This window comes from Bradyrhizobium nitroreducens (assembly GCF_002776695.1).
Lineage (GTDB): Bacteria > Pseudomonadota > Alphaproteobacteria > Rhizobiales > Xanthobacteraceae > Bradyrhizobium > Bradyrhizobium nitroreducens.
This window is the reverse complement of record NZ_LFJC01000003.1, coordinates 789815-845094: the sequence shown is the minus strand read 5'-3', so window position 1 is coordinate 845094 and position 55280 is coordinate 789815. Positions and strand designations below refer to the sequence as shown.

The window sequence follows — 55280 nt, the reverse complement described above, 5'->3', positions numbered from 1 at the left end:
CGTCGCCGCCATCATCTTCACCGACATCGCGCGCGACGGCCTGCTCAAGGGCCTGAACCTGGACGCGACCATCGCGCTGGCCGACGCCATCTCCATTCCCGTGATCGCCTCCGGCGGTCTCGCCTCGATCGACGACGTCAAGGCGATGCTGACGCCGCGCGCATCGAGACTTGCCGGCGCGATCGCCGGCCGCGCGCTCTATGACGGTCGGCTCGATCCCGCCGCCGCCCTCACCCTGATCCGCAACGCGCGCGCCGCCTAGGAGACATCCGATGTTCAAGGTGCGCGTGATCCCCTGCCTCGACGTCAAGGACGGCCGCGTCGTCAAGGGCGTCAACTTCGTCGATCTCCGGGATGCCGGCGACCCCGTCGAAGCCGCGATCGCCTATGACGCCGCCGGCGCCGACGAGCTCACCTTCCTCGACATCACCGCCACCCACGAGAACCGCGGCATCATGCTGGATGTCGTCCGCCGCACCGCGGAGGCCTGTTTCATGCCTGTCACCGTCGGCGGCGGCGTGCGTGAGGTCAACGACATCAAGACGCTGCTGCGCGCCGGCGCCGACAAGGTCTCGATCAACAGCGCGGCCGTGTCGCGGCGCGAGTTCGTCAAGGAAGCGGCCGAGAAATTCGGCGAGCAGTGCGTCGTGGTCGCGATCGACGCCAAGCGGGTCAAGCGCCCCGGCGGCGACCGCTGGGAGATCTTCACCCATGGCGGCCGCAACTCGACCGGCATCGACGCCATCGAATATGCCCAGGAAGTGGTCGCGCTCGGCGCCGGCGAAATCCTGCTCACTTCGATGGATCGCGACGGCACCAGGCAGGGTTTCGACATCCCGCTGACCCGGGCCATTGCCGACAGCGTTCCCGTTCCGGTGATCGCCTCGGGCGGCGTCGGCAATCTCGATCACCTCGTCGACGGCATCCGCGACGGACACGCCACGGCCGTGCTGGCGGCCTCGATCTTCCATTTCGGGGAATTCACCATCCGCGAAGCCAAGGAGCATATGGCCCGGCGTGGACTGGCGATGCGCCTCGATGCCTGACGACTCCCGATCGCAAAAATGCTACATAGGCCGGCGGGGAATGGCCTCCGTGGCCTCAAGTGTGTCCGAGTAAGTCCGATGCCGCGTTTTACCATCCACGATCTGGCCGAGACCATCGACGCCCGCGCCGCCGCCGGCGGCGAGGCCTCCTATACCCGCAAGCTTCTGGACAAGGGTGCCGAGCATTGCGCCAAGAAGTTCGGCGAGGAAGCAGTCGAAACCGTAATCGCAGCAGTCGAAAACGATCGCGCGCATCTGATCGCCGAAAGCGCGGACCTGCTCTATCATTTCCTTGTCCTGCTCAAGGCCCGCGGCGTAAAGCTGGAAGAGGTCGAGGCGACGCTGGACAAGCGGACGAATATGTCAGGGTTGGAAGAGAAAGCGTCTCGCAAGAGCGGCAGCTAGTCGAGCTCTTAACGGAAAGGTCGCGTCATGGATATCCGCGCACCCGAGCAGCAGTATAATCCGTACCGCGTTTACACCCGCGAAGAGTGGGCGCGGCTGCGTGACGATACGCCGATGACGCTGGAGCCGGGCGAGTTCGACCGGTTGCGCTCGCTGCACGACCGCCTCGATCTCAAGGAAGTCGAGGATATTTATCTCCCGTTGTCGCGCCTGCTCTCGATCTATGTCGATGCGATGCAGCGCCTGTATTACGCGGAGCGCCAGTTTCTCAACATCCGCGACCGCAAGGTGCCCTACATCATCGGGGTCGCCGGTTCGGTCGCCGTCGGGAAATCCACCACGGCCCGCGTGCTCCAGGCCTTGCTGGCGCGCTGGTCGCCGCGTCCGAAGGTCGAACTGATCACCACCGACGGGTTTCTTTACCCGAAGGCTCTGCTCGAACAGCAGGGCATCCTGCAGAAGAAGGGCTTTCCGGAGAGTTACGACCTGCCGCTGCTCCTGAGCTTCCTCTCTGATATCAAGTCCGGCCGCCGCCATGTGCGCTCGCCGGTCTATTCGCATCTGACCTACGACATCGTGCCGAACGAATGGGCCGAGATCGACCAGCCCGACATCCTGATCGTCGAGGGCGTCAATGTGCTGCAGACCGGCAAGCTGCCGCGCGACGGCAAGGCGGTGCCCGTGGTCTCCGACTTCTTCGACTTCTCGGTCTATATCGATGCCGACGAGGCGGCGCTGCGGCAATGGTACATCAAGCGCTTCCTGGCGCTCCGAGACACCGCGTTCACCAATCCGAAGTCCTATTTCAACCGCTATGCGCTGCTCTCGGACGAGGAGGCCACCGCCACCGCCACGGCGATCTGGGAGCGCACCAACCTCGCCAATCTCGAGGACAACATCCTGCCGACCCGTCCGCGTGCGACACTGATCCTGAAGAAGGGCGCGGATCACGCGGTGGAGAGCGTCGCGCTCAGACGTCTGTGATCGCGGCGGCCTGGAGCGTTTTCGAGCGAAGTGGACGCCGGTTCGCGTGAAGAAAACGCGTTAAAACAAGAATCTAGAGCTTCGGTTCTGATTCAACCGAAAATGCTCTAGAAGGCGCGGGTCGGTTCGGACAAAGGTGCCTTTTGTTGCAGACCGCCAAAAGGTATTCGGCTATGACCTTCGAAAACGCGGGGGGTCCATGGTTGATCGTCTCAGAAGTGCTGCGGAGCAGCTTGAAGCGCCGACCTGCCCGGACTGCCACATCGAGATGAGGTGGTTTCGCTCGGAGCTGCTCGCAGACGAGCCGGTTCCGATCATCGCGCATCTGTTCGTCTGCCCGCATTGCAAGCGGACCGCGCAGACAGACACCCTCTTCCAGGGAACCCAGCGGTCGCCTGACAAGCTATCCGCGCCGCGCTTCATGGCTTACGCCGCCTGACACGTCACTTGCTAGCCTCCTGACGCTCCTTGGAGCCGACGAAGATCTGCCACGCGGTCAGGAACATTGCGGCGACGAGCGGGCCGATGACGAAGCCGTTCGCTCCGAAGGTCGCAAGGCCACCCAGGGTCGCGAGCAGCACGACATAGCTCGGCATCCGGATCGACTGTCCGACCAGAATTGGGCGCAGAAAATTATCGGCAAGGCCGATCACGAAGGTCCCGAAAGCGAGCAGGATGATTCCCTTCGTGACGGCGCCTGACACGAGCAAATAGAGGCCGGCCGGAACCCAGACCATGGCGGAGCCGACCACCGGCAGAAGCGAAAGCAGCGCCATGACGGCACCGGCCAGCAGCGGCGCAGTCAGGCCGAGCAGCCAGAAGATCAGGCCGCCGAGTGCGCCCTGGATCATGGCAACCAGGATGATCCCCTTGATCGTGCCGCGAACCGCAAGCGTGAACGCATCGAGGATCTTGGCGGTGTGGCTCGCTCGCAGCGGCAGCGCGTCGCGGATACGCAAGTTCAGCTCGTCACCGTCGCGCAGGAAGAAGAACAGCAAGTACAGCATCACAAGCAGGCTCGCGACGAACTCCAGCGTCAGCTGACCGATGTTGATCGCGTGCCCGGCCAGCTGCTGGCCGGCCGGGACGACCAGGCTCGACAAGCGTTCTTTCAGGGCCGTCAGATCGATGCCGGCCAAGCGGTCCGACAAGGACGCGGCCCAGTCCGGCAGTGCCGCCTTCAGTTGCTGCAGGGGATGAGCCAGATTGATCTCGCCAGTCTGAACGCGCTGATAGAGCTCGCCTCCCTGGTCGACGAGCGAAGCAATCACGACCCCGACGGGGATCAGGACCATGACGACCACGACGATCACGGTGGAAAGTGCGGCAGCGTTGCGCCATTCCGGAAACGGTTCCAGGCAGCGTCGATAGAAAGGCGCGAAGATGATCGCCAGCAGGGTGGCCCACAACAGGGCGCCAGAGAACGGCCAAAGCAGCCAGCCGAAGGCGAGGGTAATCACGCCAAGCCAGACGAGAAATGAGCGGTCTTCCGATGTTCTCACGTGCCGCCGGTCCTCCAGTCGCACCTTACGGGACGTTGGTAGCACAGGACCGTGCCGGAGCGGCAAGCCACGCCCTGCCTCCGTCGCGCCAGCGATAAAATCGCATGTGGTCGATCACTTGCCGGTCTTGGCAGTCCAATCGGCGATCTTGATGCGCCCCGCAAAGGTGGCGGGACCGGAACCGCTGGCCTTGTAGACGAAGGCCTCGCCCTCCTGGACGTCGCCGGCATCCTTGCCGAAGGCATCGGCGATGTTCGTCTTGTGGGTGACAAGGAACGTGTTGAAGCCGGCCCTCGGCGGCGCGTCGACGAGCTGACGCACGGCCTGGCCAGCCTTCGCATTGGCGCCGGCCGGGTTTGCCATTCCCGACGCGCTGGCGTTGCTGCTGTCCGTCAAGGCATCGATCGGCTTGACCTCACGGCCGGAGATCAGCTTGCCGGCCTCGATCGCGCGGTTCAGCCGGCTGGTGTAGACATCGCCGATCGGGATCGCGAGCTCCTTGATCGCTGCCCCGATCCGGCGCGCCATGTCCCTGCCCTTCTCGCTGAGCTGGCGCTGGGCGCTCATGTCGTCGAACTTGAAGGGGTAGATGTCCTTTTGGCTGTCGTCGGTCGCGGTGTGCCGAAAGATCAGCACGTAGCCGCCTTTCTTGAGCGAGGCGATCAGCTCCGGTGTATCGGCCGCGGCGGGTCGAGAGAAGCCGACGAGAAGGACAATGAATGCGAGGCGGCACAGCACAGTCATGTGCGAAATCCTCCGGCAAATGCCCCCGGAGGATGGTGACGCGCAACGCGGCCGAATTCAATTGTCGATTGCCGGATGGGATCGCGGTTCCGCGAGACGCCCGATCAGACGGCCAGCCGCCGCGACGCCGCCAGCCCTGCCAGCGCTTCGTCCAGCTTGTCGCGATCGAGCGGCTTGATCAGGAATCCGTTCATGCCCGCTTCGAAGCAGGCATAGCGATCTTCCACCAGCGTATTGGCGGTGAGCGCGAGGATCGGCGTGTGGTGGCCGCCCGTGGCGGCCTCATGCGCGCGGATGCGCTTGGTCGCCTCGATGCCGTCGAGCTGCGGCATCTGGATATCCATCAGCACGAGATCGTAGGGCGTGCCGGCCGATGACGCCGCGAGCCAGGATTCCAGCGCGGCCTCGCCGTGGATGGCGATGACAACGCGATGGCCGAGCTTCGTCAGCAGCGAGCGCATCAGCAGCGCGTTGATCTCGTTGTCCTCGGCGACGAGGATCGACAGGCCCTTTGCGGCTGTCGTGCCGGCAGCTTCAGCGGTCGATTCCGGCGCGAGATCGGGCGAGGCGACCTCTGGCGTCAGCGCGAGGCGGGCGGCAAGGGAGGCCGCTCGCAGCGGCTTCACCAGGAAGCCGGTGAAGGCCGGCGACAGTTTCTCATGCCGCGAGCTCGACGTCAGCAGCACGAGGCGCTGCAGCGCATGTGCGCGGGCCATTTCGCCGAGCTGGTCGGCGATGCCAGGGCCGATCGCACGATCGACCAGCAGCGCGTGCCAGGAGCGTTCCGGCAGCAGCGCTTCGGCGACCGCCGCGTCCGCAACCAGGCAGGTCTGGCCGCCCCAGCGTTCCAGGCGGCGCGCGATCAGCGAGGCCTCGATGCCGTCGGCGACGAGGAGGATCGACTTGCCGGTGAGATCGGGGCTTGGAAAGGCGGTCTGCCCCGCGCTCGCCTGCGACGGCGGAAGCGGCACTGCGATCTCGAAGGTCGAGCCCTTCCCCGGCTCGCTCGCGAGCGTAATCCGGCCGCCCATGCGCTTGACGATGCGCTCGCTGATGGCAAGGCCGAGCCCGGTGCCGCCATAGGTGCGGGCGACGCGCTCGTCGGCCTGCTCGAATTCGCGGAAGATGCGTTGCTGGGCTTCGGCTGCGATGCCGATGCCGGTGTCGCGGACCAGGAAGCTGATCTCGTTCGGCCAGATGCCGGGCTCGACGATCAGCGCCACGCCGCCCTTGCCAGTGAACTTGATGGCGTTGCCGGCGAGATTGAGCAGCACCTGGCGCAGTCGCGCGGAATCGCCGATCACCTCCAGCGGCAGACGCTCGTCGACATAGGCAGCGATCTCGAGCTCCTTCGCCTGCGCGCGGGGCGCGAGCAGCTCGGTGATCTCTTCGACCAGGGTCGCGAGTGCGAAGGGGCGCTGCTCGAGGTCGAGCTTGCCGGCCTCGATCTTGGAATAGTCGAGCAACTCCTCGATCAGCGCCATCAAGGCTTCGCCCGAGGTCTTCACCGCCTTGGCATAGGTCGCCTGCTCCGGCGTCAGATTGGTGTCGAGCAACAGGCCGCCCATGCCGATGATGCCGTTGAGCGGCGTGCGGATCTCGTGCGAGGCCATGGCGAGGAAGCGCGATTTGGCGCGGTTGGCCGCGTCGGCCTGGTCGCGCGCGTCGGACAGAGCGCGCTCGGTCTCGGTGCGGTCGGTGACGTCGCGTCCCACGCTCTGCAATTCGGCGGGTTGCCCGGCATCGAGGCGGACATAGCCCTCGCGCCATGCGATCCAGCGCGCGCCGAGCGGGGTTGCGATCTTCTGGTCGTGGACGCGCGTGCCGTTGCTCTCGCGCGCGCTATCGCCCTGCTCCAGTACGTCGAAGTCGAAGCGCGTGCCGACCAGCGCGTTGCGCGCCTGTCCTGCCAGCGCGCAATAGGCCTCATTGGCGAAGGTGATGCGGCCATCGGTGTCGCGCAGAACGATGAGGTCGCCCTGCTGCTCGAACAGACTGCGGGCGCGTTCTTCGGCTTCCTTCAGCTCCCAATTGCGGTCGATCAGTGCCTCGTTGTGGGCAGCGAGCGTACGCATCCGCTTGTTGACGAAACGCAGACGCATGCTCAGCGTCGCAAGGCCGAGACAGGCGAGCGCAAACAGGAAGCTCGCGCCGATCGCAAAGGCGTGGGGATCGTAGCCGGAGGTCTCGGACCGGCTGCCCGAGACGAAGCCATAGGCGCCACCGAACGTCGCCGAGAAGATCACGAAGGAGCGGATCGCAAAGGCGATGCGGGGGTGCTTTCGCCTGAAACGGCGCATGCGCACCTTGATCCGGAACGTCCGACCCATCGTCACCCCGACTGTTGTCCGAAACCCCACCACTGCCGCGTGCGACGATGGCCCGTCGACCTTGCAAACAGTTTGAGGCTTCGGTGCCGCCTCCTAACAGGGTTGACGAGATATTAACGGCCTACAGCGAGGCGGCCTGGAGATGTCGATGGCCGCCATGGGCGCCGACGATCAGCGCCGCCGCCTCGCGCTGCGAGAACGACTTCGAGCGCACATAGATGCGGTAATCCGCCGGCCCGTCGGTGGAGAGATAGATCACCTGGCCGCCGTCGACGGGCTGAGCGGCGATCGAGACGAGGCGCGTCGAGGGGCTGGCCTGACAGGAGTCCGGCTCGGAACCGAGGCCGTCGTCGACCACGGCGAAGTCCGCAGCGTCCGCATCGTCGGTGATCTGAACCCGCACAGTGGCGCGCGCCGGATCTTCGGTGAAGGCGACATGCACGCCGGCGGCCCAGAACAGCGACGTGAGCTCGACCGAGGTGTCGCCCAGGGCGATGCAGGGATGCGAGACCGATCCGATTTCCGCGCGGGCGAAGACCGCAGCCGCCAACAGGGGAACCACCGAGGCCAGGATCTTGAGACGCAACATGACACTCTACTCGCCAGGCCCCGGGAACTCGCAACTGAGATGAGCGGGCCTTATGGTTTGCAGAGCGTAAAGGAAACTCGTTACCGCCGGGTTGATGCGCTTAAATGATCAAGCCAGCTGCCGCACATCCTCCGCGAGTGCGCGGTAGGACAGCGCTTCAGCAAGATGCAGCCGGCCGATCTTGTCGGCGGAATCGAGGTCGGCCAGCGTGCGCGCCACCCGCAGCACGCGGTGGTAGCCGCGCGCCGACAGCCGCATCGTCTCGGCGGCCTCGCGCAGCAGTTTTTGTCCCTGCGGGTCCGGCTTTGCGATCTCCTCCAGCACGGAAGCGGGCGCCTCGGCATTGGTGCGGACTTTTGGCAGGCCGGCATCGGCGTAACGCGCGAGCTGAATGTCGCGCGCCGCCGCCACGCGCGCGGCAACCTCGGCCGATCCTTCCGTCGGCGGCGGCAGGATCAGATCGGCCGCGGTCACCGCCGGCACCTCGATGCGCAGATCGATGCGGTCCATCAGCGGGCCGGAGATGCGCGCCTGGTAGTCGCCGGTGCAGCGGTCGATGCGGCCGCGCTTGCAGGCATAGCCGGGCTCGAACGCGTTGCCGCAGCGGCACGGATTCATCGCCGCGACCAGCATGAAGCGGGCAGGGTAGGTGACGCGGTGATTGGCGCGCGACACCGCGACCTCGCCGTTCTCCAGCGGCTGCCGCAGTGAATCAAGCACGCGTGGATCGAACTCCGGCAGCTCGTCGAGGAACAGCACGCCCTGATGCGCCAGCGAGATCTCGCCCGGCTTGGCGCGCATGCCGCCTCCGGTGAGCGCGGCCATGCTTGCGGAATGATGCGGCGAGCGGAACGGCCGCCGCGCCGTCAGCGCGCCGCCTTCGATCTCGCCGGCGACGGAGGCGATCATCGAGACCTCGAGCAGCTCGCCCGGCGAGAGCGGCGGCAGGATCGAGGGCAGCCGCGCCGCCAGCATCGACTTGCCGGCGCCGGGCGCGCCGATCATGAGCAGGTGGTGCCCGCCGGCAGCCGCGATCTCCAGTGCCCGCTTGGCGCTTTCCTGGCCCTTGATGTCGCGCAGGTCGAGCGTGGAGCTTGCTGCTTCATGCACCTTCGGCGAAGGACGCGACAGCACCTGCGTGCCCTTGAAATGGTTGGCGATCTGGATCAGCGATTGTGCGGCGATGATCTGGATGTCCGGGCTGGCCCAAGCGGCCTCGGAGCCGCAGGCGGCCGGGCAGATCAGTCCTTCCTCGCGCATATTGGCGCCGATGGCGGCAGGAAGAACGCCGGCCACGGGCGCGATGGATCCGTCGAGGCCGAGCTCGCCGAGAACGGTAAAGCCGGTCAGCGCGTCCGGCGGAATCGCCCCGATCGCCGCCATCAGGCCGAGCGCGATCGGCAGGTCGTAATGGCTGCCCTCCTTGGGCAGGTCGGCCGGCGCCAGGTTGACGATGATCCGGCGCGCCGGCAGCGCCAGCCCCGAGGCGATCAGCGCCGCGCGCACCCGCTCGCGCGCCTCCGACACCGCCTTGTCCGGGAGACCGACGATGGCAAACGCCGGCAGGCCGGGGGCGACCTGCACCTGCACGTCGACCGCGCGGGCCTCGATCCCCTCAAAGGCGACGGTGGAAACCCGCTGAACCATGCTCAAACCAGCCTGCCCCTCTCGCACAATTAGGGGTAGCAGAGCCGGGCGCAGTCCGCAAGAACAATACGGGAACGCTCTGGGAGAAGCTGCAAGTCCTAACCAGTCGTAAACACGGCCGAGACACTACGCCTCGAATGCTGCCCTCCGTCCTCAGCACATCCCAACGAATGTCCGCTACTCCTAGGCCTGCGGGATGGGCCGTGGTCTAACGGGTGAACAGTTCAAATGCTTGCAAATCGCCGGAGAAGCGAACGTCGGGTGTGCAGCCGGCTCGCCAAGATCCATTTTGGCGCGGGCTCGCTGCCGCGGGACTGCACCATCACCGATATCTCGGATGGCGGCGTGAAGGTCGTGGCGGAATTTCTGGAAGTGCCGCCGCAATTCACCATCATCTTCGCGCCGGACTATTCCCGCCAATGCCGCCTGCGCTGGCGCATCGGCTGCGAATTCGGTGCCGAATTCGTCGATTGAGACGCGGGGACTTCCGTCCTTAACGGGACTTTAGCGTTAATCGGCAAGCATCTCTGATCAGTCGCCGAGTGATCAGAGTATGTTCAAGCGTTTGTCCCTCGCCTTTCCGCCGGCGGGATATCTGTGTTCCGCCGTCCTGATCCTTGCCCTTGGCGGCTGCCAGACCACCGGTATCGAGGACGTCACCGGCGCGCTCGGCGGCAAGCAGGAATCCGCCGCCAAGACCAATGACAAGGCCCGCGGCAGGCCGGACATGGACGCCTTGCGCGAGCGTTACCGGGCCAAGCCCAGCGATCCCGCGATTGCCATCGAATACGGCAAGGCGCTGCGCGATGGCGGCCAGCGCGCTCAGGCGGTCGCGGTGCTCGAGCAGGCCGTGCTCGCCCATCCCGGCAACAAGGCGCTGCTCGCCGGCTACGGCCGCGCCCTCGCCGACAACGGCAATTTCCAGCAGGCCTTCGACGTCCTCGGCCGCGCGCATTCGCCTGAGGATCCCGATTGGCGCATCCTGTCGGCGCAGGGCGCCGCGCTCGATCAGCTCGGCCGCAACGAGGAAGCGCAGCAATATTACGCCGCGGCGTTGAAGATCGTGCCGGACGAGCCGACCGTGCTGTCCAATCTCGGCCTGTCCTATATGCTGCAGAACAATCTGCCGAGGGCCGAACAGGTGCTTGGCCGCGCTTATCAGCGCAATCAGAACGATGTGCGGGTCCGCGCCAATCTGGCGCTCGTGCTGGGATTGCAGGGCCGCGAGGCCGAGGCGGAAATCCTCGTGAAGGCAGATTTGCCGCCGGACCAGGCCGCGGCCAAGGTCACGGCGCTGCGGCAGCTGCTGGCAAAGAAGCAGCAGCGGGCGGACAAGTAGTCCGCCGCTTTTGGCGTACGCCTATGACGCCTTGCGATGCGGCGCGGAGCTGCGGCCTGATCTGCCCTTCAGCTTCTTCAAGAGCGGCTCGAGCAGCGAGCGTTTCGGCTTTTTCACCTCGCCGCGGCCGGCGAGGCGGTTCGCCATGTTCTGAAACAGCTCGGTGGTGCGGTGGTTCTTGGAGACCTCGGCGATCATCTGGCCGTTATTGGCCGCGGTCGAGAACAGCTTCGAATCGAACGGGATCACCGCGATCGGCTGGCTCTCCATGGTCTTGGCGAAGGCCTTGACCTCGATCTCGGCGCGCTTGTGCATGCCGACCTGGTTGAGGCAGTACAGCGGCGGCCGGTCGTTCGGCCGCGCCGCCTTCAGCACGCTCAGCATGTTCTTGGTGTTTCGCAGGTTCGCCAGATCCGGCTCGGCGACGATCACGATGTCGTCGGCGTTCACCAGCGCGCGCCGCGTCCAGCCGGACCATTGGTGGGGCACGTCGAGCACGATGCAGGGCGTGGTCATGCGCAGCGTATCGAACACGGCGTCGAAGGCTTCGGCGCCGAAGTCGTAGACGCGGTCGAGCGTGGCAGGCGCCGCGAGCAGGCTGAGGCGCTCGGTGCATTTGGCGAGCAGGCGTTCCATCAGCGCCGTGTCCGGGCGGTCCTGCGACAGCACCGCGTTGGCGATGCCCTGCACCGGGTCCTGGTTGTAGTCGAGGCTCGCGGTGCCGAAGGCGAGGTCGAGATCGATCACGACCGAATCGAGCGAAAGGTCGCGGGCGATGGTCCAGGCCACATTGTGCGCGACCGTGGACGCGCCGACGCCGCCCTTGGCGCCGACCACCGCGATGACGCGGCCGGTGATGATGGCCTCGGAGGCGGAGAACAGGCTGCAGATCGAGCGGACGACGTCGAGCGTTTCGACCGGGCCGACGACGTAGTCGTTGACGCCGCGGCGCACCAGCTCGCGATAGGGCGCGGTGTCGTTGGGATTGCCGATCACGACCACGCGGGTGCCGGGATCGCAGACGCCGGCGAGGTCGTCGAGCCCTTCGAGGATGTCGCGCGTGCCGTCGGATTCGATCACGATCACGTTCGGCGTCGGCATCGATTCATAGACTTCGATCGCCGCGGCGAGGCCGCCGTCCTTGGCGGTGAGGTGCGCCTTGGCAAGCCGGCGGTCCTGCCCCGCCGCGGTCACCGCGGCGAGTGTCTTCTCGGTCTCGCAAAAGGCCTGCACCGAGATGCGAGGGACCGGCGCAATGTGTTCCTCGGGGTGCCGCGGATCGTCCGCGTCGTCTTCGTGAAGCGCTGTCATTTGCCGATATCGCTGAGTTTGGCCTTGTCGGTCTCGGGTGAGGGAGTCGAGATCGCCGTACCCTTGCGGTAACGCTCGAAGGCGATGTCGCGTCGGGCGGTATAGGCGGGCGCCTCGGATCGCGGCTGCTCGAGGTCGGCGGGGTTGTCGATCATCGCCGCGAGATTGCGCTGACTGGCACAGCCCAGATTGAAATAGGGCCGGTTCTCGTTGTAGCCGGGATCGAGGATGTTGGGCCCGATGTCTTCCGGCCAGAGCCCGCAAGGGCCGGCGACCGCGGCGATCCTGGAATAGCTCAAGCGGATGGTGGGCAGCAGTCCGGGATCCTCAGGACGATAGGGATGCTGCACGATGGCGCGGGACGGCACGCCGCCGGATGCGAGCACGGAGCGGATCTCCCGATAGGTCGCGGCCGCCGCGCGCGAATTCGCGATGTCGACGGGGACGTCGACGACGACGGAGCCGGTGCCTTCGCGCACCCAGTCCCGCGCGATCCCCGCGATGTCCGAGTGCTGCGCGGCCGAGAGGCCGCCGCGCGCCTTGCCGACGAAGATGACGATCGACTTCTTGCCTTCCTGCACGGCGATCGGGTGGCGCTGGCGATAGTCGGTCGGCACCGTCTGGGTGACGATCTCGCCGGTGGTGTTGCAGGCGCCCAGCATGACGGAGAGGCCCGTCAGTGCCAGCGCGATTCTCAAGCTGCGACGTCGATCGGCAGATGTTGTCGTCATCGCCTGGTCCCCTCTTGCCCCGTGTCCTGCCCGGTCCCCAAACCGTCCGTCATCAGTCGATGATGAAGCCGAAATCACCCGGCGCTCCGTTGATCGGATCGACGCGGCGCGCGACGCCATAGAGACGGTTCATGCGGCCGAGCAGAGCGGTCTGCGCGTCCGAGGCCGGCGCGAAGCCGTCGTCGGGCCGCGACAATTCCTTCTGGGCGACCGCGCGCACCACATAGGGCGTCACGATCACCATCAACTCGGTCTCGTTGTTGACGAAGTCCTGGCTGCGGAACAGCGCACCGATGATCGGCACCTGGTCGACACCGGGCAGGCCGTTGATCGCCTGCTTGGTCTGCTGCTGGATCAGGCCGGCCATCGCCATCGAGCCGCCCGAGGGAATTTCGAGCGTGGTCTCGGCGCGGCGGGTCTGGATCGAGGGGATGGTGATCGAGCTGGTCTGGCCCGCGGACACCGCCTGCGTCACGGAGATGGCGTTCTGGTTCGACAGCTCCGAGACCTCGGTCATCACGCGCAGGCTGATACGTCCCTCGCTGAGCACGACCGGCGTGAAGTTGAGGGAGATGCCGAACTTCTTGTAGGTGATCTGGGTGGTACAGACGTGGGTGACCGGATCGCAGGAATAGCCCGCGGGGATCGGGAATTCGCCGCCCGCGATGAAAGTCGCGGACTCGCCGGAGATCGCCGTCAGGCTCGGCTCGGCCAGCGTCCGCATCACGCCGGCGCTTTCCATCGCCCGCATCGTGGCGTTGACGGTGGCCACGCCTTTTGCAAGTCCGGTAACACCGAGCCCGTTGCTGCTGACGAGCGGGCCGCCGGAGACCGAGAACGGGTTGGAGTTGTTGAAATTCACCACCGCGGTGCCGGCGTTCAGGCTGGCGCTGAGGTCGACACCGAGCTGCTTGACGATGTCGCGGCGCACTTCGCCGACGACGACCTTGAGCATCACCTGGTCGCGGCCGCGCACGACGATGTTGTTGACGACCTTCTCGGAGCCGCCGACCAGCTTGGCGGCGACGTCGCCGGCCTGCTGGGCCTCCACCGGGCTCGACACCGAGCCGGTCAGCATCACGCTGTCGCCCACGCCTTCGATCTGCACGCCCGGCAGCGATTGGCGCAGGGCCGTACGCATGCCGTTGAGGTCGCGCTTCACCGCGATGTCATAGGCGGCGACCTGCTGGCCGTCGGCGGTGAAGAACACGACGTTGGTCTGGCCGACCTGGCCGCCGATGATATAGGCACGCTGGGCCGAGCGGATCACCGCATTGGCGATCTTGGGATCGGCCACCAGCACGTCCTTGACCTCGCGCGGCAGGTCGATGACGACGGATTTGCCGACGCCGAGCGAAAGAGAACGCGTCCTCGCCGGCGCGATCGTCGCGACCGGCGACACACCGAGATCCGGAGCCTGCATCGGCGCCTGATCTCCGACCGGCGCGTCCGCAGCGCCGACGCAGTTCGGGGCCGCGAGCAGCCCCAGCATCAGCAGCGTCCCCACGAAGAACGAGCCTGCGCGCTTCCCCCGAATGCGCAGCCCCGTCCGATCATCCCCAAAGTTCATGATGTCCCCATCACTTCTGTGACGTTAGTTGCCGCGCCGGTACGCCGAAGCGGATGACGTTGACGCCATCGGTGACCTTGGCCGCCTTGTCCGCGATTGTGCCTTCCACCGCGTTGGCATCGACGATGCTGCGCAGCGCGAGCTGGAGCGTGCCGCCCTGGCGCGCGGCCGACAGCGTCGCGACCTGGTCGGGCTTGAGCTCGAGCGTTACGGTCTTGCCGACGACGGCGGTCTGGCCGTCCTTTTCCTTCGGCGCCTGGTCGATCGCGAGCACGCGGATATTGGTCAGGATCACCTCGGACAGAATGAGGTCGTTGCCGGCCAGCGCGCCATTGGCGTCGGGATTCTTCAGGCGGCGGGTCAGGACGATGTCGACGCGATCGTTCGGCAGGATGAAGCCGCCCGCGCCGGTCTCGGCTGAAATCTCGGTGGAAACGGCGCGCATGCCCGACGGCAGGATCGCAGCCATGAAGCCGGAGCCTTCGGCCCTGACCAGCTTCTGCTCGCGGATCGGCTCGCCCTGCATCAGGGGCACGCGTGCGATCGAGCCGGCGATCTGGGTCTGGGCTTCGGGCCTGCTGTCACGGCGGATGAAGGCGCTGCTCGCGGTTGCCGCAGGCCAGGCCTGCCATTGCAGATCGTCGGGCTTGAGCGCCTGGCCGAGCTGGATGTCGTTCTTGGCGATGAGGACTTCGACCGTCGGCAGCTTCTCGGCGACGGGCGCAGCGGGCGCGGGGGCATTCTGATAGCCGCTCGCCAGATACGCAGCGACGCCGCCGGCGGCCAGCGCGATGACGAGGACGACAATGCGTGCGGTGTTCATACGCTTCTACTCATACGCGGGGCACTCGAACCGCACCTGGCGGGTTCCCCCGTGTCGATGAGTAGGGAGTAAAAGTATAAGGGGTGTTGCGAGGCCGAACGCGATCGTCGGCGGCGCTGATGGTTCTCGGCAGATGGTGAACGCGGCGTTATTAGGTCGGCCAGCGGCCCCGTAGATTCACGTAAGCGCGCTCGTGCGTTTGCACGATGGGCGCGGCGTCATGGTGAACGGGGGGTTAGTGATGCGGACGTTTGCGGTCACGGCACGATCGCAGCGAGCTGCGCCGACACTGGTGATCCGTCATCCTGAGGTGCGAGGCTTGCGATGCATTGCATCGCAAGGTGAGCCTCGAAGGATGCGCGGCCGGGATGCAGCCGGGCCGTCGCCCTTCGAGGGCCGCTGAAGGAGCGGCCACCTCAGGGTGACGGTGATGGAGTCGCGTAGCCCGGATGGAGCGCAGCGCAATCCGGGCTACGTAGCTACTTCGCTCGCTTCTGTTCGATCACGTCCCAGATCTTCGCCGCGACGTCGGGGCCGCCGAGCCGCGCGATGGCGCGGATGCCGGTCGGGGAGGTCACGTTGATCTCGGTGAGATTGCCGTTGATGACGTCGATGCCGACGAACAACAGGCCGCGCTCGCGCAGCGCCGGGCCGACGGTGGCGCAGATCTCGCGCTCGCGCGGGGTGAGCTCGGTCTCCTGCGCCGCGCCGCCACGGACCATGTTGGAGCGGAGATCGTCGGCGGCCGGCACGCGGTTCACCGCGCCGGCGAACTCGCCGTTGACCAGGATGATGCGCTTGTCACCGTGCCTCACCTCGGGGATGAACTGCTGGATCACCCAGGCTTCCTTGAACGTCACCGAGAACATGTCGAACAGCGAGCCGAAATTCATGTCTTGCGGCATCACGCGGAACACTGCCGCGCCGCCATGGCCGTGCAGTGGCTTCATGACGACGGCGCCATGCTTGTCGCGGAACGCGTTGATCTCGTCGAGATCGCGTGAGATCAGCGTCGGTGGCATCAGCTGCGGAAAATTCATCACGAACAGCTTTTCCGGCGCGTTGCGCACCGAGGCCGGATCGTTGACCACCAGCGTCTTCGGATGGATGCGCTCCAAGAAGTGCGTCGAGGTGATGTAGGCGAGATCGAACGGCGGGTCCTGGCGCAGCAGCACCACGTCGAAGCCGTTCAGCGCCTCGCGCTTCGGCTCGCCGAGCGTGAAATGATTGCCCGGTTCGTCGCGCACGGTCAGCAGCTGAACCGGGGCGACGATCTCCTCGCCGACCATCGAGAGCTTGTCGGGCGTGTAGTAGGACAGTCCATGGCCGCGCTTCTGCGCCTCCAGCAGCAGCGCGAAGGTGGAATCGCCCTTGATGTTGATCCGGGCGATGGGGTCCATCTGGACGGCGACGTTGAGTTTCATGGTCTGCCTTTCAGGTCGAGGCGTCGAATGCCGCCAACACATGGCGCGGAAGTGAGCGCGGCGCAATCAGCATGGCGTCGAATCGCAATTCGAATTCGGCATGCTCGGGATGCGCTACGAGCCAGCCTTGCGCGGCGTCGATGATGCGCTGCTGCTGGCGCGGGGTCACCGCATAGGCGGCGTCATCGAGGCTGGCGCGGGCCTTGACCTCGACGAAGGCGATCAGGTTGCGCCGGCGCGCCACGAGGTCGATCTCGCCATGCGGCGTGCGGAAGCGTTTTGCCAGGATGCGATAACCCTTGGCCATCAGATAGGCCGCGGCGCGGCTTTCGGCCGAGATGCCGGTGCGGAACGCGGCGACGCGCTCGGGCGAGGCGATCTTGGGTTCCTTCGGAACCTCAGCCTTCGCCATCGCCGCCCCGCAGGTCCTTTGCGAGCTCGAGCGCGCGGGCATAGACCTCGCGGCGCGGCCGGCCCGAGAGCGCGACGGCATGCGCGACGGCATCCTTGACACTGTGCGCGGCGAGTTGCTCGCGCAGGAGGTCGTCGAGCGCATCCGATGCGAGCACATTGGCGTCGGCCGCTGGCGGAGCGATCACCAGAACGAATTCACCGCGCGTCTCCGGCGCGTCGGCTTGTCGCGCGAGCTCGGCGAGCGGTGCGCGCCTGACCTCCTCGTGCAATTTCGTGAGCTCGCGGCAGACCGCGGCCTCTCGCTCCCCCATGATCTCGGCCAGATCGGTCAAGGTGGCCTGCATCCGGTTGCCGGATTCGAACATCACCAATGTCGCGTCGATCCGCGCAAGCTCGGCCAGCCGCGCGCGGCGCGCCGCAGATTTCGCCGGCAGGAAACCTGCGAAAAAGAAGCGGTCGGTCGGCAGTGCCGCCACCGACAAGGCCGCCAGGACCGAGGATGGGCCGGGCAGCGCATGTACTGCATGGCCGGCGGCGCAGACCTCGCGCACCAGCTTGAAGCCGGGATCGGAGATCAGCGGCGTGCCGGCGTCCGAGACCAGCGCGACCGAGCCGCCTGCCGCAAGTGCCTCCAGGATCTTTGGCCGGGCGGCCTCGGCGTTGTGCTCGTGATATTGCTTGAGCTGGCTCGCAATGGCGTAGCGCTCGGTCAGGCGCCGCGTGATGCGGGTGTCTTCGCAGAAGATGACATCGACGCCGGCGAGCGTTTGAAGCGCGCGGAGCGTGATATCACCGAGATTGCCGATCGGGGTCGCGACCAGATGGAGGCCCGGTGCCGCCTTGGGCGCCGGAAGCCGATGGGCATCGATGGAGAAACCGCGCGAGGCGGTGTCTTGGGCTTCAGGCGTATTTATCGGAGCCGGCTTTGCGCGCATAATGAAGTCAACTTAGGCACGATCCCGAGGGCTGGGAACCGGCTCTTCGAAAAAGATCGTGCCGAGGCAAGGGGCGAGGAAAGACTGGAATGTGATCCGACAAGCGTCACATTCCCGAGGGAATGAAGCACCAGCGTCATATTCACGGCGGAAAGGCCGCCTTGATGCTGGGTACGGACGGCGGACAGCTAGCCAGGACTTTAAGGTGCGGCCGCGTTAAGCGGTTATTATCCTTTTGTTTTAGTTAACTATTTGCCGACAATATGCCTGAATCCGCGGCTTGTGTCGCGGGACGAGTGTTGTGACCGGCTGGCGATCGCTGGTCAGAAGAGAAGCTGCCATGCTGGGCCCGCGCGATTTGAAGTCTCCCGTTCAGGGGCCCCGGATGCCGGGGGCGACCCGGCGGAGTGCACTCGGCCTGCTGCTTGGCACACCCCTGCTGTCGGCCTGCGCCGGGGTGCAGCAGAGTCTCAGCCAGTTCTCCAACCCGTTCTCGAGCTCACCGCCTCCGGCCCAGCCGGCGGGTCCCCCGCAACAGGGGACGACTGCGGGCACCGGCGGGGTCAAGGTCGCCGTCATCCTGCCGCTCTCGGCTGCGGGCAATGCCGGCCTTGCCGCGCAATCCATGCGCAATGCCGCCGAGATGGCGCTGGCCGAGTTCCAGAATCCGAACATCCAGCTCCTGATCAAGGACGACAATGGCAGCCCGCAAGGCGCACAGGCCGGTGCGCAGCAGGCCGTCGACGAGGGCGCCGAGATCATTCTGGGACCGTTGTTCGCGCAGTCGGTGCCGGCGGTGGCCCAGGTCGCACGCACGCGCGGCATTTCCGTCATCGCGTTCTCGACCGATTCCAGCATCGCCGGCCGCGGCGTCTATCTGCTGTCCTTCCTGCCGGAGTCCGACGTCAATCGCATCGTCGAATATTCCGCCAGCATCGGAAAGCGCTCGGTTGCCGTGCTGGTGCCCGACAATGCCTATGGCAATGTCGTCGAAGCCGCGGTGAAGGCGGCGGTGCCGCGCCGTGGCGGGCGCATCGTCGCCTTCGAGAAATACGGCGCCGATCGCGCCACGCCGGCGCGCACCGTGGCACAGCAGCTGGGCGGTGCCGATGCGCTGTTCATTGCCGACGACGGCGATGCCGTTGTCACCGTTGCGGATGCGATGACGGCCGCGGGCGCGAATTTGCGCAACATCCAGCTGCTCGGCACCGGCCTGTGGGATAATCCCCGCGTCTATGCCAGCCCGGCGCTTCAGGGCGGGCTTTACGCCGCGCCGGATCCCGCCGGCTTCCGCGCTTTCTCCGGCCGCTATCGCACCAAATACGGCGCCGAGCCGATCCGCACCGCGACGCTGGCCTATGACGCGGTCGCGCTCGTCGCTGCGCTTGCACGCACGCAAGGCACCACGCGCTTCTCGCCCGACGTGCTCACTAACCCTTCCGGCTTCGCCGGCATCGACGGCCTGTTCCGCTTCCGCGCCGACGGCACCAATGAGCGCGGGCTTGCGGTGATGAAGGTGACGCAGGGTGGCGGCGTTGCGGTCGCCGGCTCGCCGAAGAGTTTTGGGGCGTAGCTCAGGACTACGGCTGTAGGTTGCGTTAGGCCGCGAGATCCGCGACCACCGCATCCAGCACGGGAAAACCGCTGCTCGTTACGCGCAGTCGTCCCGTCGCATCGACGGTGATCGCACCTTCCTCGCGCAACAGTGCGATGCGCTTGGGATCGAGCGGGCGGCCCGAGAGTGCCTTGTAGCGCTCGGGGTCGATGCCTTCGGCGAGACGCAGTCCCATCAGCAAGAATTCGTCGGCGCGTTCTTCGCTGTTGAGGAGATCGTCGGTGACCACGCCGTGGCCGTTGGTCTCGACCCGCATCAGCCAGGCCTCGGGACGCTTCTCGGTGGCGGTGGCGTGTCTGATGCCGTCGATGTCGAGCCGCCCGTGCGCGCCGGGGCCGATGCCGGCATATTCCTCGCCGCGCCAGTAGACCAGATTGTGCCGGCATTCGGCGCCGCGCCGCGCGTGATTGGAGATCTCGTAGGCGGGCAGGCCGAGCTTGTCGCAGGTCTCCTGCGTGACGTCGTAGAGCGCGCGCGCGAGCGCTTCATCCGGCGTCTTCAACTTGCCGGCCTGGTGCAGGCCGAAGAACGGCGTGCCTTCCTCGATCGTCAATTGATAGAGCGACAGGTGCTCGGCGGCCTCGCTCACCGCGAGCCGAAGTTCATCGGCCCACATCGCCGGCGTCTGGTCGGGCCGGGCGTAGATCAGGTCGAACGAATAGCGGTCGAACGAGCGGCGTGCGATGGCGACGGCATCGAGCGCTTCGCGCGCGCTGTGCATGCGGCCCAGGGCTTTGAGCGAGGCATCATCGAGCGCCTGCACGCCGAGCGAGACGCGGTTGACGCCGGCTGCGCGATAGCCGGCAAAGCGCGTGGCCTCGACGCTGGTCGGGTTCGCTTCCAGCGTGACTTCGGCGTCCTTCGCAACGGTCCAGTGCTTGCCGATGGCGTCAAGCACCGCGCCGACGGTTGCGGGTTGCATCAGCGACGGTGTGCCGCCGCCGAGGAAGATCGAGGTGACCTCGCGGCCGGGCGCGCGTTCGGCGGTCGTCGCGATCTCGCGCGCGAAGGCGGACGCAAACCGCGCCTCGTCGATCGCGGCGTGGCGGACATGGCTGTTGAAGTCGCAATAAGGACACTTCGACAGGCAGAACGGCCAGTGCACGTAAACGCCGAAAGCTTGGTTAGCGCGGCTCAAGGCAGATCTCCGCCAGTTTCACGAAGGCGCGGGCCCGGTGCGACAGGCCGAGGCCGAGCGGTGGCAGGCCGTGCTTCTCGATGCTTTCCATCTCGCCGAAGGTGCGATCGTGACCGTTGGGCAGGAACATCGGATCGTAACCAAAGCCGGCGGTGCCGCGTGGCGGCCACACCAGCGTGCCGTCGACGCGGGCCTCGACCTCTTCGAGATGATCGTCGGGCCAGGCGACGCAGAGCGCGGAGACGAAATGCGCGGTGCGCTTTGCGGGCGTGGTGGCACCACGCTCCTGCAGCAGGCGCTCGATCTGCGCCATCGCCGCGTTGAAATCCTTGGACGGACCGGCCCAGCGCGCGCTGTAGATTCCGGGCGCGCCGTCGAGCGCATCGACCACGATGCCGGAATCGTCGGCGAAGGACGGAAGCCCGGTCGCCTGCGCCGCCGCGATTGCCTTGATCGCGGCGTTGCTGCGGAAATCGTCGCCGGTCTCGTCCGGTTCGGCGAGGCCGAGCTCGCCGGCCGACACCGCCTCGACGCCGTGAGGCGCCAAAAGCTCCCGCATCTCGGCCAGCTTGCCGGGATTATGGGTTGCGATGACGAGCTTTCCGGTGATTCGGCGGTGCATGGCTTATTGACTACGCCACGGCCAGCTTCTGCAAGTCCACCAGCCGCGCAATGCCCTTCTGCGCCAGCGCCATCAGCGCCAGGAACTCGTCCTGGGTGAACGGCTCGCGCTCCGCGGTGCCCTGCACCTCGACGATGCGGCCGTCGCCGGTCATGACGAAATTGGCGTCGGTCTGCGCTTCCGAATCCTCGGCATAGTCGAGATCGAGCACCGGCGTGCCGTTGTAGATGCCGCAGGAGATCGCGGCGACGTTGTCGCGCATCACGTTGGCCTTGATCATGTTGCGCGCCTTCATCCAGTTGATGCAGTCGGCGAGCGCGACCCAGGCGCCGGTGATCGAGGCCGTGCGGGTGCCGCCGTCGGCCTGGAGCACGTCGCAATCGACCGTGATCTGGCGCTCGCCGAGCGCTTCGAGGTCGACGATGGTGCGAAGCGCGCGGCCGATCAGGCGCTGGATCTCGACGGTGCGGCCGCTCTGCTTGCCGGCGGCGGCCTCGCGGCGGGTGCGTTCGGAGGTCGCGCGCGGCAGCATGCCGTATTCGGCGGTGACCCAGCCGCGGCCCTGGCCCTTCAGCCATGGCGGCAGGCGGTCTTCCAGCGTGGCGGCGACCAGCACATGGGTGTCGCCGAATTTCACCAGGCACGAGCCTTCCGCATATTTGACCACGCCGCGCTCCAGGGTGACGGGGCGCAGTTCGTCGGGCGCACGGCGGCTTGGCCGCATGGGAAATCCTCCAAAACTCACGGGAAAGGCTGTTGGCGGTGCTTGTAGGTGGGGTGGGGGTGCGCGGCAAGGTCTTTTCACCCCTGTTTTCGGGTCCGCGAACGCGGCGCTTGTCAGAACCCTCGGGGATAGACAAATTACAAGTATCTGAGAGGAGTTACCGTCTGTGGCCCATCACGATCCGATCCATCTGATCGCGCCGCGCGCAGGCCTTGCCCAGCTCAACGAGCGTTCCCGCGACATCTTTCGTCAAATTGTCGAAAGTTATCTCGCGACCGGTGAGCCGGTGGGCTCCCGCAACATTTCCCGCCTGATCGCCATGCCGCTATCGCCGGCCTCGGTCCGCAACGTCATGGCCGATCTGGAACAGCTCGGCCTGATCTATGCGCCGCACACCTCCGCCGGCCGGTTGCCGACGGAACTCGGCCTGCGCTTCTTCGTCGATGCCTTGATGCAGGTCGGCGACCTCAACGAGGCCGAACGGCAGTCGATCCAGAGCCAGCTCACGTCCGTCGGTCAGGCGCACTCGGTCGAGGCCGCGCTGGACCAGGCGCTGACGCGGCTGTCCGGACTGACGCGGGCGGCGGCGGTGGTGTTGACGCCCAAATCCAATGCGCGGCTGAAGCACATCGAATTCGTCCGCCTGGAACCTGAAAAGGCCCTGGTGATCCTGGTCGGCGAGGACGGCCAGGTCGAGAACCGCGTGCTGACGCTGCCCCCTGGGGTTCCCTCGTCGGCGATCACCGAAGCCGGCAATTTCCTCAATGCGCGGATTCGCGGCCGGACGCTGGCCGAGGCGCGGCTCGAGCTCGAGACAGCGCTTGGCGAGGCCCGCGCCGAGCTCGATCAGCTGACGCAGAAGGTGATTTCGGCCGGCATCGCCAGCTGGTCCGGCGGCGAGAACGAGGACCGCCAGCTCATCGTCCGCGGCCACGCCAATCTGCTGGAAGATCTGCACGCGTTGGAGGATCTGGAGCGGGTGCGCCTGTTGTTCGACGACCTCGAGACCAAGCGGGGCGTGATCGACCTGCTCGGCCGTGCCGAGACCGCCGAGGGCGTGCGCATCTTTATCGGTTCGGAGAACAAACTGTTTTCCCTGTCGGGCTCCTCCACCATCATCTCGCCCTATCGGGATGCCGCCGGCCACATCGTCGGCGTTCTCGGCGTGATCGGCCCGACGCGGCTGAATTATGCCCGCGTGATCCCGACCGTGGATTATGCCGCCCGCATCGTCAGTCGCCTGCTGGGGGGCTGACCGGCGTCTGATCCGATCACGGGCGCTTGATTTTCGCTGCTCAAAGCACGATATGCGGGCCAACAATCCCTGGAAACGAGTTCGAGATTACAGCCGATGACCGATCGAGACCGGCAACCCGAAGACGCGGCCGCGCCGACTGGCGAGCCCGTGGTGTCGAAGCCCTACATCATGCCCGACGATCCCGAGCCCGGCTCGGTCGAAACCCTGCAGAAGGAAGTCGCCGAGGCGCGCGACCGTGTGCTGCGGACGCTGGCCGAGATGGAGAATCTGCGCAAGCGCACCACGAAGGAAGTCGCCGACGCCCGCCTCTACGGCATCACCGGCTTTGCCCGTGACGTGCTCGACATCGCCGACAATCTCCAGCGTGCGCTCGATGCCGTTCCGGCCGAGGCGCGTGCCGCCGCCGATCCCGGACTGACCTCGCTGATCGAGGGCGTCGAGCTTACCGAGCGCGCGCTGCTCAGCGCGCTGGAGAAGCACGGCGTGAAGAAGCTCGATCCGCAGGGCCAGAAGTTCGACCCGAACTTTCACCAGGCAATGTACGAAGTGCCCGATGCGTCGGTGCCGTCGGGCACGGTCGTGCAGATCATGCAGGCCGGCTACACCATCGGCGATCGCGTGCTGCGCCCGGCTCTCGTCGGTGTCGCCAAGGGCGGCGCGAAGGCCGCGCCCGCAGCGAACAACAACGAGTCGAGCGGCGCGCCGAATTGAGTTTTGCGGCGCGCCGAATTGAGTTTTGGCGTCATTCCGGGGGCAGCTCCTCCAGCCGCCCCGGAATGGCAGCTCGGAAATCCTACGCGTTCACCGCGATATCACCCGATTGAATCCGCTTCACGCCGGCCTTGGCCATGTCGGCCCAGGCCTTTGCCAGCGAGCCCTGGGTATCGATGCCGCGGCAGGCGTCTTCCACCACATAGACCTCGAAGCCCGCCTTGCGCGCGTCCAGCGCGGTCCAGGCGACGCAGAAGTCTGTCGCGAGCCCGGCGACGAAGACACGCTTGATCTTGCGGCCCTTCAAATATCCCGCAAGGCCCGTCGAGGTCTTGCCGTCGGCTTCGAGGAAGGCCGAATAGCTGTCGACGTCCCTGTGAAAGCCCTTGCGGATGATGAGTTCGGCGTGGGGGATGGACAGGTCCTTCGACAGTGAGGCGCCGTCGGTGCCCTGCACGCAATGGTCCGGCCACAGCACCTGCTTGCCGTAGGGAAGGTCCACGGTCTCGAACGGCTTCTTGCCGGAATGTACCGACGCAAACGAGACGTGGCCCGGCGTGTGCCAGTCCTGCGTCATCACCACGTTTGCAAACGCCTTCGAGATCTTGTTGATGACCGGCACCACCTGCTCGCCTTCCTTTACGGCGAGGCTGCCGCCCGGCAGGAAGCAGTTTTGCACGTCGATCACGAGCAGCGCGGAGCTTTCGTCCGGCTTGATCGATGTCGCTGCAAAGAGTGCGGTCGGCGCGAGGGTCGCCAGCGCCGTCGTGCCCAGCGCCGCGAGGATTTGTCGTCGATTGAGCATCGTTCGCCTCCCCTTAGGATGATCCAACGGAAGCGAAGCCTAGTTCCGTTCGTATACGAACAGAAGCCTGAAAATGCGGCCGGCTTTGGTGATGGGTTGGGCTGACAAGCCAACAGCATCGTCATCCCGGGGCGCGCAAAGCGCGAGCCCGGGATCCATGACCACAGGGAGGAGTTTGGCGAATACCTTTTGTAACCGCGAGATCACGCGGTATGGATCCCCGCCCCCCGTGCGCAATTGCGCAACTAGGCGGGGACGACACCGAGTGTGTAGGGCCGCCTCAACCTAGCCCTTCGGCTGAATCCCGTCGCGCACGGCGCGGAAGCGGGTGAAGGCGGCCTGCCACTGCTCGCGCGGGGCGCTGGCGATGATGCGGAGCGAGGCGCCGCCGCTCGAGAAGCGGATCCACTGCACCACGGTGACCGGGGTCTTGTCCTTGCCGCTGATGCCGTCGATCCGGGTCTCGAAGCCCTGCTGGCCGTTGATGCGGATCGGCTCGGACATGGTGACGCGGGATTCGCGCACGCCCGGGATCTGCAGCGCCGCCTCCTGGGCGAAGCGGGCGCGGTCGTCGGCGGCCTGCGGCGTGGCGCCGATCAGGCCGAGGATCATGAACGGCTTCGATTCATAACCGGTGCTCTCGTCGCCGTCGGCGAGGATGATGCTGGAGCCCGGCGCCAGCGTGCGGATGTCCTTGAAGTCGGCGAGATCGGTGATCTTGAACGGCATCAGCGCGATCTGCTCCTCGGCCGAGACCTGCTTGCGGGTCGCGGCGCTGGCAAACATCTGCCGCACCGCCTCGTCCGTGTAGATCTTGGTCGCGTTCTCCGGGATCTGCACCGCGACATAGCCGGAGAAGCCGGCGCCCGGCACGATCATCGAATAGCGCTTCACCGGGGTCTCCCCGGCCTTGCCGCTCTCGGTGGTGAAATAGGCGAGGCCCGCGGGCGTCTCGATCTTGTCCTGCTTGACGCCATTGGCGCCGGTCGGATTGGAGTTGAAGGCGCTCACGACCTCGCCATAGGCCGCCGGCGGCAGCTCGGTGATCAGCACCTTGACGCTGCCGTCCTCGCTTTCGAAGCCCGGAAAGGTCTTGGCCGTGTTGAGGCCGACCAACGGCACCATGCCGAGGCGCAAGCCGGGCGGAAACACGGCGTCGGCGGCGAGGGCCGGAAACGCGGAGCTAACGAGAAGGGCGAGCGCGGCGAGGGGACGGATCAGCTTCATGGGCACCCTGATTGGTTCACATTGAGGCCGTTCGATGGTGGTCCACCGGGCCGCTTTGTCGCGCGCAGCAGCTCTGGTGGCTGCCCCGGCCGGTCCGCCTTTTACCGGGTTTGGGCTTGCGGCAATAGGGCGGGCCGGCTTGCGGTAGCGGGGGCTTGCTGATGCCCGGACCTGTTAATAATTCCTCACCCGCAAGGGCGGTGAAGCCCGGATATGGTCTTTCAAAACCCGATGTTTTCGCGGCAGAAACCTAGCTGCGGTCCTTGCGGGCCCCTCCCCCCCTCCTATATGAGCGTCAACCATCGCAATATCGCGAATGTTTGATCTTAGGGGGTTTCGGTTCGGGTGCCTTCTGGGCCCAGCCAACCTGCCGCAAAAAGAAGGATATCAGGACCATGGGAAAGGTCATTGGGATCGACCTCGGCACCACGAATTCGTGCGTCGCCGTGATGGATGGCAAGAACGCCAAAGTCATCGAGAATTCCGAAGGCATGCGGACGACGCCTTCGATCGTCGCCGTCACGGACGACGGTGAGCGCCTCGTCGGCCAGCCGGCCAAGCGCCAGGCCGTCACCAATCCCGAGCGCACCTTCTTCGCAGTGAAGCGCCTGATCGGCCGCCGCTACGACGACCCGATGGTCGAGAAGGACAAGAAGCTCGTCCCCTACAAGATCGTCAAGGCTTCCAACGGCGACGCCTGGGTCGAGGCCGACGGCCAGACCTACTCGCCCTCGCAGGTCTCGGCCTTCATCCTTCAGAAGATGAAGGAGACCGCGGAAGCCCATCTCGGCCAGAAGGTCGACCAGGCCGTCATCACCGTTCCCGCCTACTTCAACGACGCCCAGCGCCAGGCGACCAAGGACGCCGGCAAGATCGCGGGCCTCGAAGTGCTGCGCATCATCAACGAGCCGACCGCGGCTGCGCTGGCCTATGGCCTCGACAAGACCAAGGCCGGCACGATCGCCGTGTACGACCTCGGCGGCGGCACCTTCGATATCTCCATTCTCGAAATCGGCGATGGCGTGTTCGAGGTGAAGTCGACCAACGGCGACACCTTCCTCGGCGGCGAAGATTTCGACATGCGCCTCGTCGGCTACCTCGCCGATGAATTCCAGAAGGAGCAGGGCATCAACCTGCGTAACGACAAGCTCGCGTTGCAGCGCCTGAAGGAAGCCGCTGAAAAGGCCAAGATCGAGCTGTCGTCGACGACGCAGACCGAGATCAACCTGCCCTTCATCACCGCGGACCAGACCGGCCCGAAGCATCTGACGATGAAGCTCACCCGCGCCAAGTTCGAGGCGTTGGTCGACGACCTCGTGCAGAAGACCGTCGAGCCCTGCCGCAAGGCGCTGAAGGATGCCGGCGTCACCGCCGGTGAGATCGGCGAAGTCGTCCTGGTCGGCGGCATGTCGCGCATGCCGAAGGTCCAGGAAGTCGTGAAGCAGCTGTTCGGCAAGGAGCCGCACAAGGGCGTCAACCCGGACGAGGTCGTGGCGATCGGTGCCGCGATCCAGGCCGGCGTGCTCCAGGGCGACGTCAAGGACGTGCTGCTGCTCGACGTGACCCCGCTGTCGCTGGGCATCGAGACGCTGGGCGGCGTGTTCACCCGCATCATCGACCGCAACACCACGATCCCGACCAAGAAGAGCCAGGTGTTCTCGACCGCCGAGGACAACCAGAACGCGGTCACCATCCGCGTCTTCCAGGGCGAGCGTGAAATGGCGGCCGACAACAAGATGCTCGGTCAGTTTGACCTGATGGGCATTCCGCCGGCTCCGCGCGGCATGCCGCAGATCGAGGTGACCTTCGACATCGACGCCAACGGCATCGTCAACGTGTCGGCCAAGGACAAGGCCACGGGCAAGGAGCAGCAGATCCGCATCCAGGCCTCCGGCGGTCTGTCGGAAGCCGACATCGAGAAGATGGTCAAGGACGCCGAGGCCAATGCCGAGGCGGACAAGAAGCGCCGCGAGGCCGTCACTGCCAAGAACGAGGCGGATGGTCTGGTGCATTCGACCGAGAAGGCTTTGGCCGAGCACGGTTCGAAGGTTGCCGAAACCGAGCGCCGCGCCATCGAGGATGCCGTCAGCGACCTCAAGGAGGCGCTGAAGGGCGACGATGCCGAGGCGATCAAGGCCAAGACCCAGACGCTGGCCCAGGCTTCGATGAAGCTCGGCGAGGCCATGTACAAGCAGCAGGCCGAGGCCGACGCCAAGAAGGATGCGGCCAAGGACGACGTCGTCGACGCGGAGTTCACCGAGGTCGACGACGACAAGAACAACAAGAAGTCCGCCTGAGCCCCGAGAGGGTGACATGCGGACGGCTTGGACCCCACACGCGCTACCGGCCTCCTCCCCTTCGGGGGAGGCCGACGTGTCGGGACGAACGGGACGAGTGCCCGTTACGATCGATCAATTTCCAGCCGTTATGCTGAACGCCGCCATGCCGTCTTCCGCCGCGAGGCGGAAGGCTGCCCGTATCGTCGCGGGGCGACGTCGTTTCGCTCCGACTTGAATCGCGATTGGATAGACCGAGCTCAACATGTCCACGTCCACCAAGCGCTGCTACTACGAGACCCTCGAAGTCGAACGCGATGCCGACGAAAGCAAGCTGAAATCGTCGTTCCGCAAGCTTGCGATGAAGTTTCACCCCGACCGCAATCCCGGGGACGACACCAGCGAAGTCAAGTTCAAGGAAATCAACGAGGCCTACGAGGTCCTCAAGGACAAGGACAAGCGCGCCGCCTATGACCGCTACGGTCATGCCGCTTTCGAGCAGGGCGGCGGCGGTGCCGGCTTCGGCGCGGGCTTCGCCTCCTCCTTCTCCGACATTTTCGAGGACCTGTTCGGCATGGCCGGGCAGCGTGGCCGTGGCGGCCGCGAGCGCGGCGCCGACCTGCGCTACAACATGGAAATCACGCTCGAGGAAGCTTTTGGCGGCAAGACCGCGCAGATCGAGATCCCCGTCTCGGTCACCTGCGAGGCCTGCTCGGGCATCGGCGCCAAGGCCGGCACCAAGCCGAAGACTTGTTCGACCTGTGGCGGCGCTGGCCGCGTGCGGCAGTCGCAGGGCTTCTTTACGCTGGAGCGGACCTGTCCGGGTTGCCAGGGCCGCGGCCAGATGATCGAGGATGCCTGCCCGTCCTGCTCGGGACAGGGCCGCGTCACCCGCGAGCGCACGCTGTCGGTCAACATCCCGCAGGGCGTCGAGGACGGCACAAGGATCAGGCTCGCCGGCGAAGGCGAGGCCGGGGTCCGCGGCGGCCCGCCCGGCGACCTCTACATCTTCCTGTCACTGGCTCAGCACCAGTTCTTCCAGCGCGACGGTGCCGATCTGCATTGTCGTGTGCCGATCTCGATGGTGACGGCCGCCCTCGGCGGTGAATTCGAGGTGCCGACCATCGAAAAGAGCAAGGCCAAGGTGAAGGTCCCAGCCGGAACCCAGTCCAACCGCCGATTCCGCATCGCATCAAAGGGTATGCCGGTGCTGCGGTCGCGCCAGATGGGCGACATGTATGTTCAGGTGGTGGTCGAGACCCCACAGAACCTCACCAAGAAGCAGCAGGAATTGCTGGCCGAGTTCGAAAAACTGTCCTCCGGCAATACCCAGCCGGAGTCCGAGGGCTTCTTCGCCAAGGTCAAGGATTTCTTCGGTAATCGGGCGAGTTGACTCGGCTTGACCGTATCGACTTCGGCCTATACGTCTTTATGACCATTTTCTGACACGCCGCGGTCCCGCGGTCCCGTCCGGTCCAGACATGCCATTGCCATCGTCCGCGCGTGCGTTGAAGAAGCCTCGTCTCGACGACGAGGTGCGCTTTCTCAGGTCGTGGATCGAAAAGCCGCTCCACATGGGCGCGGTTATGCCGTCGGGCAAGCTGCTGGCCCGGACCATGGCTCATTACGTCGATGTCGATTCGGACGCGCCCGTGGTCGAGCTCGGGCCCGGCACCGGCGCCATCACCTCCGCGCTGGTCGAGCGCGGCGTCGATCAGAAGCGTCTCGTCCTCGTTGAGTACAATCCCGGTTTCTGCGCGCTGCTGCGCGACCGCTATCCGCAGGCCAAGGTGGTGCAGGGCGATGCCTATCGTCTGCGTGATACGCTCTGGAACGTGTTGAGCGCGCCGGCGAGCGCGGTCGTCTCCGGCCTGCCGCTCGTGACGAAACCGATGTTGACCCGGCTGCGGCTGATCCGCGACGCCTTCACGGCGCTCGCGCCCGGCGCGCCCTTCGTCCAGTTCACCTATGCGGTGGTGCCGCCGATCCCGAAATCGCTGCCCGGCGTGTCCACAGAGGCCTCGGAACGGATCTGGATGAACCTTCCGCCGGCCCGCGTCTGGGTGTATCGCAAGGACTAATTCCGCCGGCTTCCTCCTATGCACGGCGGGCTCGTTTCGCCGAACGCATGGACGTGGATGCCCGCACCCAAGATCCTGGTCATTCCCGGCTCGCTGCGCACCGGTTCGCACAATGCGAAGCTGGCGGCAGCGGTTGCCTATGAATTCGCCCAGGCCGGCGTCGACGTCACCCGCATTTCGCTCGCCGATTTTCCGCTGCCGATCTACGACGGCGATCTCCAGGCCAAGTCCGGCGTGCCCAAGCACGCCATCAATCTCAAGCGCATGATCGGCGCCCATCACGGCGTTCTGTTCGTCTCGCCCGAATACAATGCCTCGGTGCCGCCGCTGTTGAAGAACGCGATCGACTGGGTCAGCCGCGTGCAGGATCCGCACGAGGCGCGCGGCGAGGTGTTCCGCAACCGTGCCTTCGCGCTCGCCGGCGCCTCGCAGAGCCGGTTAGGTGCGGCCCGTGCGCTGCAGGCGCTCAGGCTGATCCTGACCTCCTGCCACGCCAATGTGATTGCGCGCCAGCTCACGCTCGCCTTTGCCGACGAGGCCTATGACGATATGGACAAGCTCAAGAACGAGGGCGATATCGCCGCGTTGAAGGAGCTGGTCGCGCAATTGATCGACATTTCCCAACGCATGATGTGAGGTGACATGACGCCAGCCGAGATCGCCCCGAAGGACCGCCTGATCGTTGCGCTCGATCTGCCGAGCGTGGATGCTGCGGAGGCGATGATCGCGCGGCTCGGCGACAGCGTCACCTTCTACAAGATCGGCTATCAGCTCGCTTATGCCGGCGGCCTGCCGCTGATCGGCAAGCTCGCCGACAGGGGCAAGAAGGTTTTCGCCGATCTCAAGATGCACGACATCGGCAACACGGTCACGCGTGGCGTGGAGAGCGTTGCGAAGCTCGGTGCAACCTTCGTCACCGTGCACGCCTATCCGCAGACCATGAAGGGTGCCGTCGAAGGCCGCGGCAGCGCCAGCCTGAAGATCCTCGCGGTCACGGTGCTGACCTCCTACAACGACGACGATCTGCATGCGGCCGGCTATCGGCTCAGCGTCTCCGAGCTGGTCGAAGCGCGCGCGCAGCAGGCGCAGGTGCTCGGCGTCGACGGCCTCGTGTCCTCGCCCGAGGAGGTCGGGGCCTTGCGCAGGATCGTCGGCCATCAGATGAGCCTCGTCACGCCAGGCATCCGGCCGGCGGGTGCCGCCAGTGGCGACCAGAAGCGCATCATGACGCCCGGCCGCGCGATCACCGCGGGCGCCGATTATCTCGTGGTCGGGCGGCCGGTGGTGGAAGCCGCCGACCCCAAGGCCGTCGCAGAGGCGATTCATTCCGAGATCGCGCAGGCGCTCGGCTAACCATCAAGAACAAGGGAGAAGAACAATGGCAAAGGGCTACTGGATCGGGCGCGTCGACGTGAACAATGACGAGGGCTACAAGCCCTACGCCGTCGCCAACGGTCCGATCTTCAAGAAATGGGGCGGCCGCTTCGTCGTCCGCGGCGGCAAGTTCACCACCGTCGAGGGCGCCAGCCGCACCCGTAACGTCGTGATCGAATTCCCGGACTACGAGACCGCGATCGCCTGCTACAACTCGCCGGAATACCAGGCCAACATCAAGGTGCGCCAGCCGCACTCGATCGCCGACCTCATCATCATCGAGGGCTATGACGGCCCGCAGCCGGCGGACGGCTGAAGCGAGATCTTGTCTTACCCTCCCCTGGAGGGGGAGGGTCGGCACGTAATCGAGCGGAGCGAGATTGCGTGACGGGGTGGGGTGATCTCTCCACTCGGGCACTGCTCGTCGCGGAGGGACCGTCACCCCACCCCGCTCGCGCTGCGCGCGATCGACCCTCCCCCTCCAGGGGAGGGTGGGAGCGTGCCGCGCGTTCATGGGCCTCGGTTGCCGGAACTGTCGCCCCCCGCTAAAACGGCCCCGAAGAGGATCACACCATGTCCGACATGCGCTTGATTGTTGCAGGAGCCGGCGGCCGGATGGGCCGCGCGCTGGTGCGGGCGATCGCGGAGAGCAAAGGTGCGGTGCTGGCAGGCGCACTGGAGGCGCCGGGCTCGGAGCTGCTCGGCAAGGACTCCGGTGTGCTTGCAGGGCTGCCGGCCAACGGCATCAAGCTCTCGGCCGATCTCTGGGCGATGTCGAGGGAGGCCGACGGCATCCTCGATTTCACCGTCCCGGCAGCGACCATCGCCAACGTCGCGATCGCCGCCGAGCGGGGCATCGTCCATGTCGTCGGCACCACCGGATTGTCGGGCTCCGACAATGCCGTGATCAAGAGCGTCACCAATCGCGCCGTCGTGGTGCAATCGGGCAATATGAGCCTCGGCGTCAATCTGCTCGCCGCCGTGGTCAAGCGCGTTGCCAAGGCGCTCGACGAGAGTTTTGACATCGAGATCGTCGAGACCCATCATCGCATGAAGGTCGATGCGCCCTCCGGCACCGCGCTGATGCTGGGGCAGGCTGCCGCGAGCGGCCGCGGCGTCACGCTCGATGATCATTCGGAGCGTGGTCGCGATGGCATCACCGGCGCGCGCAGGCCCGGCAATATCGGTTTCGCCTCCTTGCGCGGCGGCACGGTGGCCGGCGATCACAGTGTCACTTTCCTCGGCCCGTTCGAGCGGCTGACGCTGTCGCATCAGGCCGAGGACCGCATGCTGTTCGCTCATGGCGCGCTGAAGGCGGCGTTGTGGGCGCATGGCAAGAAGCCGGGGCATTATTCCATGGCCGACGTGCTCGGCCTGTCTGACATCTGAACGAAACGGAAAGCAGTCAATGAGCGAACGTCTTCTCGTGCTCGTGCGCCACGGCCAGAGCGAATGGAATCTGAAGAACCTGTTCACGGGGTGGAAGGATCCTGATCTCACCGAGCTCGGCGTCAAGGAAGCGACCGAAGCCGGCCGCAAGCTGAAGGCACAGGGGCTTCAATTCGACGTCGCCTTCACCTCCGTGCTGACGCGCGCGCAACACACGCTGGATATCATCCTCGGCGAGCTCGGCCAGACCGGTCTGCCGACCTCGAAGAACCTCGCGCTGAACGAGCGCGATTACGGCGATCTCTCGGGCCTCAACAAGGACGACGCCCGCAAGAAATGGGGCGAGGACCAGGTGCTGATCTGGCGCCGCTCCTACGACGTGCCGCCGCCCGGCGGCGAAAGCCTGAAGGACACACTCGCGCGCGCGTTGCCCTACTACGTGCAGGAGATCCTGCCCGGCGTGCTCAACGGCAAGCGCACGCTCGTCGCCGCCCACGGCAACTCGCTGCGCGCGCTGATCATGGTGCTGGAAAAGCTGTCGCCCGAAGGCATCTTGAAGCGCGAGCTCGCGACCGGCGTGCCGATCATCTATCGGCTCAACGCGGATTCGACCGTGGCCTCGAAGCTGGATCTGGCGGGCTAACCTCTTCGCCCCTCCCCGCAAGCGGGGCGAGGGAGAAGACCTACTGCATCCCCAGCTGCCCGGCTTCCCAGCCCAGCATCGCCTGCTTGCGGGTGATGCCCCAATGGTAGCCGGTGAGCGTGCCGCTCTTGCCGAGCGCGCGATGGCACGGCACGACGAACGAGACCGGGTTCTTGCCGACCGCCGCGCCGACGGCGCGTGAGGCCTTCGGGCTATTGATGTTGCAGGCGATGTCCGAATACGACACCGCGCGGCCCATCGGGATCTTCAAGAGCGTCTCCCGCACCCGCACCTCGAAATCGGTGCCGATCATCACCACACGCAGCGGCTGGTCCGGCCGCCAGAGTTTCGTGTCGAAGATGCGTGCGGCGAGCGGCGCGGTGCCTTCGTCATCCCAGACATAGGTGGCGTTCGGCCAGCGCCGCGTCATGTCGGCGAGCGCGACCTTTTCCTCTCCCTGGTCGGCGAAGGCGAGGCCGGACAGGCCGCGATCGGTGGCGATCACGATCGCCGTGCCGAACGGCGAGGGGTGGAAGCCGTAGCGCAGGGTGAGGCCGGCGCCGCCGTTCTTCCATTCGCCCGGCGACATCGCTTCGTGCGTGACGAAGAGATCGTGCAGCCGGCCCGGGCCCGAGAGACCTGAGTCGAGCGCGGCGTCGAGGATGCTCGCGGAGTCCCTGAGCAGGCCCTTGGCATGGTCGAGTGTGAGCGCCTGCATGAACGCCTTCGGCGTGATCGAGGCCCAGCGGCGGAACAGATGGTGCAGCTCATCCGGCGTGACGCCGGCCGCATCCGCCATCGCCTCGATGGTCGGCTGCGCGCGCCAGTTCTCCGAGATGAAGGCGATTGCCCGGCGCACCGAATCATAGTCGCGCAACGCGGCGTTCTGGGGGCCCGGCTTGGTCAGGCGCTGGTCATGTATGGCGAGTGTCATCATGATCGGAAATGTAGGAGAGGGACGGGTGGGAAACCACCCGATTTCCGACGTGAATCAGTGGATCGGGTTGTAGGTCGGGCCGCGCTTGGCGGCGTTGAGCGCTTCGACCAAGCCTTTGTAAAAGCTTGCCTTTTCATCCGGCCCCAGGAATCGGGCGATCCGGATCTGATGGCCGCGCGAGATCAGATAGAGATGCTCGATGCCAAAGTCCTCGTCGACCTCCATGTCGAGCCGGACCCAGAGCGGGTTGAACGTCCATTCCGCGACCTGGCCGCGGTGGCTGACGCGCCGCACCCGCAATTCGCTCGTCGTGACGGTGATCTCCTCGCGCGCCCGCGCGGTGCGGAAATTGGCCCTGAAGGCCCACCAGACCACGAGCACGTCGAGGCCGAAGAAGCCAAGCACCGGCCAGGCGCCCTTCATCAGGAAGACGAGGCCGGTGGCGAAGCTGACGATGCTCAGGAACAGCATCACGGCCAGGAAGCCGGTGCGATCGAGCGAGCGGTGCGGCGTCAGCAGCGCGGAGAAGATCTGCTGCTCGCGCAGATCTTCAAAATGCTTGTGCTCAATTTCGTTGCCTGGCCTCATCGTCCCTCAGTATATCCCGATCATGGCGAAAATCACCCGCAAGTCGGCCCCGCGCAAAGCGCCCGTGCCGAAGAACAAGACAAAGTCGGCTGTTGCGAAGCTCAAATCCGCTCCAAAAGCGGCGCCGGCGAAAAAATCGCTCAAGGCGGCAAAACCCGGTTTCTCAAAGCCCTGGACGCCGGCCGAGGTTCACGAGGTCTTCAGCCGTTTTCGTAAGGCCAACCCGGAGCCGAAGGGCGAGCTCGAGCACGTCAATCCATTCACGCTGCTGGTCGCCGTGGTGCTGTCGGCGCAGGCCACCGATGCCGGCGTCAACAAGGCCACGCGTGCCTTGTTCGAGGTCGCCGACACGCCGCGGAAGATGCTCGACCTCGGCGAGGAGCGTCTGCGCGACTTCATCAAGACCATCGGCCTCTACCGCACCAAGGCGAAGAACGTGATCGCGCTCTCGGCAAAGATCCTCAGCGAATTCGGCGGCGAGGTGCCGCGCACGCGCGCCGAGATCGAGTCCTTGCCCGGTGCAGGACGCAAGACCGCCAATGTCGTGCTCAACATGGCTTTCGGCGAGCACACCATGGCGGTCGACACGCATGTGTTCCGCGTCGGCAACCGGACCGGACTTGCGCCCGGCAAGACGCCGCTGGAGGTCGAGCTCGGCCTCGAAAAGGTGATCCCGGCCGAGTTCATGCTGCATGCCCACCATTGGCTGATCCTGCACGGCCGCTATACCTGTCTCGCGCGCAAGCCGCGCTGCGAGGTATGCCTGATCAACGATCTCTGCCGGTGGCCGGAGAAGACGGTCTGAGCTACGACCGGTCGTTGCGGGCTCTTGGTCGTCCCGCACCAACCGCGCTGAGCGCGCAGCAGTCTGGGGTGATCTCGTGAGCCAGCAGGAACAAGTTCCGTCGTCGCCGCCTGCCGCCACCCCGGCTCCGTCGCCCAGGCCGACACAGCGGCCGGCCGCTTCGCTGTGGAGCCGGTTCGCGATCCCGCTATTCGCCGTGATCGTCGCGCTCGGCTTCGTCGCGCTGGCGACGCTGCGCTTCGACGAATGGGTCGGCAACGCGCCGGTCCAGACCACCAATGACGCCTATGTGCGGGCCGAGCTGACGCGGCTGTCGAGCCGCGTCTCGGGCGAGGTGCTGACCGTCGCCGTGACCGACTTCGAGCGCGTCAAGACCGGCGATCTCCTGATCCAGATCGACCCCGCCGATTACGAGGCGCAAGTCGCGCAGGCCGAAGCCAACGTCGCCGCCGCGCAGGCCGCACTCGACAATCTCGCCAACCAGATCGAGCTGCAATATGCGACGATCGCGCAGGCGCAGGCCGCGCGGCTCTCGGCCGAAGCGCTGGAGGTCGAGGCGCGGCAGGAGCAGGAGCGCCAGCAATCGCTGTCGCAGACCGAATCCGGCACGCGGCAGCGATTCGAGCAGGCCGTCGCCGCTTACGCCAAGGCGCAGGCCGACGTGCGCGCCAGCCGCGCGGTGATCGCAGCCCAGCAGCACCAGCTCGAGGTCCTGCAAGGCACCAGGAAGCAACGCGCCGCCGACGTTGCGGCGGCCAAGGCAACGCAGGCGGGCGCCAAGCTCAAGCTGGGCTACACGAAGATCACGGCACCGTTCGACGGCGTTGTCGGCGAGCGCCAGGTGCAGCCCGGCGATTACGTCAATATCGGCACCAATCTCATCAACGTGGTGCCGCTGCCAAAAGTCTACGTGATCGCGAATTACAAGGAGACCCAGCTCACGCACGTGGCGCCGGGCCAGACGGTCGAGATCACCGTCGACAGTTTCCCGCGCGAGACGCTGCGCGGCAAGGTCGAGCGCATTGCGCCGGCGACGGGCTCGCAGGTCGCGCTGCTGCCGCCCGACAACGCCACCGGCAATTTCACCAAGGTGGTGCAACGCATTCCCGTCCGGATCCAGCTCGACGAAGGCCAACCGCTGTTGGCGCGTCTCGTGCCGGGCATGTCGGTCGTCACCCGCATCGACACCAGGGGCGGCGATGGCGGAAAATGACGACGGCGATCGCGGGCCGCTCTCGCGCGGTGGCGTCGCGCCGCAGCCGCTGTTCGCCGTGGCGGCGGTGCTGCTCGGCTCGTTCCTCGCCAATTTCGACAGCCGGCTGACCACGGTCGGCCTGCCCGATCTGCGCGGCGCCTTCTCGCTCTCGTTCGACGAAGGTGCCTGGCTCTCCACCGCCGGCATCGGCTCGCAGATCTTCATCGCGCCCGCGGTGGCCTGGCTCGCGACGGTGTTCGGGCTGCGGCGCGTGCTCGGCATTCCGAGCCTCGTCTACGCGCTGATCTCGATGATCATTCCGTTCGTGCACGATTATCCGACCTTGCTGGTCTTCAGCGTCGTGCACGGCCTTTTGCTCGGCACCTTCGTGCCGGCGACACTGATGATCGTGTTCCGCAACCTGCCGATCCGCTGGTGGCTGCCGGCGATCTCGATCTACGCGATCCGCGTCGGCTTCGCCTTGGATACCTCGACCTCGCTGGTCGGCTTCTATGTCGAGCATCTCGGCTGGCAATGGCTCTATTGGCAGGGTGTGGTGATCGCGCCCTTGATGGGCCTGATGGTCTATCTCGGCACGCCGAACGAGCCCGTGAACCGCGCGCTGCTGCGCGAGGCCGACTGGGGCGGCATGCTGCTGCTCGGCGCGGCCGTCTCGATGATCTATGCCGGTCTCGACCAGGGCAACCGGCTGGACTGGCTCGGCTCCGGCACCGTGATGGCACTGCTCGTCGCCGGCGCCGCGCTGTTCGCAGCGTTCCTCCTCAACGAGTCGCTCGTCCGGCAGCCCTGGGCACATGTCAACGTGCTGTTCTCGCGCAATATCGGCCTGGGTCTGGTCCTGATCCTGCTCTATACGCTGACCAGCCTGTCCAATGCGTCGCTGGTGCCGAACTTCCTCGCGACCATAGCTGTGCTCAGGCCGGAGCAGAGCGGTCACCTGCTGCTCGTCTATGGCGCGTTGCCGATGTTCGTGCTGGTGCCGCTCTCGATCTGGCTGCTCAGGCACTTCGATACGCGCACCGTGGTGGTCGCTGGTTTTGCCTGCTTTGCCGCCGCCAATCTTTGGGGCACGCAGCTCACCCATGAGTGGGCCCGCGAGGATTTCTCCGGCATCGTCCTGCTGCAGGCGATCGGGCAGTCGCTGACTCTGCTGCCGCTCATCATCACGCTGCTGTCGAACTCCGACCCGAGCCGCGCGACGTCGTTCGCCGCCTACATCCAGATCATGCGGCTTGGCGGTGCCGAGATCGGCGTGGCGCTGATGGGCACGTGGCTGCGCGTCCGCGAGCAAGTCCATTCCTTCTATCTCGGCCAGAACCTCGGCGTTGGCGATGTCGATGTGATGCAGAGATTGAAGCAACTCGCCGACCATTTCGCGGCCCATGGGACTGGATCGGCGCCGGCGCGCGCGGTCGGCACGTTGGCAGGCATCGTGCAGCGCGAGGCCAATGTGCTCGCCTATATCGACGGCTTCTGGCTGTGCTTCTGGCTCGCGGTGGCCGCCCTCGGCGTCGTCGCACTGATCATCCGCGCGCCGCCCGGTCCGTTCACGCCGGCACCGTTCGGCTTCGCCAAGACGGTGCTGCGGAAGTGCGGCGTGCAGGTGACGTAGGGTGCGTCACCGCATCTGCCGCGCCGGCTCGATCAGTTCGGGTCGCGGGCCTGACAGCCGCTTGTGCATGTGGACCATGAAGGCCATGCCGAAGATCGGCGTCGCCAGATTGACGATCGGGATCGAGACGAAGGCCGCGATGAAGAGGCCGGCGGTGAAGATGGTCGCGGCATTGTCGCGCCGCATCGCCTTGGCTTCCTCCGGCGAGCGGAAGCGCATCGCCGCGAGCTCGAAATATTCACGGCCCAGCAGCCAGGCGGTGGCGAGGAAGAAGATCAGGAAACCGGCGCCGGCGAACAGCACCAACGGCAACGCGGCGAGGTAGACCAAAATCGTCAGCAGCGCGGTCTTGACGCCTTCGAGGATCGCCTGGCTGAACGGCAGCGCAAGGCCCGGCTGCTCGGCGGGATAATGCTCGCGCTCGACGATGTCGGCGACGTCGTCGACGAACAGGCTCGCCACCAGCGAGGTGATCGCCGGCATCAGGAAGATGCCGCCGAACACGACGCCGAGGCCCGCCGCGATCGAGACGATCCAGGACAAGACCTCGAGCGAGGCGTGCCAGCCCGGCCCGAGCAGGCCCTCCAGCCATACCTCGCCGGAGGTCGCAAACCAGCTGAGCAGCCGCTGCAGGCCGATCGCCAGCACGGTGATCAGCACCAGCGCCAGCCCGATCGATCGCCACAGGATCGAGCGCATCGGCGGCGAGATCATTTGCGACAGCGCCTTGATGGCGGCATCCAGCATGGGGACCCTCAGAGGTAAATGACCAGCGAGAGGTAGACACCGATTGCGGCTTCGGCAAGGGGAGGGTGGCCGCGCTGCGGACGGCTGCGAACACGGCGCGAGCCCTTGCTTACCCTCCCCTGGAGGGGGAGGGTCGGCACGTGATCGAGCGAAGCGAGATCGCGTGCCGGGGTGGGGTGATCTTTCCCCACGGGCACCGCCTCGGTGGAGAGACTGTCACCCCACCCCGCTCGCGCTACGCGCGATCGACCCTCCCCCTCCAGGGCAGGGGAATCGCATGTGGTTTTGAGGGTGGTATTGCGCGGTCCAGCGATATGGATTCTGAAGAGGACTCCCGATTCGGCGTGGGGGTCCTATGCGCAAGATTCGCAGTATCTTCAGTACGTTGCCCGATCCGCGTGCACCCAACGCACTGCACGACCTGCTGGATCTCATCGTCATCGCGCTGGCAACGGTGTTGTGCGGAGGACAGGGCGCGACGGATATGGAGGTGTTCGCGTCGTCCAAGGAAAAGCTGTTGCGGCAATTCCTTCGGTTGGAGCACGGAATCCCCAGTCACGATACGTTCAGCCGGGTCTTCAACGCGCTCGATCCGGGGGCTTTCGAACAAGCCTTCCGAAGCTTTATGGCAGCATTCGCAGAGGCCAACGGGATCAAGCTCACCGGCGTGGTGGCAGTCGATGGCAAAGCTGTTCGAGGAGCCTACGAACGCGGTCGCAGCGCCACGCCACTGCACATGGTCAATGTCTTTGCGACCGAAGCCCGCATGGCCCTGGCTGCATGCAAGGCGCCAGGCCGCAACGAGGCCCAAGGTGCCCTGGATGTGCTGCAAATGCTTTCGCTCGAAGGCTGCATCGTCACTGCCGACGCCCTGCATTGCAATCGTCCCTTCGCCAAGAAGGTGCTCGAGCGTGGCGCCCACTACGTGCTGGCTCTCAAGGAAAATCAAAGCAAACTGTTCGCGGAGGTCGAGCGCTGCTTTGCCCGCTCGGGCAAGCGCAGCGTGGCTCAACGACGCGAGCCGAGCACGCACGATCGATGCGAATCCCGGCGCGCCACCGTCATGCGCAACATCAGTCTGGGTACGACAAACCGCTTTCCCGGAGTGGCGGCCGTGGCTCGCATCACTTCGCGCCGACGACTGCATGGCAAACCCGCCGGCAAGCCGTCCGTGCGATATTACTTGTTGTCCAAATACCTGCCCGCAAGACGATTGTTGCAGGTCGTCCGAGGCCATTGGAGCATCGAGAATCAGTTGCACTGGGTGCTCGATGTCGTCTTTGGCGAAGACGCTTGCCGAACCAGAAAAAACAACGGCCCCGAGAACTTCGCGATCTTGCGGCGAGCTGCAATCAATCTCATTCGAGCCCACCCCGCCCGCATCTCCATGCGACAGAAGGTCAAACGAGCAGGCTGGGAAGACGAATTCCTTCTCAGCCTTATCGGTCACATGCGATAGCCCTGCCTGGAGGGGGAGGGTCGGCTCACATCGAGCGGAGCGAAATGTGAGCCGGGGTGGGGTGAAGGTGTCTCCACCGCCAACAGCGCCCGTGGGGAGAGATCACCCCACCCCGCTCGCGCTGCGCGCGATCGACCCTCCCCCTCCAGGGGAGGGTATGAAGGAACGCGGCGCGATTCAGGTTGGCGTTTTTCGATTCCGCCGGTGCTCAAGGTGCATGGCTTCCGCTTCACGCGAGCCATAGAGCTCCACATAGATGCGCTCCATCACGGCGGTCAGATCGTTCGAGACCTCCGAATTCCAAAATCGGATGACGCGACAGCCCTCGTTCTCAAGCCAGCGTTGGCGGTCGAGGTCGTGCGCAGCGGTGGCGTCCTCGTTGTGGTGCCCGCCATCGAGCTCGATGATGAGGCGCTTGGCTGGACAAAAGAAATCAACCACGTAAGGACCGATCGGCACTTGCCGGCGAAAGTGCGATCCGTCCATCGGGAGCTCCTTCAGGGCACGCCACAACATGCGCTCATGGGGCGTCGTGTTCGCTCTCAGCTTCTTCGCGGCAGCGCGTCGGATCGATGTCGAGACCATTGCTGCGGCTTCACCCCACCCCGCTCGCGCATTTGCGCGAGCGACCCACGGGCGAGCTACGCTCGTCCCGGACCCCTCCAGGGGAGGGTAAGCGAGGCGTCAGGTTAACGCAACTAACGGATGTCGAACTACACCGCCGCCGTGGTGACGCCGCCGTCGATGACGATGGTCTGGCCGGTCATGAAGCTCGACGCATCGGAGGCGAGATAGGCGACGGCGCCGGCGATCTCGTCGGGCTCGCCGATGCGGCGCAGCGGCGTGGTGGCGGTGCGGCGCTTCAGCATGGCCTCATCCTCCCACAGCGCGCGGGCGAAATCGGTCTTGACGAGGCCGGGTGCGATGCAGTTGACGCGGACGCCCTTCGGGCCCCATTCGCCGGCCAGCGATCGGCACAGCGCGAAATCGGCGGCTTTCGAGATCCCGTAGGCGCCGATCACGGTCGAGCCGCGCAGGCCGCCGATCGAGGAGATGATGACGACGGAGCCGCCTCCGCGCGCGGCCATCTGCGGGATCGCGAGCGCGGAGAGCCAGATGTTGCTCTTCACGTTCGAGCCCATGATCTTGTCGAAGGCCTCGTCCGTGATGTCGAGCAGCGGGCCGTAATACGGATTCACCGCGGCATTGCAGACGAGGACGTCGATCTTGCCGTAATGCTTGGTGGCGCCGGCGATCAGCGCCTCGACCTCGTTCTTGCGCGCGATGTTGCAGGGAATGACGGTGGCATCGCCGCCGGCCGCATTGATGCCGTCAGCGACTTCCTTGCAGGCGTCGGCCTTGCGGGAGGAGACCACGACCTTGGCGCCGAGCTTGGCCAGCAGCTCGGCGGAGGAGCGGCCGATGCCGCGGCTGGAACCGGTGACCACGGCGACCTTGCCGGTGAGATCGAACGGGGTGTTTTTCATGGGTTTGCCTTCTTCCAGGTCATTCCGGGGCGCGACGAAGTCGCGAGCCCGGAATCCATTTCACCGCGCGTATTGCCGCCCGATGGATCCCGGGTTCGCGCTACGCGCGCCCCGGGATGACAGCGTGGCTAGACCAACCCGCCCGCGTCGGCGACGCGACGCTGGTGGTAGTCGGTATCGCCGAACGAGTTCTCGATCATGGTCAGGCGCTTGAAGTAGTGGCCGATCTTCGCCTCCATGGTCATGCCGATGCCGCCGTGGAGCTGGATCGCCTGCTGTCCCACGAACTTCAGCGACTTGCCGATCTGCACCTTGGCCGCGGCGATGGCGTTCGAGCGCTCCTTGGCGTTCTCGAAATCGTTCGCCATGGTCGCGAACATCGACATCGAGCGCGCCTGCTCGGCCGCGACGAACATGTCGGAGGCGCGGTGCTGCAGCGACTGGAACGAGCCGATCGCGACGCCGAACTGCTTTCGCGTCTTGATGTACTCGACCGTGGTCTTGAGCGACTCGTCCATCAGCCCGACCGCCTCGGCGCAGAGCGCGACACGGGCTTCGTCCACCACGCGCTCGATCAGCGCGAGCGAGTCGTCGGGATTGCCGATCGCAGCATCCGCGCCGACCTCGACACCCGTAAAGGTGATGTCGGCGGCGTGGAGGCCGTCCTGGGTCGGATAGGACTTTTTCGTCACGCCCTTGGCGCCCGCCGGGACCAGGAACACGCCGATGCCGCTACTGTCGCGGCGCTCGCCCTTGGTGCGCGCGGTGACGACAAGCGTGTCGGCGTTCTCGCCGTTGAGCACGACGAACTTCTCGCCGTCGATGACCCAGCCGTCGCCCTTCTTCTTCGCGGTCGTCGAGACGTCGAAGAGATCGTAGCGCGAGTTCTTCTCGAGCTGGGCAAACGCGAGCGTCTTGCTGCCGTCGATGATGCCGGGCACGTGCGCGGCCTTCTGCGCGTCGCTGCCGGCATGGCGCAGGAAGCCGCCGCCGATCACGACCGTCGCCAGATAGGGCTCCAGCACCAGCGCCTTGCCGAGCGCTTCCATCACGATCATGGTCTCGACGCCGCCGCCGCCGAAGCCGCCATCGGCCTCTGCGAAGGGCAGTCCGAGCAGGCCCTGCTCGGCGAGCTTGAGCCAGACGGCTTTGCTCCAGCCGCCCTTCTCCTTCATGTACTTCTTGCGCTGCTCGAAATCGTAGGAATCGGTCAGCAGGCCGTCGATGCTTTCCTTGAGAAGCCGCTGCTCCTCGTTCAGATCAAAATCCATGTCTTTGGTTCCTCGTACCCGGAATTTTTGCTTCGTCATTCCGGGATGGCCCGAAGGGCCAGGCCCGGAATCCATTTCGCCTCAGCGTATGCGGCCCGATGGATTCCGGGCTCGCGACTACGTCGCGCCCCGGAATGACGGTGAAAACACTGCCCTCCCCGCCTCCGCGGAGAGGAGTGGATCACAGCCCCAGCACCGCCTTGGCGATGATGTTGCGCTGGATCTCGTTGGAGCCGCCGTAGATCGAGACCTTGCGGTTGTTGAAATAGCTCGGCGCGATCTGGGCGGTCCAGTCCATGGCCTCGTTCGAGCCGTCGTCGCCATGCACGTCGTAGGGCGCGGCGAACGGGCCGATCACTTCCATGAGCAGCTCGGTGGTGGTCTGCTGGATCTCGGAACCCTTGATCTTCAGCACCGAGGAGGCCGGATTGGGCTTGCCCTTGCCGTGCTTGCCTTCATCGGCGACGACGCGCAGCTGGGTGAGCTCGAGCGCCTTCAGCTCGATCTCGCAGGCCGCGAGCTTCTCGCGGAACGCTGGGTCCTGGATGATCGGTTTGCCTGACGATTCGACCTTGCCCGCGAGATCGCGGATGCGGCGCAGCCGCTCCTTGGAGACGCCGACGCGCGCGATGCCGGTGCGCTCGTTGCCGAGCAGGAATTTGGCGTAGTCCCAGCCCTTGTTCTCCTCGCCGATCAGGTTCTCGATGGGCACCTCGACGTCGTCGAAGAAGACCTCGTTGACCTCATGGCCGCCGTCGATGGTCTGGATCGGGCGCACGGTGACGCCCTTCGACTTCATCGAGAACACGATGAAGGAGATGCCCATCTGCTTCTTGGCGTTGTTGTCGGTGCGGCAGAGGCAGAAGATCATGTCGGCGTGCTGGGCGAGCGTGGTCCAGGTCTTCTGGCCGTTGATGATCCACTTGTCGCCACGGCGCTCGGCTTTCGTCTTCAGCGAGGCGAGGTCTGAACCCGAGCCCGGCTCGGAGAAGCCCTGGCACCACCAGTCGTCGACATTTGCGATGCGCGGCAGGTATTTCTTCTTCTGCTCCTCGTTGCCGAAGGTGTAGATGACGGGGCCGACCATGCTGACGCCGAAGGCGAGCGGCTGCGGCGCCGGATAGGACTGCAGCTCCTCGTTGAAGATGTAGTGCTGCACGCTGGTCCAGCCCGTGCCGCCATATTGCTTGGGCCAATGGCTGACGCCCCAGCCCTTCTTGTTGAGGATGCGCCACCATGTCACCATCTCGTCCTTCGAGAGGTGACGGCCCTCGACCATCTTGCGCCGGGTATCCGGCGGCACGTTGTCGCGGAAGAACTGCCGCACTTCCTCGCGAAACGCCTGCTCTTCTTTCGTGAATGCGAGATCCATCGGATCCTCCTGTGAGCGTTATTTTCTATTCGTCATTCCGGGGCGCGCAAAGCGCGAACCCGGAATCCAGAAGTTTGCGGCTCGAGATTCCGGGTTCATTCGCTAACGCGAATGCCCCGGAACGACGGAGCCCGTTTACTGCAACACCTCGAAAAGTCCCGCCGCACCCATGCCGCCGCCGACGCACATGGTGACGACCGCGTACTTGGCCTTGCGGCGGCGGCCTTCGATCAGGGCGTGGCCGGTGAGGCGCGCGCCCGACATGCCGTAGGGGTGGCCGACCGCGATCGCGCCGCCGTCGACGTTGATCTTGTCGGGATCGATGCCGAGCTTGTCGCGGCAATACAGCACCTGCACCGCGAAGGCTTCGTTGAGCTCCCAGAGGCCGATGTCGTCGACGGTGAGGCCGTGGCGCTTGAGCAGGCGCGGCACGGCGAAGACCGGGCCGATGCCCATCTCGTCCGGCTCGCAGCCGGCCGAGACGAAGCCGCGGAAGATGCCGAGCGGCGCAAGACCCCGCTTGGCGGCTTCCTTGTCGCTCATGATCACGGAGGCGCTGGCGCCGTCGGAGAGCTGGCTGGCATTGCCGGCGGTGATCGAGAAGCCCTCGCCGCGCACGGGCTTGAGGCCGGCGAGACCTTCGAGCGTGGTCTCGGGACGCGGGCCCTCGTCCTGCGACAGCGTGACGTCCTTCATCGAGACGACACCGGTCGCCTTGTCGGTGACCGCCATCTGCGTCGTGATCGGCGCGATCTCGTCCTTGAACTTGCCGCCCTGCTGCGCGGCCGCGGTACGGCGCTGGCTCTCGAGCGAATATTCGTCCTGCTTCTCGCGGGAGATGCCGTAGCGCTTGGCCACGACCTCGGCGGTGTCGATCATGGGCATGTAGACCTCGCCCTTGATCTTGAGCAGCGCCGGATCCTGGGCGTGGAAGCCGTTCATCTTGTCGTTCTGCACCAGCGAGATCGACTCGCCGCCGCCGCCGACCGCGATCTCGACGCCGTCGAAGATCACCGAGCGCGCGGCAAGCGCGATCGCCTGCAGGCCCGAGGCGCATTGCCGGTCGATGGTGGTGCCGGCGACGGTGACGGGAAGGCCGGCGCGCAGCAGCGCCTTGCGCGCGATGTTGCCGCCGGTCGCGCCCTGCTGCAGGGCTGCGCCCATCACGACGTCCTCGATCTCCTTCGGATCGACTTTTGCGCGCGCGACGGCTTCACCAATCGCGTGGCCGAGCAGGGTTGCGCCCTCGGTGGCGTTGAGTGCGCCGCGATAGGCCTTGCCGATCGGGGTGCGGGCGGTGGAAACGATGACGGCGTCGGTCAAGAACGACCTCCTGATGCGAGTGGGTTGGATTGTGACGGCTTCTGCTGCTGGCGCAATTCGTGGCGCGACAATTTTCCGACCGGCGTGCGCGGCAGATCGGCGACGAATTCGACCTCAGCCGGCAATTCGTGCTTGCCGAGCTTGCCGGCGAGCTGCGTGCGCAGCTCCTCGAGCGAGAACGGCTTTGCGCCCGGCTTCAGCTTGATGAAGGCCTTCGCTGCCTCGCCGCGGTACTGGTCGGGGATGCCGAGCACGATCACCTCGTGCACGCCCGGAATGGTGTAGATCGCCTGCTCGATCATCTGCGGATAGACGTTGAAGCCGCCGGAGATGATCATGTCCTTCTTGCGGTCGACCAGGAAGAAATAGCCGTCGGTGTCGACATAGCCGATGTCGCCGGTGAGGAAGCGGCCGTCCACGAAGGCGTCCGTGGATCCCTCCGGCTTGTTCCAGTAGCCTTTGGTGACGTTCGGGCCCTTGATCCGGATCTCGCCGACCTCGCCCGGCGGCAGCACGCGCCTCGGGTCGTCGAGCGCAACGACGTCGAGCTCGATGCCCGGCAGCATCAGGCCGATCGAGCCCGGCTTGTCGGGGCCGGTGGGCGGATGGCCGGTGCCGGGCGAGCAGGTCTCGGTCATGCCCCAGCCGCTGCGCAGCTTCTTGCCGACCTTGCGCTCGAAGAAATTGGCGATCTCCACCGGCAGCGGCGCGCCGCCGGAGCCGATCGTCGCGAGCGAGGAGAAGTCCCGCTTGTCGAGATCCGGGAGCGCCGCGATCGCGATCCACATCGTCGGCACGCCCGGGAAATAGGTGGCGCGCTTGACCTCGATGTCGCGCATCACGGCTTCGACGTCGAAACGCTGATGGATGGAGATCAGATTGCCGCGGCTGAGCGAGGACAGCAGCACCACGGTGAGCGCGTAGATGTGGAACAGCGGCAGCACGCAGATCACGCGCTCGACCACGTCACCGCGCGCGGCGCGCGACGGCTTGCCCCAGACATCGTAGATCGACACCGCCGAGGTGAGATTGCCGTGTGTCAGCATCGCGCCCTTGGGCAGGCCGGTGGTGCCGCCGGTATATTGCAGCAGCGCGACGTCGTCGGCCGTCACGGACGGCCATTGCGCCGGCGCGGTGGCGCCCTCGACGAAGGTCTTGAAGGTGACGATGCGGGGATCGCTGGGGATCGCCGCCTGCGGCGTGCCGACCTTGCCCCAATCATCATCTTCGCAGACGACGAGCTTGTCGATCAGGCCCTTGTCCAGGAACTTCAGCGCGGTCGGCAGCAGCGCCTGGAGATTCGAGGTGACGAGCAGGCGCGAGCCGGAATCTGAGACCTTGTGCGTCAGCGCGATCTCGCCGTCGAGCGGGGAGAGATGCGCGACGCGGGCGCCAGCCTTCAGCGCGCCGAAGAAATTGACGGGATGATCGGGGGTGTTGCCGAGGAATAGCGCCACCGAGGTGTTCTTGCCGATGCCTGCGCGAAGGAACGCCGCCGCTGCGCGCTCGGCCTGAGCTGCGAGTTCAGTGTAGGTGATCGGACGGTCGCGGAATTCCAGCGCGGTGCGCGGGCCGTAATCTGCCGCAGCTTTTGCCAGGAGGTCGGGCAGCGAGCCCTGGACGATGGGATCGTCCCACCGCACGCCCGCGGGGTAAAACTGTTCGCCAGGATGGGTCATTTTCTGCATCACATTCAGTGGTCATTCCGGGGCGCGACGAAGTCGCGAGCCCGGAATCCATCAGGCAGCGCACCCGGAGGCGAAATGGATTCCGGGCACGGCCCTGTGGGCCGTCCCGGAATGACGCCGAGAGTGCGAGCTCCCATCACGCCGCTTTCGACGCCGCGGCCAACGAGGCGAATGTCTTGCCTTCGGCCGCGAGCTTCTTCAGCAGCGGGGCCGGCTCGAGGCTGGGGTCGTTGGTCTCCTTGGCGTAGAAGGCCAGCCGATCGGCGATGTGCTTGAGGCCGACGCTGTCGGCCCAGAACATCGGGCCGCCGCGATAGATCGGCCAGCCATAGCCGTAGAGCCAGACCACGTCGATGTCGGACGGACGCGCCGCGATGCCCTCTTCGAGGATCTTGGCGCCTTCGTTGATCATCGGATACATCATGCGCTCGAGGATTTCCTCGTCGCTGACGACGCGCTTCTTCCGCCCCAGACGCAGCAGCGTCTCGTCGATCAGCTTCTCGACCTCCGGATCGGGCAGCGGGGCACGGCTGCCGGCTTCGTACTTGTAATAGCCCTTGCCGGTCTTCTGGCCGAAGCGGCCGGCTTCGCACAGCGCATCCGCGATCTCCGACTTGATGCCGCGGTCCTTGCGCGAGCGCCAGCCGATGTCGAGGCCGGCGAGATCGCCCATCGCGAACGGGCCCATCGGCATGCCGAACTTGGTCACGACCGCGTCGACCTGCTGCGGCAACGCGCCTTCGAACAAGAGCTTCTCGGACTGCTTGCCGCGCTGGGCCAGCATGCGGTTGCCCACGAAGCCGTCGCAGACGCCGACCACGGCCGGCACCTTCGCGATTTTTCGCGCGATGGTCACGGCGGTGACCAGCGCGTCCGGCGCGGTCTTGTCGGCGCGCACGATCTCGCACAGCTTCATCACGTTGGCCGGCGAGAAGAAGTGCATGCCGAGTACGTCCTGCGGACGCTTGGTCGACTTCGCGATCTCGTCGATGTTCAGATACGAGGTGTTGGAGGCGAGCACGGCGCCTGGCTTGGCGTACTGGTCGAGCTTGCCGAACACTTCCTTCTTCACCGCCATGGTCTCGAACACGGCCTCGATGACGAGGTCGGCATCGCCGACATTCTCGATGCCGACGACGCCGTTGATCAGCGCCATGCGCTTGGCGGGCGCGTCCGCCGGGATGCCGCCGCGCGCCGCGGTCGCTTCCCAGTTCTTCTGCATGATGCCCATGCCGCGCTTGAGCTGCTCTTCGCCGGTCTCGATCAGGGTGACGGGCACGCCGGCATTGGCAAAGGACATCGCGATGCCGCCGCCCATGGTGCCGGCGCCGAGAATGGCGACACGGTTGACCGGGCGCGACTTGGTGCCTTCAGGCACGCCCGCGATCTTGGCGGCCTCGCGCTCGGCGAAGAAGGCGTAGCGCTGCGCCTTGGACTGGTCGCTGGCGACGAGCTTGAGAAAACCCTCGCGCTCCTTCTTCAGACCTTCGTCGAAGGGTAGGTCAATGGCGTAGCCGACGGCGTCGGCGGCGGCGAACGGCGCCTCGAGGCCGCGCGACTTCTTGGTCATGGCCGCGACCGCATTGGTGAAGATCGAACGGTCGGCCTTGGCGGCCGCGATCTTGGAATCGTCGTCGCGCAGGCGCCGCAGCGGGCGCTTCTCGGCCAGCAGCTTGCGCACGAAGGCTTCGCCGCCCGCCGCCGGACCCTCGACGATCTCCTCGATCAGGCCGTTCTTCAGCGCTTCCGCAGCGCCGATGGGATCGCCACCGACGATCATCTTGACGGCGAGCTCGGGGCCGACCGCGCGCGGCAGGCGCTGGGTGCCGCCGGCGCCCGGCAGCAGGCCGAGCTTCACCTCGGGCAGGCCGAGCTTGGCCTCTTTCACTGCAACGCGGAAATGACAGGCGAGCGCGACCTCGAGGCCGCCGCCGAGCGCGGTGCCGTGAATGGCGGCAACCACCGGCTTCGGCGAATTCTCGATCTCGGACAGCACGTCGTTGAGCGCCGGCGCCTTCGGCGGCTTGCCGAACTCGGTGATGTCGGCACCCGCGATAAAAGTGCGGCCGGCACAGGTCAGCACGATGCCCTTGATGGCGGGATCGGCGACAGCGGCCTTGACGCACTCCAAGATACCACCGCGCACCGCGGCACTCAGCGCGTTGACCGGAGGGCTGTTGACCGTGACGATACCGACCTCGTCATGACGCTCAAGCTTGACCACTTCGCTCACGGTGTTCCCTCCTTGGTGGGGATTAACTTTTGTTCGATTTCGCGGTGCGGAATTTAATTCCGCATCTTGACGGCAGGGTTATTTTGAAGCACGTGGCTTGTCAACGACTCCGCGCAAGAAGCAGATCAGGGATGAAGCGTACAGGAAAGAAGACTGCGACAGATCGGAATTTCGTCGTCGCGCTTTCCCGCGGACTGGACGTATTGCGAGCCTTCCACCCCAATGACGGCCTGCTCGGCAATCAGGAGATTGCGGCGCGCACCAACCTGCCGAAGCCGACGGTTTCGCGGCTGACTTACACCTTGACCAAGCTCGGCTATCTCGCGCCGGTTCCCCGCTTCGAGAAGTACCAGCTCACACCCGCCGCGATGTCGCTCGGTTACGCGGCGCTCGCCAATCTCGGTGTTCGGCATTTGTCCGAGCCGTTTCGCGAGGATGTGATGCGCGCGACTGGCGGCGCCGTCGCCGTCGGCGGCCGCGATCGTCACAGCATGATCTATTTCGGACAGAGCCGCGGCAGCGAAACGGTCGGCGTTCAACTTGACGTCGGCTCGCGCGTGCCGATTGCAACCAGCGCGATGGGCCGGGCCTATTTCTGGGCACTCGACGACGCGGACCGCGCGGAGCTGTCGCGCCTGTTGCGCGAACATTACGGCAGCCGCTGGCCGAAGATGCGCGACGGGCTGGAACGCTCCGGCGAGACCGTCGCGAAATACGGTTTTGCGATTTCGGTCGGCGACTGGCACGACGATATCGGCGCCGCGGGCGTCGCGCTCAAGCTCAACGACGGAACCGGACCTTACGCGTTCAACTGCGGCGCGCCCGCATTCCGCTTCACGGAAGAGCGTTTGATCAACGACATTGGACCGCGTCTCTTAGCGATGGTAAGGAACATCGAAGCGGCGCTCGGGGGTCTGATGCCGCATTCCAAAAAAGACGTCAGCAAAAAGCTGAAATCAGGAGGGAAAGTTGCTCGTGTGGCCGAGGGGATCAGATAGGCTTTGTCAACGTCGGGAGCGGTTCGCATCGCCCCTTCGCTCACTGAACGACGTGAGCGAGACGAGATGACGCAGGCACAGCTCGCGCAGGGGACATCGCCCCTGCTCGCCGTTCGCGACGTCAGCGTCGTGTTCGGCGGCATTGTCGCGCTCAACGGCGTGTCCTTCGACATGCAGAAGGGCCAGATCCTCGGATTGATCGGCCCCAACGGCGCCGGCAAGACCACGCTCTTCAACTGCCTGTCCCGGCTCTACCAGCCGTCATCCGGCGATATCCTGATGGAGGGCGCGAGCATCCTGACGCGGCCGCCGCACCGGATCGCCGAAATCGGCATCGGCCGCACTTTCCAGAACGTGGCGCTGTTTCCGAACCTCTCGGTGATGGACAACGTCCGCGTCGGAACCCACGCCCGGACGTCCAGCGACATCATCAGCGACTCGCTGCGCCTTGCCTGGATTCGCCGGAGCGAGACCGACGTGAACAAGAAGGTGCACGACATCCTCGCCTATCTCGATCTCGAGGACGTCGCCCACACCGTGGTGTCCGGCCTGCCCTTCGGCACGCAGAAGCGCGTCGAGCTCGCACGTGCGCTCGCGGCCGACCCGAAGATCCTGCTGCTCGACGAGCCTGCCGGCGGCCTCAATCACGAGGAAGTCTACGTGCTGGGCGATCTCATCCGCAAGATCCGCGACGAGCGCCACATGACCGTGCTGCTGGTCGAGCATCACATGGGACTCGTGATGTCGATCGCCGACCACGTCGTCGCGCTGAATTTCGGCAAGAAGCTCGCAGAAGGCACGCCCGCCCAGGTGCAGGCCGACCCCGACGTCATCAAGGCCTATCTCGGGAGCAAGGACCAATGACGACGCTGCTCAACGTCAAGGACCTGCGCGCCTATTACGGCCAGGTCCAGGCGCTCCACGGCCTGTCCTTCTCGCTCAACGAGGGCTCGCTGACGACGCTGCTCGGTGCCAACGGCGCCGGCAAGACCACCACGCTGCGCGCGATCTGCAACATGGTGCGCTCGACCGGCGGCATCGAGTTCGACGGCAAGCCGCTGAACAACCGCTCGACCGAAAGCATCGTGCGGTTCGGCATCGCCCATGTGCCGCAGGGCCGCGGCACCTTCACCACCATGACGGTGGAGGAGAATCTCCAGCTCGGGGCCATCACCCGCAAGGACAGCGCCGGCATCGTCTCCGACATCGAGCGCATGTATGCGCATTTTCCGGTGTTGAAGCAGCGCCACACCCAGCAGGCCGGCACGCTCTCCGGCGGCGAGCAGCAGATGCTCGCGGTCGCTCGCGCCTTGATGCTGCGGCCGCGGCTGATGCTGCTGGACGAGCCGTCCTTCGGCCTCGCGCCGCTGGTGGTGCGCGACCTGTTCGGCATCCTCGGCAAGATCAACCGCGAGGACAAGGTGTCGATCCTGGTGGTCGAGCAGAACGCCCAGCTCGCGCTCGAGCTTGCCGACCAGGCCTATGTGATCGAGACCGGCCGCATCGTGATGTCGGGCAACGCCAAGGACATCGCGAACAACGAAGAAATCCGCAAATCCTATCTGGGTTACTGAGGGAGCCGGCACAATGGAGCTGTTCACCAACCAGGTCCTGGCCGGCATCGCCACGGGCGCGATCTATGCCTGCATGGCGCTCGCCGTGGTCATGATCTACCAGGCCATCGACCATCTCAACTTCGCGCAAGGCGAGATGGCGATGTTCTCGACCTTCATCTCCTGGCAGCTGATGCAGTGGGGCGTGTCCTATTGGGCAGCCTTCGTGATCACGCTGGCATTCTCCTTCGTCGCCGGCATCGCGATCGAGCGCATCCTGTTCAAGCCGCTTGCCAAGGCGCCGGTGCTGACCAACGTCGCCGGCTTCATCGCACTGTTCGCGATCATCAACTCCTCGGCGGGCCTGATCTGGGACTTCACCATCAAGCAGTACCCGACCCCGTTCGGCTCCGCGCCGTTCCTGGGCAGCCAGCTGATCTCGACCCACCAGGCCGGCATGATCGGCGTCACCGTGCTGCTGCTGCTCGGCCTCTACTTCTTCTTCCAGTACACGCGGATCGGCCTTGCGATGCGGGCCGCAGCCTCGGTGCCTGAATCGGCCCGGCTCGTCGGCATCAACACGAGCTGGATGATCGCGCTCGGCTGGGGCATGGCGACCGCGATCGGCTCGATCGCCGGCATGCTGATCGCACCGGTCGTGTTCCTGGAGCCCAACATGATGGGCGGCGTGCTGATCTACGGCTTCGCCGCGGCGGTGCTCGGCGGGCTCTCCAGCCCGTTCGGCGCCGTGGTCGGCGGCTTCCTGGTCGGCGTCTTCGAGAACCTCGCCGGCACCTACATCCCCGGCGTCGGCAACGAGCTGAAACTCCCGATCGCGCTCGCGCTGATCATCTCCGTCCTGGTCGTCAAACCCGCTGGCCTGTTCGGCCGGCAAATCGTCAAGCGAGTTTGATCATGAGCGCAGCAGAAGAAGTCGTTGCCGAAGGCCACCAGGCCGTCGAGGCCGTTCCGAAGCGAGCCATGACGCTGGGTACCGGCACCTCGCTGGTGGTGCTGGCGGCGCTGTTGCTCGTGCCGATGTTCGTCAAGAACTTCATCATCTTCCAGATGACGATGCTCCTGATCTACGGGCTCGCCGTGCTGGCGCTCAACATCCTGACCGGCGGAAGCGGCCAGTTCTCGCTCGGCCAGAGCGCCTTCTACGCCGTCGGCGCCTATACGTCGGCGGTGCTGATGGAGCACGCCAACATCAACTACGCGCTGACGATTCCGATTTCCGCGACGGTCTGCTTCGGATTCGGGTACCTGTTCGGCAAGCCGGCGCTGCGGCTGTCGGGTGTCTATCTCGCGCTCGCGACCTTCGCGCTCGCCACCGCGATGCCGCAGCTCCTGAAGCTGAACTTCCTGGAACACTGGACCGGCGGCGTGCAGGGCCTCGTCGTCACCAAGCCGGACGCGCCGTTCGGTCTGCCGATGTCGCAGGACACCTGGCTGTACTACTTCACCCTCATCGTGACGGTCGCGATCTACCTCCTTTCGGTGAACCTGTTGCGCTCGAGGTCCGGCCGCGCCTTCATGGCGATCCGCGACAACGAGATCGCGGCGTCCTCGATGGGTGTCAACGTCTCCCGCTACAAGACGCTGGCTTTCGGCGTGTCGGCGGCGATCACCGGCGTTGCCGGTTCGCTGGGCGCCATTGCGGTGCAGTTCGTCGCTCCCGACAGCTACACCATCACGCTGGCGATCTCGCTGTTCCTCGGCATGGTCGTCGGCGGCGTCGGCTGGCTGCCCGGCTCGTTCGTCGGTGCGGCCTTCATCATCTTCGTGCCGAACATGGCGGAGAGCATTTCCAAGGGCCTCTCCGGCGCCGTGTTCGGCGTGCTGCTGTTCCTCGTCATCTACCTCGTGCCGCACGGCGCAAGGCAGATCGCGATCCTGGGCCAGCAATTCGCCGGCAAGCTCAGGAAGAACTGAAAACCAGTTGAATTAGAGAAGGAGACCGAATTGAACTTTGGAAGAACACTGCGAGCCGCCGCGCTGGTCACGGCAACGGCGGCCACCACTCTCACCTCCGGCGCAGCACTCGCCCAGAAGAAATACGACACCGGCGCGTCCGATACCGAGATCAAGATCGGCAATATCATGCCGTACAGCGGTCCGGCGTCGGCTTATGGCGTCATCGGCAAGACCGAAGAAGCCTATTTCAAGATGATCAACGACAAGGGCGGCATCAACGGCCGCAAGATCAACTTCGTCACCTATGACGACGGCTACTCGCCGCCGAAGGCCGTCGAACAGGTGCGCAAGCTGGTCGAGAGCGACGAGGTGCTGGCCGTGTTCAATCCGCTCGGCACACCCTCGAACAGCGCGATC

At 65.6% G+C, this 55280-nt stretch carries 55 protein-coding genes (2 of these 55 running past the window's edge); 28 read left to right on the top strand and 27 right to left on the bottom strand.

Annotated features, from left to right (window positions below):
* From hisA to TSA1_RS04235, 5 genes are all read left to right on the top strand, one after another.
* A protein-coding gene (gene hisA / locus TSA1_RS04255; protein WP_100180961.1) for a 1-(5-phosphoribosyl)-5-[(5-phosphoribosylamino)methylideneamino]imidazole-4-carboxamide isomerase crosses the window boundary here: on the top strand, nt 1–262 show its 3' portion. The gene continues 476 nt to the left of window position 1, outside the view; the window shows 262 of its 738 coding nt (coding positions 477–738); its start codon lies beyond the left edge, outside the window; the stop codon is at nt 260–262.
* Between the two features lie 10 nt (nt 263–272).
* On the top strand, nt 273–1046 hold the full coding sequence (gene hisF, locus TSA1_RS04250; RefSeq protein ID WP_100175253.1) for an imidazole glycerol phosphate synthase subunit HisF: 774 nt from the start codon (nt 273–275) through the stop codon (nt 1044–1046).
* Between the two features lie 78 nt (nt 1047–1124).
* Nucleotides 1125–1451, top strand: a complete 327-nt coding sequence (locus tag TSA1_RS04245; protein ID WP_100175252.1) for a phosphoribosyl-ATP diphosphatase — start codon at nt 1125–1127, stop codon at nt 1449–1451.
* 27 nt (nt 1452–1478) lie between these two features.
* Nucleotides 1479–2435 carry a type I pantothenate kinase gene (gene coaA, locus TSA1_RS04240; RefSeq protein ID WP_100175251.1) on the top strand — a complete coding sequence of 319 codons (957 nt, stop codon included), beginning with the start codon at nt 1479–1481 and terminating at the stop codon, nt 2433–2435.
* 199 nt (nt 2436–2634) lie between these two features.
* Entirely contained in the window at nt 2635–2874 is a 240-nt protein-coding gene (locus TSA1_RS04235) for a hypothetical protein (protein ID WP_100175250.1), read from the top strand.
* A 4-nt stretch (nt 2875–2878) separates the two neighbouring features.
* Here the strand turns inward: TSA1_RS04235 and TSA1_RS04230 are convergent, their stop codons facing one another.
* The 5 genes from TSA1_RS04230 to TSA1_RS04210 form a co-directional block, all read right to left on the bottom strand.
* A complete protein-coding gene (locus TSA1_RS04230) occupies nt 2879–3937 on the bottom strand; it encodes an AI-2E family transporter (RefSeq protein WP_174718749.1) in 1059 nt (352 codons plus the stop codon).
* Between the two features lie 114 nt (nt 3938–4051).
* Complete coding sequence (locus TSA1_RS04225; RefSeq protein WP_174718748.1) at nt 4052–4681, bottom strand: histidine phosphatase family protein; 630 nt, start codon at nt 4679–4681, stop codon at nt 4052–4054.
* Between the two features lie 104 nt (nt 4682–4785).
* Nucleotides 4786–7011: a PAS domain-containing hybrid sensor histidine kinase/response regulator gene (locus tag TSA1_RS04220; protein WP_174718747.1), complete on the bottom strand. Its 2226-nt coding sequence runs from the start codon at nt 7009–7011 to the stop codon at nt 4786–4788.
* Between the two features lie 121 nt (nt 7012–7132).
* Complete coding sequence (locus tag TSA1_RS04215) at nt 7133–7600, bottom strand: hypothetical protein (protein ID WP_100175247.1); 468 nt, start codon at nt 7598–7600, stop codon at nt 7133–7135.
* 108 nt (nt 7601–7708) lie between these two features.
* A complete protein-coding gene (locus TSA1_RS04210) occupies nt 7709–9247 on the bottom strand; it encodes a YifB family Mg chelatase-like AAA ATPase (RefSeq protein ID WP_100175246.1) in 1539 nt (512 codons plus the stop codon).
* A gap of 228 nt (nt 9248–9475) precedes the next feature.
* Between TSA1_RS04210 and TSA1_RS04205 the strand changes: the two genes are divergently transcribed.
* A complete protein-coding gene (locus tag TSA1_RS04205; RefSeq protein ID WP_018644993.1) occupies nt 9476–9721 on the top strand; it encodes a PilZ domain-containing protein in 246 nt (81 codons plus the stop codon).
* A gap of 79 nt (nt 9722–9800) precedes the next feature.
* Nucleotides 9801–10586: a tetratricopeptide repeat protein gene (locus TSA1_RS04200; RefSeq protein WP_100175245.1), complete on the top strand. Its 786-nt coding sequence runs from the start codon at nt 9801–9803 to the stop codon at nt 10584–10586.
* A gap of 21 nt (nt 10587–10607) precedes the next feature.
* On the opposite strand, the gene TSA1_RS04195 is transcribed toward TSA1_RS04200, so the two are convergent.
* From TSA1_RS04195 to rsmI, 7 genes are all read right to left on the bottom strand, one after another.
* Complete coding sequence (locus tag TSA1_RS04195) at nt 10608–11897, bottom strand: CpaE/TadZ family protein (protein ID WP_100175244.1); 1290 nt, start codon at nt 11895–11897, stop codon at nt 10608–10610.
* A complete protein-coding gene (locus TSA1_RS04190) occupies nt 11894–12628 on the bottom strand; it encodes a CpaD family pilus assembly protein (protein WP_100175243.1) in 735 nt (244 codons plus the stop codon). The genes TSA1_RS04195 and TSA1_RS04190 overlap by 4 nt, the downstream gene beginning before the upstream one ends.
* A 52-nt stretch (nt 12629–12680) precedes the next feature.
* Nucleotides 12681–14198 (bottom strand): type II and III secretion system protein family protein, encoded by a 1518-nt coding sequence (locus TSA1_RS04185; protein WP_100175242.1) that lies wholly within the window; start codon nt 14196–14198, stop codon nt 12681–12683.
* A 10-nt stretch (nt 14199–14208) separates the two neighbouring features.
* Nucleotides 14209–15021, bottom strand: coding sequence for a Flp pilus assembly protein CpaB (cpaB, locus tag TSA1_RS04180; RefSeq protein WP_100175241.1), 813 nt, complete (start codon nt 15019–15021; stop codon nt 14209–14211).
* Between the two features lie 479 nt (nt 15022–15500).
* Nucleotides 15501–16445, bottom strand: coding sequence for a glutathione synthase (gshB, locus tag TSA1_RS04170; protein ID WP_100175240.1), 945 nt, complete (start codon nt 16443–16445; stop codon nt 15501–15503).
* Nucleotides 16446–16455: 10 nt separating this feature from the next.
* Nucleotides 16456–16857, bottom strand: coding sequence for a YraN family protein (locus TSA1_RS04165; RefSeq protein ID WP_100175239.1), 402 nt, complete (start codon nt 16855–16857; stop codon nt 16456–16458).
* On the bottom strand, nt 16844–17794 hold the full coding sequence (rsmI, locus tag TSA1_RS04160; RefSeq protein WP_100175238.1) for a 16S rRNA (cytidine(1402)-2'-O)-methyltransferase: 951 nt from the start codon (nt 17792–17794) through the stop codon (nt 16844–16846). Before rsmI ends, TSA1_RS04165 begins: the two co-directional genes overlap by 14 nt.
* A gap of 340 nt (nt 17795–18134) precedes the next feature.
* Between rsmI and TSA1_RS04155 the strand changes: the two genes are divergently transcribed.
* On the top strand, nt 18135–19367 hold the full coding sequence (locus TSA1_RS04155) for a penicillin-binding protein activator (protein ID WP_174718746.1): 1233 nt from the start codon (nt 18135–18137) through the stop codon (nt 19365–19367).
* 25 nt (nt 19368–19392) lie between these two features.
* Here TSA1_RS04155 and hemW read toward each other — a convergent pair whose 3' ends face one another.
* From hemW to rph, 3 genes are read right to left on the bottom strand one after another with little or no spacing between them, the layout of a single operon-like run.
* On the bottom strand, nt 19393–20547 hold the full coding sequence (hemW, locus tag TSA1_RS04150; RefSeq protein WP_100175236.1) for a radical SAM family heme chaperone HemW: 1155 nt from the start codon (nt 20545–20547) through the stop codon (nt 19393–19395).
* Nucleotides 20534–21169 (bottom strand): RdgB/HAM1 family non-canonical purine NTP pyrophosphatase, encoded by a 636-nt coding sequence (gene rdgB, locus TSA1_RS04145; RefSeq protein WP_100175235.1) that lies wholly within the window; start codon nt 21167–21169, stop codon nt 20534–20536. Before rdgB ends, hemW begins: the two co-directional genes overlap by 14 nt.
* Before the next feature lie 10 nt (nt 21170–21179).
* Entirely contained in the window at nt 21180–21893 is a 714-nt protein-coding gene (gene rph, locus TSA1_RS04140; protein ID WP_100175234.1) for a ribonuclease PH, read from the bottom strand.
* A gap of 166 nt (nt 21894–22059) precedes the next feature.
* Between rph and hrcA the strand changes: the two genes are divergently transcribed.
* Nucleotides 22060–23148: a heat-inducible transcriptional repressor HrcA gene (gene hrcA / locus TSA1_RS04135; protein WP_100175233.1), complete on the top strand. Its 1089-nt coding sequence runs from the start codon at nt 22060–22062 to the stop codon at nt 23146–23148.
* 96 nt (nt 23149–23244) lie between these two features.
* The gene (gene grpE / locus TSA1_RS04130; RefSeq protein ID WP_100175232.1) at nt 23245–23862 is read left to right on the top strand and encodes a nucleotide exchange factor GrpE; all 618 of its coding nucleotides are present in this window, start codon (nt 23245–23247) and stop codon (nt 23860–23862) included.
* A gap of 82 nt (nt 23863–23944) precedes the next feature.
* Here the strand turns inward: grpE and pncA are convergent, their stop codons facing one another.
* Together pncA and TSA1_RS04120 are read right to left on the bottom strand one after the other, a co-directional pair.
* Nucleotides 23945–24667: a bifunctional nicotinamidase/pyrazinamidase gene (gene pncA / locus TSA1_RS04125; protein WP_100175231.1), complete on the bottom strand. Its 723-nt coding sequence runs from the start codon at nt 24665–24667 to the stop codon at nt 23945–23947.
* 285 nt (nt 24668–24952) lie between these two features.
* On the bottom strand, nt 24953–25894 hold the full coding sequence (locus tag TSA1_RS04120; RefSeq protein WP_174718745.1) for a hypothetical protein: 942 nt from the start codon (nt 25892–25894) through the stop codon (nt 24953–24955).
* Nucleotides 25895–26289: 395 nt separating this feature from the next.
* On the opposite strand from TSA1_RS04120, the gene dnaK reads away from it, so the two are divergent.
* From dnaK to TSA1_RS04075, 8 genes are all read left to right on the top strand, one after another.
* On the top strand, nt 26290–28191 hold the full coding sequence (dnaK, locus tag TSA1_RS04115) for a molecular chaperone DnaK (protein WP_100175229.1): 1902 nt from the start codon (nt 26290–26292) through the stop codon (nt 28189–28191).
* Between the two features lie 244 nt (nt 28192–28435).
* Entirely contained in the window at nt 28436–29563 is a 1128-nt protein-coding gene (dnaJ, locus tag TSA1_RS04105; RefSeq protein ID WP_100175227.1) for a molecular chaperone DnaJ, read from the top strand.
* A gap of 88 nt (nt 29564–29651) precedes the next feature.
* Nucleotides 29652–30251: a class I SAM-dependent methyltransferase gene (locus TSA1_RS04100; protein ID WP_027534962.1), complete on the top strand. Its 600-nt coding sequence runs from the start codon at nt 29652–29654 to the stop codon at nt 30249–30251.
* 57 nt (nt 30252–30308) lie between these two features.
* Nucleotides 30309–30887 carry an NADPH-dependent FMN reductase gene (locus TSA1_RS04095; RefSeq protein WP_100180959.1) on the top strand — a complete coding sequence of 193 codons (579 nt, stop codon included), beginning with the start codon at nt 30309–30311 and terminating at the stop codon, nt 30885–30887.
* A 6-nt stretch (nt 30888–30893) separates the two neighbouring features.
* The gene (gene pyrF, locus TSA1_RS04090) at nt 30894–31604 is read left to right on the top strand and encodes an orotidine-5'-phosphate decarboxylase (protein ID WP_100175226.1); all 711 of its coding nucleotides are present in this window, start codon (nt 30894–30896) and stop codon (nt 31602–31604) included.
* 25 nt (nt 31605–31629) lie between these two features.
* Nucleotides 31630–31941 carry a DUF1330 domain-containing protein gene (locus TSA1_RS04085; RefSeq protein WP_100175225.1) on the top strand — a complete coding sequence of 104 codons (312 nt, stop codon included), beginning with the start codon at nt 31630–31632 and terminating at the stop codon, nt 31939–31941.
* 257 nt (nt 31942–32198) lie between these two features.
* Entirely contained in the window at nt 32199–33014 is an 816-nt protein-coding gene (dapB, locus tag TSA1_RS04080) for a 4-hydroxy-tetrahydrodipicolinate reductase (protein WP_100175224.1), read from the top strand.
* Between the two features lie 19 nt (nt 33015–33033).
* The gene (locus tag TSA1_RS04075) at nt 33034–33657 is read left to right on the top strand and encodes a 2,3-bisphosphoglycerate-dependent phosphoglycerate mutase (protein ID WP_100175223.1); all 624 of its coding nucleotides are present in this window, start codon (nt 33034–33036) and stop codon (nt 33655–33657) included.
* Nucleotides 33658–33697: 40 nt separating this feature from the next.
* On the opposite strand, the gene TSA1_RS04070 is transcribed toward TSA1_RS04075, so the two are convergent.
* Both TSA1_RS04070 and TSA1_RS04065 read right to left on the bottom strand, forming a co-directional pair.
* Nucleotides 33698–34594: a methylated-DNA--[protein]-cysteine S-methyltransferase gene (locus TSA1_RS04070; protein WP_100175222.1), complete on the bottom strand. Its 897-nt coding sequence runs from the start codon at nt 34592–34594 to the stop codon at nt 33698–33700.
* 54 nt (nt 34595–34648) lie between these two features.
* Nucleotides 34649–35182 carry a DUF2244 domain-containing protein gene (locus tag TSA1_RS04065; protein WP_100175221.1) on the bottom strand — a complete coding sequence of 178 codons (534 nt, stop codon included), beginning with the start codon at nt 35180–35182 and terminating at the stop codon, nt 34649–34651.
* A gap of 22 nt (nt 35183–35204) precedes the next feature.
* Here TSA1_RS04065 and nth point away from each other — a divergent pair, with 22 nt between their 5' ends.
* The 3 genes from nth to TSA1_RS04050 all read left to right on the top strand — a co-directional run bounded on the left by nth (nt 35205) and on the right by TSA1_RS04050 (nt 38815).
* Nucleotides 35205–35987, top strand: a complete 783-nt coding sequence (gene nth, locus TSA1_RS04060) for an endonuclease III (RefSeq protein ID WP_100180958.1) — start codon at nt 35205–35207, stop codon at nt 35985–35987.
* A 76-nt stretch (nt 35988–36063) separates the two neighbouring features.
* Nucleotides 36064–37200 carry an HlyD family secretion protein gene (locus tag TSA1_RS04055; protein ID WP_100175220.1) on the top strand — a complete coding sequence of 379 codons (1137 nt, stop codon included), beginning with the start codon at nt 36064–36066 and terminating at the stop codon, nt 37198–37200.
* Complete coding sequence (locus tag TSA1_RS04050) at nt 37187–38815, top strand: MFS transporter (protein ID WP_100175219.1); 1629 nt, start codon at nt 37187–37189, stop codon at nt 38813–38815. The genes TSA1_RS04055 and TSA1_RS04050 overlap by 14 nt, the downstream gene beginning before the upstream one ends.
* 6 nt (nt 38816–38821) lie before the next feature.
* On the opposite strand, the gene TSA1_RS04045 is transcribed toward TSA1_RS04050, so the two are convergent.
* Entirely contained in the window at nt 38822–39562 is a 741-nt protein-coding gene (locus TSA1_RS04045) for a sulfate transporter family protein (protein WP_100175218.1), read from the bottom strand.
* 355 nt (nt 39563–39917) lie between these two features.
* Between TSA1_RS04045 and TSA1_RS04040 the strand changes: the two genes are divergently transcribed.
* On the top strand, nt 39918–41021 hold the full coding sequence (locus TSA1_RS04040) for an ISAs1 family transposase (RefSeq protein WP_100175217.1): 1104 nt from the start codon (nt 39918–39920) through the stop codon (nt 41019–41021).
* A 177-nt stretch (nt 41022–41198) separates the two neighbouring features.
* Here the strand turns inward: TSA1_RS04040 and TSA1_RS04035 are convergent, their stop codons facing one another.
* From TSA1_RS04035 to TSA1_RS04005, 7 genes are all read right to left on the bottom strand, one after another.
* Nucleotides 41199–41606: an endonuclease domain-containing protein gene (locus TSA1_RS04035; protein WP_100175216.1), complete on the bottom strand. Its 408-nt coding sequence runs from the start codon at nt 41604–41606 to the stop codon at nt 41199–41201.
* A 128-nt stretch (nt 41607–41734) separates the two neighbouring features.
* A complete protein-coding gene (locus TSA1_RS04030) occupies nt 41735–42508 on the bottom strand; it encodes an SDR family NAD(P)-dependent oxidoreductase (protein ID WP_100175215.1) in 774 nt (257 codons plus the stop codon).
* Nucleotides 42509–42636: 128 nt separating this feature from the next.
* Nucleotides 42637–43779, bottom strand: coding sequence for a pimeloyl-CoA dehydrogenase small subunit (gene pimD, locus TSA1_RS04025; RefSeq protein ID WP_100175214.1), 1143 nt, complete (start codon nt 43777–43779; stop codon nt 42637–42639).
* A gap of 181 nt (nt 43780–43960) precedes the next feature.
* Entirely contained in the window at nt 43961–45151 is a 1191-nt protein-coding gene (gene pimC, locus TSA1_RS04020) for a pimeloyl-CoA dehydrogenase large subunit (RefSeq protein WP_100175213.1), read from the bottom strand.
* A gap of 135 nt (nt 45152–45286) precedes the next feature.
* Complete coding sequence (locus TSA1_RS04015; RefSeq protein WP_100175212.1) at nt 45287–46474, bottom strand: acetyl-CoA C-acyltransferase; 1188 nt, start codon at nt 46472–46474, stop codon at nt 45287–45289.
* On the bottom strand, nt 46471–48153 hold the full coding sequence (gene pimA, locus TSA1_RS04010; protein WP_100180957.1) for a dicarboxylate--CoA ligase PimA: 1683 nt from the start codon (nt 48151–48153) through the stop codon (nt 46471–46473). The genes TSA1_RS04015 and pimA overlap by 4 nt, the downstream gene beginning before the upstream one ends.
* A gap of 145 nt (nt 48154–48298) precedes the next feature.
* Nucleotides 48299–50395, bottom strand: coding sequence for a 3-hydroxyacyl-CoA dehydrogenase NAD-binding domain-containing protein (locus TSA1_RS04005; protein WP_100175211.1), 2097 nt, complete (start codon nt 50393–50395; stop codon nt 48299–48301).
* Between the two features lie 131 nt (nt 50396–50526).
* Between TSA1_RS04005 and TSA1_RS04000 the strand changes: the two genes are divergently transcribed.
* From TSA1_RS04000 to TSA1_RS03975, 6 genes are all read left to right on the top strand, one after another.
* Nucleotides 50527–51393 (top strand): IclR family transcriptional regulator, encoded by an 867-nt coding sequence (locus tag TSA1_RS04000; protein WP_174719271.1) that lies wholly within the window; start codon nt 50527–50529, stop codon nt 51391–51393.
* A 66-nt stretch (nt 51394–51459) separates the two neighbouring features.
* A complete protein-coding gene (locus TSA1_RS03995; protein WP_097660016.1) occupies nt 51460–52257 on the top strand; it encodes an ABC transporter ATP-binding protein in 798 nt (265 codons plus the stop codon).
* Nucleotides 52254–52967, top strand: a complete 714-nt coding sequence (locus TSA1_RS03990; protein ID WP_008135694.1) for an ABC transporter ATP-binding protein — start codon at nt 52254–52256, stop codon at nt 52965–52967. The genes TSA1_RS03995 and TSA1_RS03990 overlap by 4 nt, the downstream gene beginning before the upstream one ends.
* A 13-nt stretch (nt 52968–52980) precedes the next feature.
* Nucleotides 52981–53859 carry a branched-chain amino acid ABC transporter permease gene (locus TSA1_RS03985; RefSeq protein WP_097660018.1) on the top strand — a complete coding sequence of 293 codons (879 nt, stop codon included), beginning with the start codon at nt 52981–52983 and terminating at the stop codon, nt 53857–53859.
* Between the two features lie 2 nt (nt 53860–53861).
* Nucleotides 53862–54881: a branched-chain amino acid ABC transporter permease gene (locus tag TSA1_RS03980; RefSeq protein WP_100175210.1), complete on the top strand. Its 1020-nt coding sequence runs from the start codon at nt 53862–53864 to the stop codon at nt 54879–54881.
* Between the two features lie 30 nt (nt 54882–54911).
* Nucleotides 54912–55280, top strand: the 5' end (the start) of a protein-coding gene (locus tag TSA1_RS03975) for an ABC transporter substrate-binding protein (protein WP_100175209.1). 867 nt of this gene lie beyond the right edge of the window; only the first 369 of its 1236 coding nucleotides appear in the window; its start codon is at nt 54912–54914; its stop codon lies off the right edge, out of view.

Bases quoted from the DNA above. Each gene is read 5' to 3' on its own strand.
- hisF (WP_100175253.1), top strand. From the start codon at position 273: ATGTTCAAGGTGCGCGTGATCCCCTGCCTCGACGTCAAGGACGGCCGC.
- TSA1_RS04245 (WP_100175252.1), top strand. From the start codon at position 1,125: ATGCCGCGTTTTACCATCCACGATCTGGCCGAGACCATCGACGCCCGC.
- coaA (WP_100175251.1), top strand. From the start codon at position 1,479: ATGGATATCCGCGCACCCGAGCAGCAGTATAATCCGTACCGCGTTTAC.
- TSA1_RS04235 (WP_100175250.1), top strand. From the start codon at position 2,635: ATGGTTGATCGTCTCAGAAGTGCTGCGGAGCAGCTTGAAGCGCCGACC.
- TSA1_RS04225 (WP_174718748.1), bottom strand. From the start codon at position 4,681: ATGACTGTGCTGTGCCGCCTCGCATTCATTGTCCTTCTCGTCGGCTTC.
- TSA1_RS04220 (WP_174718747.1), bottom strand. From the start codon at position 7,011: ATGGGTCGGACGTTCCGGATCAAGGTGCGCATGCGCCGTTTCAGGCGA.
- TSA1_RS04215 (WP_100175247.1), bottom strand. From the start codon at position 7,600: ATGTTGCGTCTCAAGATCCTGGCCTCGGTGGTTCCCCTGTTGGCGGCT.
- TSA1_RS04210 (WP_100175246.1), bottom strand. From the start codon at position 9,247: ATGGTTCAGCGGGTTTCCACCGTCGCCTTTGAGGGGATCGAGGCCCGC.
- TSA1_RS04205 (WP_018644993.1), top strand. From the start codon at position 9,476: ATGCTTGCAAATCGCCGGAGAAGCGAACGTCGGGTGTGCAGCCGGCTC.
- TSA1_RS04200 (WP_100175245.1), top strand. From the start codon at position 9,801: ATGTTCAAGCGTTTGTCCCTCGCCTTTCCGCCGGCGGGATATCTGTGT.
- TSA1_RS04195 (WP_100175244.1), bottom strand. From the start codon at position 11,897: ATGACAGCGCTTCACGAAGACGACGCGGACGATCCGCGGCACCCCGAG.
- TSA1_RS04190 (WP_100175243.1), bottom strand. From the start codon at position 12,628: ATGACGACAACATCTGCCGATCGACGTCGCAGCTTGAGAATCGCGCTG.
- TSA1_RS04185 (WP_100175242.1), bottom strand. From the start codon at position 14,198: ATGAACTTTGGGGATGATCGGACGGGGCTGCGCATTCGGGGGAAGCGC.
- cpaB (WP_100175241.1), bottom strand. From the start codon at position 15,021: ATGAACACCGCACGCATTGTCGTCCTCGTCATCGCGCTGGCCGCCGGC.
- gshB (WP_100175240.1), bottom strand. From the start codon at position 16,445: ATGAAACTCAACGTCGCCGTCCAGATGGACCCCATCGCCCGGATCAAC.
- TSA1_RS04165 (WP_100175239.1), bottom strand. From the start codon at position 16,857: ATGGCGAAGGCTGAGGTTCCGAAGGAACCCAAGATCGCCTCGCCCGAG.
- rsmI (WP_100175238.1), bottom strand. From the start codon at position 17,794: ATGCGCGCAAAGCCGGCTCCGATAAATACGCCTGAAGCCCAAGACACC.
- TSA1_RS04155 (WP_174718746.1), top strand. From the start codon at position 18,135: ATGCTGGGCCCGCGCGATTTGAAGTCTCCCGTTCAGGGGCCCCGGATG.
- rdgB (WP_100175235.1), bottom strand. From the start codon at position 21,169: ATGCACCGCCGAATCACCGGAAAGCTCGTCATCGCAACCCATAATCCC.
- rph (WP_100175234.1), bottom strand. From the start codon at position 21,893: ATGCGGCCAAGCCGCCGTGCGCCCGACGAACTGCGCCCCGTCACCCTG.
- grpE (WP_100175232.1), top strand. From the start codon at position 23,245: ATGACCGATCGAGACCGGCAACCCGAAGACGCGGCCGCGCCGACTGGC.
- pncA (WP_100175231.1), bottom strand. From the start codon at position 24,667: ATGCTCAATCGACGACAAATCCTCGCGGCGCTGGGCACGACGGCGCTG.
- TSA1_RS04120 (WP_174718745.1), bottom strand. From the start codon at position 25,894: ATGAAGCTGATCCGTCCCCTCGCCGCGCTCGCCCTTCTCGTTAGCTCC.
- dnaK (WP_100175229.1), top strand. From the start codon at position 26,290: ATGGGAAAGGTCATTGGGATCGACCTCGGCACCACGAATTCGTGCGTC.
- dnaJ (WP_100175227.1), top strand. From the start codon at position 28,436: ATGTCCACGTCCACCAAGCGCTGCTACTACGAGACCCTCGAAGTCGAA.
- TSA1_RS04100 (WP_027534962.1), top strand. From the start codon at position 29,652: ATGCCATTGCCATCGTCCGCGCGTGCGTTGAAGAAGCCTCGTCTCGAC.
- TSA1_RS04095 (WP_100180959.1), top strand. From the start codon at position 30,309: ATGCCCGCACCCAAGATCCTGGTCATTCCCGGCTCGCTGCGCACCGGT.
- pyrF (WP_100175226.1), top strand. From the start codon at position 30,894: ATGACGCCAGCCGAGATCGCCCCGAAGGACCGCCTGATCGTTGCGCTC.
- TSA1_RS04085 (WP_100175225.1), top strand. From the start codon at position 31,630: ATGGCAAAGGGCTACTGGATCGGGCGCGTCGACGTGAACAATGACGAG.
- dapB (WP_100175224.1), top strand. From the start codon at position 32,199: ATGTCCGACATGCGCTTGATTGTTGCAGGAGCCGGCGGCCGGATGGGC.
- TSA1_RS04075 (WP_100175223.1), top strand. From the start codon at position 33,034: ATGAGCGAACGTCTTCTCGTGCTCGTGCGCCACGGCCAGAGCGAATGG.
- TSA1_RS04070 (WP_100175222.1), bottom strand. From the start codon at position 34,594: ATGATGACACTCGCCATACATGACCAGCGCCTGACCAAGCCGGGCCCC.
- TSA1_RS04065 (WP_100175221.1), bottom strand. From the start codon at position 35,182: ATGAGGCCAGGCAACGAAATTGAGCACAAGCATTTTGAAGATCTGCGC.
- nth (WP_100180958.1), top strand. From the start codon at position 35,205: ATGGCGAAAATCACCCGCAAGTCGGCCCCGCGCAAAGCGCCCGTGCCG.
- TSA1_RS04050 (WP_100175219.1), top strand. From the start codon at position 37,187: ATGGCGGAAAATGACGACGGCGATCGCGGGCCGCTCTCGCGCGGTGGC.
- TSA1_RS04045 (WP_100175218.1), bottom strand. From the start codon at position 39,562: ATGCTGGATGCCGCCATCAAGGCGCTGTCGCAAATGATCTCGCCGCCG.
- TSA1_RS04040 (WP_100175217.1), top strand. From the start codon at position 39,918: ATGCGCAAGATTCGCAGTATCTTCAGTACGTTGCCCGATCCGCGTGCA.
- TSA1_RS04035 (WP_100175216.1), bottom strand. From the start codon at position 41,606: ATGGTCTCGACATCGATCCGACGCGCTGCCGCGAAGAAGCTGAGAGCG.
- TSA1_RS04030 (WP_100175215.1), bottom strand. From the start codon at position 42,508: ATGAAAAACACCCCGTTCGATCTCACCGGCAAGGTCGCCGTGGTCACC.
- pimD (WP_100175214.1), bottom strand. From the start codon at position 43,779: ATGGATTTTGATCTGAACGAGGAGCAGCGGCTTCTCAAGGAAAGCATC.
- pimC (WP_100175213.1), bottom strand. From the start codon at position 45,151: ATGGATCTCGCATTCACGAAAGAAGAGCAGGCGTTTCGCGAGGAAGTG.
- pimA (WP_100180957.1), bottom strand. From the start codon at position 48,153: ATGACCCATCCTGGCGAACAGTTTTACCCCGCGGGCGTGCGGTGGGAC.
- TSA1_RS04000 (WP_174719271.1), top strand. From the start codon at position 50,527: ATGAAGCGTACAGGAAAGAAGACTGCGACAGATCGGAATTTCGTCGTC.
- TSA1_RS03995 (WP_097660016.1), top strand. From the start codon at position 51,460: ATGACGCAGGCACAGCTCGCGCAGGGGACATCGCCCCTGCTCGCCGTT.
- TSA1_RS03990 (WP_008135694.1), top strand. From the start codon at position 52,254: ATGACGACGCTGCTCAACGTCAAGGACCTGCGCGCCTATTACGGCCAG.
- TSA1_RS03985 (WP_097660018.1), top strand. From the start codon at position 52,981: ATGGAGCTGTTCACCAACCAGGTCCTGGCCGGCATCGCCACGGGCGCG.
- TSA1_RS03980 (WP_100175210.1), top strand. From the start codon at position 53,862: ATGAGCGCAGCAGAAGAAGTCGTTGCCGAAGGCCACCAGGCCGTCGAG.